General features: G+C 44.2%; 60 protein-coding genes and 1 pseudogene (2 of these 61 cut by a window edge). 16 read left to right on the top strand and 45 right to left on the bottom strand.

All coding sequences use genetic code 11. From position 1 onward, the window contains the following. The 6 genes in view from bioA to SATMO3_RS11790 are tightly spaced (at most 2 nt apart) and all read right to left on the bottom strand, a layout consistent with a single transcriptional unit that may run on beyond the window. On the bottom strand, positions 1-629 hold the 5' portion of the coding sequence (gene bioA, locus SATMO3_RS11815; RefSeq protein ID WP_371380987.1) for an adenosylmethionine--8-amino-7-oxononanoate transaminase. The gene continues 754 nt to the left of window position 1, outside the view; the window shows 629 of its 1,383 coding nt (coding positions 1-629); it begins with the start codon at positions 627-629; its stop codon lies beyond the left edge, outside the window. Next, the gene (gene bioD, locus SATMO3_RS11810; RefSeq protein WP_371380986.1) at positions 616-1,368 is read right to left on the bottom strand and encodes a dethiobiotin synthase; all 753 of its coding nucleotides are present in this window, start codon (positions 1,366-1,368) and stop codon (positions 616-618) included. The genes bioA and bioD overlap by 14 nt, the downstream gene beginning before the upstream one ends. Positions 1,369-1,370: 2 nt before the next feature. Beyond that, positions 1,371-2,543, bottom strand: a complete 1,173-nt coding sequence (bioF, locus tag SATMO3_RS11805; RefSeq protein WP_371380985.1) for an 8-amino-7-oxononanoate synthase — start codon at positions 2,541-2,543, stop codon at positions 1,371-1,373. Continuing rightward, positions 2,527-3,315, bottom strand: coding sequence for a 6-carboxyhexanoate--CoA ligase (locus tag SATMO3_RS11800; RefSeq protein WP_371380984.1), 789 nt, complete (start codon positions 3,313-3,315; stop codon positions 2,527-2,529). Before SATMO3_RS11800 ends, bioF begins: the two co-directional genes overlap by 17 nt. Continuing rightward, on the bottom strand, positions 3,299-3,796 hold the full coding sequence (locus SATMO3_RS11795) for a hypothetical protein (RefSeq protein ID WP_371380983.1): 498 nt from the start codon (positions 3,794-3,796) through the stop codon (positions 3,299-3,301). Before SATMO3_RS11795 ends, SATMO3_RS11800 begins: the two co-directional genes overlap by 17 nt. Before the next feature lies 1 nt (position 3,797). Beyond that, the gene (locus tag SATMO3_RS11790; protein WP_371380982.1) at positions 3,798-3,920 is read right to left on the bottom strand and encodes a hypothetical protein; all 123 of its coding nucleotides are present in this window, start codon (positions 3,918-3,920) and stop codon (positions 3,798-3,800) included. Between the two features lie 313 nt (positions 3,921-4,233). Between SATMO3_RS11790 and SATMO3_RS11785 the strand changes: the two genes are divergently transcribed. Beyond that, complete coding sequence (locus SATMO3_RS11785) at positions 4,234-5,235, top strand: ATP-binding protein (protein ID WP_371380981.1); 1,002 nt, start codon at positions 4,234-4,236, stop codon at positions 5,233-5,235. 97 nt (positions 5,236-5,332) lie between these two features. Here SATMO3_RS11785 and SATMO3_RS11780 read toward each other — a convergent pair whose 3' ends face one another. From SATMO3_RS11780 to SATMO3_RS11770, 3 genes are all read right to left on the bottom strand, one after another. Beyond that, the gene (locus tag SATMO3_RS11780; protein ID WP_371380980.1) at positions 5,333-6,484 is read right to left on the bottom strand and encodes an HD-GYP domain-containing protein; all 1,152 of its coding nucleotides are present in this window, start codon (positions 6,482-6,484) and stop codon (positions 5,333-5,335) included. Positions 6,485-6,615: 131 nt separating this feature from the next. Next, entirely contained in the window at positions 6,616-7,053 is a 438-nt protein-coding gene (locus SATMO3_RS11775; protein WP_371380979.1) for an NUDIX domain-containing protein, read from the bottom strand. Between the two features lie 107 nt (positions 7,054-7,160). Further along, positions 7,161-8,324, bottom strand: a complete 1,164-nt coding sequence (locus SATMO3_RS11770) for a CdaR family transcriptional regulator (protein ID WP_371380978.1) — start codon at positions 8,322-8,324, stop codon at positions 7,161-7,163. Between the two features lie 311 nt (positions 8,325-8,635). On the opposite strand from SATMO3_RS11770, the gene SATMO3_RS11765 reads away from it, so the two are divergent. Then, the gene (locus tag SATMO3_RS11765) at positions 8,636-9,784 is read left to right on the top strand and encodes a glycerate kinase (RefSeq protein WP_371380977.1); all 1,149 of its coding nucleotides are present in this window, start codon (positions 8,636-8,638) and stop codon (positions 9,782-9,784) included. A 39-nt stretch (positions 9,785-9,823) separates the two neighbouring features. Here SATMO3_RS11765 and SATMO3_RS11760 read toward each other — a convergent pair whose 3' ends face one another. From SATMO3_RS11760 to SATMO3_RS11750, 3 genes are all read right to left on the bottom strand, one after another. Beyond that, entirely contained in the window at positions 9,824-10,204 is a 381-nt protein-coding gene (locus SATMO3_RS11760) for a response regulator (RefSeq protein ID WP_371380976.1), read from the bottom strand. A 276-nt stretch (positions 10,205-10,480) separates the two neighbouring features. Then, entirely contained in the window at positions 10,481-10,627 is a 147-nt protein-coding gene (locus SATMO3_RS11755) for a hypothetical protein (RefSeq protein ID WP_371380975.1), read from the bottom strand. Positions 10,628-11,372: 745 nt separating this feature from the next. Further along, positions 11,373-11,702: a hypothetical protein gene (locus SATMO3_RS11750; protein WP_371380974.1), complete on the bottom strand. Its 330-nt coding sequence runs from the start codon at positions 11,700-11,702 to the stop codon at positions 11,373-11,375. A 226-nt stretch (positions 11,703-11,928) separates the two neighbouring features. On the opposite strand from SATMO3_RS11750, the gene SATMO3_RS11745 reads away from it, so the two are divergent. Beyond that, positions 11,929-12,111, top strand: coding sequence for a hypothetical protein (locus SATMO3_RS11745; RefSeq protein WP_371380973.1), 183 nt, complete (start codon positions 11,929-11,931; stop codon positions 12,109-12,111). 63 nt (positions 12,112-12,174) lie between these two features. Here the strand turns inward: SATMO3_RS11745 and SATMO3_RS11740 are convergent, their stop codons facing one another. Beyond that, complete coding sequence (locus SATMO3_RS11740; protein ID WP_371380972.1) at positions 12,175-13,317, bottom strand: diguanylate cyclase domain-containing protein; 1,143 nt, start codon at positions 13,315-13,317, stop codon at positions 12,175-12,177. 446 nt (positions 13,318-13,763) lie between these two features. Here SATMO3_RS11740 and SATMO3_RS11735 point away from each other — a divergent pair, with 446 nt between their 5' ends. After that, positions 13,764-13,961 (top strand): hypothetical protein, encoded by a 198-nt coding sequence (locus SATMO3_RS11735; protein WP_371380971.1) that lies wholly within the window; start codon positions 13,764-13,766, stop codon positions 13,959-13,961. Positions 13,962-14,046: 85 nt separating this feature from the next. On the opposite strand, the gene rnhA is transcribed toward SATMO3_RS11735, so the two are convergent. The 23 genes and pseudogenes from rnhA to SATMO3_RS11620 form a co-directional block, all read right to left on the bottom strand. Further along, the gene (rnhA, locus tag SATMO3_RS11730; RefSeq protein ID WP_371380970.1) at positions 14,047-14,487 is read right to left on the bottom strand and encodes a ribonuclease HI; all 441 of its coding nucleotides are present in this window, start codon (positions 14,485-14,487) and stop codon (positions 14,047-14,049) included. A gap of 365 nt (positions 14,488-14,852) precedes the next feature. Beyond that, on the bottom strand, positions 14,853-15,266 hold the full coding sequence (locus SATMO3_RS11725) for a hypothetical protein (protein ID WP_371380969.1): 414 nt from the start codon (positions 15,264-15,266) through the stop codon (positions 14,853-14,855). Positions 15,267-15,555: 289 nt separating this feature from the next. Continuing rightward, complete coding sequence (locus SATMO3_RS11720; protein ID WP_371380968.1) at positions 15,556-16,830, bottom strand: lactate racemase domain-containing protein; 1,275 nt, start codon at positions 16,828-16,830, stop codon at positions 15,556-15,558. Positions 16,831-17,038: 208 nt separating this feature from the next. Beyond that, the gene (locus SATMO3_RS11715) at positions 17,039-18,325 is read right to left on the bottom strand and encodes an MFS transporter (protein WP_371380967.1); all 1,287 of its coding nucleotides are present in this window, start codon (positions 18,323-18,325) and stop codon (positions 17,039-17,041) included. A gap of 163 nt (positions 18,326-18,488) precedes the next feature. Next, entirely contained in the window at positions 18,489-19,784 is a 1,296-nt protein-coding gene (larA, locus tag SATMO3_RS11710) for a nickel-dependent lactate racemase (RefSeq protein WP_371380966.1), read from the bottom strand. A gap of 251 nt (positions 19,785-20,035) precedes the next feature. Further along, the gene (locus tag SATMO3_RS11705) at positions 20,036-20,587 is read right to left on the bottom strand and encodes a 2-oxoacid:acceptor oxidoreductase family protein (RefSeq protein ID WP_371380965.1); all 552 of its coding nucleotides are present in this window, start codon (positions 20,585-20,587) and stop codon (positions 20,036-20,038) included. Further along, a complete protein-coding gene (locus tag SATMO3_RS11700) occupies positions 20,584-21,336 on the bottom strand; it encodes a thiamine pyrophosphate-dependent enzyme (protein WP_371380964.1) in 753 nt (250 codons plus the stop codon). The genes SATMO3_RS11705 and SATMO3_RS11700 overlap by 4 nt, the downstream gene beginning before the upstream one ends. 2 nt (positions 21,337-21,338) lie before the next feature. Further along, entirely contained in the window at positions 21,339-22,409 is a 1,071-nt protein-coding gene (locus SATMO3_RS11695) for a 3-methyl-2-oxobutanoate dehydrogenase subunit VorB (protein WP_371380963.1), read from the bottom strand. A 145-nt stretch (positions 22,410-22,554) separates the two neighbouring features. Continuing rightward, positions 22,555-22,773, bottom strand: a complete 219-nt coding sequence (locus SATMO3_RS11690; RefSeq protein WP_371380962.1) for a 4Fe-4S binding protein — start codon at positions 22,771-22,773, stop codon at positions 22,555-22,557. A 201-nt stretch (positions 22,774-22,974) separates the two neighbouring features. After that, positions 22,975-23,721: a FadR/GntR family transcriptional regulator gene (locus tag SATMO3_RS11685; protein WP_371380961.1), complete on the bottom strand. Its 747-nt coding sequence runs from the start codon at positions 23,719-23,721 to the stop codon at positions 22,975-22,977. Between the two features lie 184 nt (positions 23,722-23,905). Further along, entirely contained in the window at positions 23,906-25,141 is a 1,236-nt protein-coding gene (locus tag SATMO3_RS11680; protein ID WP_371380960.1) for a (Fe-S)-binding protein, read from the bottom strand. Between the two features lie 2 nt (positions 25,142-25,143). Further along, positions 25,144-26,529: an FAD-binding oxidoreductase gene (locus SATMO3_RS11675; RefSeq protein WP_371380959.1), complete on the bottom strand. Its 1,386-nt coding sequence runs from the start codon at positions 26,527-26,529 to the stop codon at positions 25,144-25,146. A gap of 75 nt (positions 26,530-26,604) precedes the next feature. Then, positions 26,605-27,681 carry a butyrate kinase gene (gene buk / locus SATMO3_RS11670; protein WP_371380958.1) on the bottom strand — a complete coding sequence of 359 codons (1,077 nt, stop codon included), beginning with the start codon at positions 27,679-27,681 and terminating at the stop codon, positions 26,605-26,607. Positions 27,682-27,698: 17 nt separating this feature from the next. Beyond that, the gene (locus SATMO3_RS11665) at positions 27,699-28,601 is read right to left on the bottom strand and encodes a phosphate butyryltransferase (protein ID WP_371380957.1); all 903 of its coding nucleotides are present in this window, start codon (positions 28,599-28,601) and stop codon (positions 27,699-27,701) included. A gap of 42 nt (positions 28,602-28,643) precedes the next feature. Beyond that, a complete protein-coding gene (gene nifJ, locus SATMO3_RS11660) occupies positions 28,644-32,162 on the bottom strand; it encodes a pyruvate:ferredoxin (flavodoxin) oxidoreductase (RefSeq protein ID WP_371381705.1) in 3,519 nt (1,172 codons plus the stop codon). 201 nt (positions 32,163-32,363) lie between these two features. After that, a pseudogene (locus tag SATMO3_RS11655) lies at positions 32,364-33,332 on the bottom strand (sigma-54 interaction domain-containing protein); the annotation flags it as partial. A gap of 364 nt (positions 33,333-33,696) precedes the next feature. Further along, positions 33,697-34,788: a GTP-binding protein gene (locus SATMO3_RS11650; protein ID WP_371380956.1), complete on the bottom strand. Its 1,092-nt coding sequence runs from the start codon at positions 34,786-34,788 to the stop codon at positions 33,697-33,699. 32 nt (positions 34,789-34,820) lie between these two features. Further along, positions 34,821-35,627 (bottom strand): MIP/aquaporin family protein, encoded by an 807-nt coding sequence (locus tag SATMO3_RS11645; protein WP_371380955.1) that lies wholly within the window; start codon positions 35,625-35,627, stop codon positions 34,821-34,823. Positions 35,628-35,693: 66 nt separating this feature from the next. Next, positions 35,694-36,662: an arsenosugar biosynthesis arsenite methyltransferase ArsM gene (gene arsM, locus SATMO3_RS11640; RefSeq protein WP_371380954.1), complete on the bottom strand. Its 969-nt coding sequence runs from the start codon at positions 36,660-36,662 to the stop codon at positions 35,694-35,696. 322 nt (positions 36,663-36,984) lie between these two features. Beyond that, positions 36,985-37,839 (bottom strand): flavodoxin family protein, encoded by an 855-nt coding sequence (locus SATMO3_RS11635; protein WP_371380953.1) that lies wholly within the window; start codon positions 37,837-37,839, stop codon positions 36,985-36,987. Between the two features lie 291 nt (positions 37,840-38,130). Beyond that, the gene (locus SATMO3_RS11630) at positions 38,131-38,688 is read right to left on the bottom strand and encodes an NADPH-dependent FMN reductase (RefSeq protein ID WP_371380952.1); all 558 of its coding nucleotides are present in this window, start codon (positions 38,686-38,688) and stop codon (positions 38,131-38,133) included. Positions 38,689-38,734: 46 nt separating this feature from the next. Continuing rightward, positions 38,735-39,511, bottom strand: a complete 777-nt coding sequence (gene ygiD / locus SATMO3_RS11625) for a 4,5-DOPA dioxygenase extradiol (RefSeq protein ID WP_371380951.1) — start codon at positions 39,509-39,511, stop codon at positions 38,735-38,737. A gap of 186 nt (positions 39,512-39,697) precedes the next feature. Beyond that, positions 39,698-40,174, bottom strand: a complete 477-nt coding sequence (locus tag SATMO3_RS11620; RefSeq protein WP_371380950.1) for a MarR family winged helix-turn-helix transcriptional regulator — start codon at positions 40,172-40,174, stop codon at positions 39,698-39,700. Positions 40,175-40,498: 324 nt separating this feature from the next. Between SATMO3_RS11620 and SATMO3_RS11615 the strand changes: the two genes are divergently transcribed. Further along, positions 40,499-41,017, top strand: a complete 519-nt coding sequence (locus SATMO3_RS11615) for a hypothetical protein (RefSeq protein WP_371380949.1) — start codon at positions 40,499-40,501, stop codon at positions 41,015-41,017. 98 nt (positions 41,018-41,115) lie between these two features. Here the strand turns inward: SATMO3_RS11615 and SATMO3_RS11610 are convergent, their stop codons facing one another. Next, positions 41,116-42,390 carry a PLP-dependent aspartate aminotransferase family protein gene (locus tag SATMO3_RS11610; RefSeq protein WP_371380948.1) on the bottom strand — a complete coding sequence of 425 codons (1,275 nt, stop codon included), beginning with the start codon at positions 42,388-42,390 and terminating at the stop codon, positions 41,116-41,118. A gap of 403 nt (positions 42,391-42,793) precedes the next feature. After that, on the bottom strand, positions 42,794-43,198 hold the full coding sequence (locus tag SATMO3_RS11605) for a hypothetical protein (protein ID WP_371380947.1): 405 nt from the start codon (positions 43,196-43,198) through the stop codon (positions 42,794-42,796). Positions 43,199-43,557: 359 nt separating this feature from the next. On the opposite strand from SATMO3_RS11605, the gene SATMO3_RS11600 reads away from it, so the two are divergent. The 6 genes from SATMO3_RS11600 to SATMO3_RS11575 all read left to right on the top strand — a co-directional run bounded on the left by SATMO3_RS11600 (position 43,558) and on the right by SATMO3_RS11575 (position 48,248). Then, positions 43,558-44,403: a hypothetical protein gene (locus SATMO3_RS11600; RefSeq protein ID WP_371380946.1), complete on the top strand. Its 846-nt coding sequence runs from the start codon at positions 43,558-43,560 to the stop codon at positions 44,401-44,403. 482 nt (positions 44,404-44,885) lie between these two features. Next, positions 44,886-45,131: a hypothetical protein gene (locus tag SATMO3_RS11595; protein WP_371380945.1), complete on the top strand. Its 246-nt coding sequence runs from the start codon at positions 44,886-44,888 to the stop codon at positions 45,129-45,131. A 23-nt stretch (positions 45,132-45,154) separates the two neighbouring features. Next, a complete protein-coding gene (locus SATMO3_RS11590) occupies positions 45,155-46,177 on the top strand; it encodes a tripartite tricarboxylate transporter substrate binding protein (RefSeq protein ID WP_371380944.1) in 1,023 nt (340 codons plus the stop codon). A gap of 353 nt (positions 46,178-46,530) precedes the next feature. Next, positions 46,531-46,941 carry a LysR family transcriptional regulator gene (locus SATMO3_RS11585; RefSeq protein ID WP_371380943.1) on the top strand — a complete coding sequence of 137 codons (411 nt, stop codon included), beginning with the start codon at positions 46,531-46,533 and terminating at the stop codon, positions 46,939-46,941. Next, complete coding sequence (locus tag SATMO3_RS11580) at positions 46,934-47,521, top strand: substrate-binding domain-containing protein (RefSeq protein ID WP_371380942.1); 588 nt, start codon at positions 46,934-46,936, stop codon at positions 47,519-47,521. Before SATMO3_RS11585 ends, SATMO3_RS11580 begins: the two co-directional genes overlap by 8 nt. A gap of 61 nt (positions 47,522-47,582) precedes the next feature. After that, the gene (locus tag SATMO3_RS11575) at positions 47,583-48,248 is read left to right on the top strand and encodes a LysE family translocator (protein ID WP_371380941.1); all 666 of its coding nucleotides are present in this window, start codon (positions 47,583-47,585) and stop codon (positions 48,246-48,248) included. A 245-nt stretch (positions 48,249-48,493) separates the two neighbouring features. Here SATMO3_RS11575 and SATMO3_RS11570 read toward each other — a convergent pair whose 3' ends face one another. The 3 genes from SATMO3_RS11570 to SATMO3_RS11560 all read right to left on the bottom strand — a co-directional run bounded on the left by SATMO3_RS11570 (position 48,494) and on the right by SATMO3_RS11560 (position 51,052). After that, a complete protein-coding gene (locus tag SATMO3_RS11570) occupies positions 48,494-49,129 on the bottom strand; it encodes a hypothetical protein (protein WP_371380940.1) in 636 nt (211 codons plus the stop codon). Between the two features lie 244 nt (positions 49,130-49,373). Further along, positions 49,374-49,754 carry a hypothetical protein gene (locus SATMO3_RS11565; protein ID WP_371380939.1) on the bottom strand — a complete coding sequence of 127 codons (381 nt, stop codon included), beginning with the start codon at positions 49,752-49,754 and terminating at the stop codon, positions 49,374-49,376. A 269-nt stretch (positions 49,755-50,023) separates the two neighbouring features. Beyond that, a complete protein-coding gene (locus SATMO3_RS11560) occupies positions 50,024-51,052 on the bottom strand; it encodes a mechanosensitive ion channel family protein (protein ID WP_371380938.1) in 1,029 nt (342 codons plus the stop codon). A 373-nt stretch (positions 51,053-51,425) separates the two neighbouring features. Between SATMO3_RS11560 and SATMO3_RS11555 the strand changes: the two genes are divergently transcribed. The 5 genes from SATMO3_RS11555 to SATMO3_RS11535 all read left to right on the top strand — a co-directional run bounded on the left by SATMO3_RS11555 (position 51,426) and on the right by SATMO3_RS11535 (position 54,205). Beyond that, a complete protein-coding gene (locus SATMO3_RS11555) occupies positions 51,426-51,647 on the top strand; it encodes a helix-turn-helix domain-containing protein (RefSeq protein WP_371380937.1) in 222 nt (73 codons plus the stop codon). 64 nt (positions 51,648-51,711) lie between these two features. After that, complete coding sequence (locus SATMO3_RS11550) at positions 51,712-52,203, top strand: GNAT family N-acetyltransferase (protein ID WP_371380936.1); 492 nt, start codon at positions 51,712-51,714, stop codon at positions 52,201-52,203. 60 nt (positions 52,204-52,263) lie between these two features. Continuing rightward, complete coding sequence (locus SATMO3_RS11545) at positions 52,264-52,476, top strand: hypothetical protein (RefSeq protein ID WP_371380935.1); 213 nt, start codon at positions 52,264-52,266, stop codon at positions 52,474-52,476. A gap of 485 nt (positions 52,477-52,961) precedes the next feature. Then, positions 52,962-53,738 (top strand): YdcF family protein, encoded by a 777-nt coding sequence (locus SATMO3_RS11540; protein WP_371380934.1) that lies wholly within the window; start codon positions 52,962-52,964, stop codon positions 53,736-53,738. A 2-nt stretch (positions 53,739-53,740) separates the two neighbouring features. After that, positions 53,741-54,205, top strand: a complete 465-nt coding sequence (locus SATMO3_RS11535) for a CPCC family cysteine-rich protein (protein ID WP_371380933.1) — start codon at positions 53,741-53,743, stop codon at positions 54,203-54,205. A gap of 445 nt (positions 54,206-54,650) precedes the next feature. Here the strand turns inward: SATMO3_RS11535 and SATMO3_RS11530 are convergent, their stop codons facing one another. The 4 genes from SATMO3_RS11530 to SATMO3_RS11515 all read right to left on the bottom strand — a co-directional run. Beyond that, complete coding sequence (locus SATMO3_RS11530; RefSeq protein WP_371380932.1) at positions 54,651-54,980, bottom strand: hypothetical protein; 330 nt, start codon at positions 54,978-54,980, stop codon at positions 54,651-54,653. Between the two features lie 19 nt (positions 54,981-54,999). After that, the gene (locus tag SATMO3_RS11525) at positions 55,000-55,197 is read right to left on the bottom strand and encodes a LexA family protein (protein WP_371380931.1); all 198 of its coding nucleotides are present in this window, start codon (positions 55,195-55,197) and stop codon (positions 55,000-55,002) included. An 829-nt stretch (positions 55,198-56,026) separates the two neighbouring features. Next, positions 56,027-56,707, bottom strand: coding sequence for an MAE_28990/MAE_18760 family HEPN-like nuclease (locus SATMO3_RS11520; protein WP_371380930.1), 681 nt, complete (start codon positions 56,705-56,707; stop codon positions 56,027-56,029). Beyond that, a protein-coding gene (locus SATMO3_RS11515; RefSeq protein WP_371380929.1) for a DUF262 domain-containing protein crosses the window boundary here: on the bottom strand, positions 56,700-57,671 show its 3' portion. The gene runs 84 nt beyond the window's last position; only the last 972 of its 1,056 coding nucleotides appear in the window; the start codon falls outside the window, past its right edge; the stop codon is at positions 56,700-56,702. The genes SATMO3_RS11520 and SATMO3_RS11515 overlap by 8 nt, the downstream gene beginning before the upstream one ends.

The raw sequence follows: 57,671 nt of genomic DNA, 5'->3' as shown, positions 1-57,671 counted from the left end.
GCGTGATGCTCGCTCAAGACCTGCTCCAGCACGGAGGCGCACTGCATGCCGCAGGTTGTCCGGTCTGACGACAGTTGACAGTGATAACAGGACGGAGACGGAATATGTACCGGCGTAAACAAAAGCGGCTTAAATACCCGGTGAAACAAGTCGATGCCGCCGACACTGACAGTACCTACGGTATCACCATGATACGCTTGTTCCAGGGTAATAAACTTCTGCTTGGCCGGTTTTCCTTTATGCTGCCAGTATTGAAAGGCCATTTTAAGAGCAACTTCCACCGCCGTCGAACCGTCATCAGAATAAAATACTTTGTTAAGTCCCGGGGGAGCAATGCCTACAAGCTGTTCGGCCAGTTCGGCAGCCGGGATGTTAGCCAGGCCCAGCATTGTCGAGTGAGCTACTTTGCCAAGCTGGTCAATAATGGCCTTATCGATTTGCGCCTTGCGGTGCCCGTGAATATTGACCCAAAGTGAAGATACGCCGTCATAGAACTGATTGCCGTCAGTATCGATAAGCTTAACCCCCCGGGCGGCGGCAATAACCTTCTGAGGCCTTGTGCTCCAATCCTGCATCTGTGTGAACGGATGCCAGACATACTCTTTATCCTTCTTTTCAGCTTGATGCATCGTCTGTTCCCCCTGACATCAAATCAATTAAACGGTCCATTGCCAAATGCTGCTCAGCCATCTTCCCCAATTGTTCCATAGCCTGCCGGTCCTGCTTAACTTCACTGACTGAAGGAAATTTCCCCAGTACCGGTAAACCGGTCAGGCGCTCAATGTAGGCAAGATTACTGCGTTCCAGCACGGTAACCTGCTCCTCATCCCACCGGTTGATAATAATGCCGGCCAGCTTTATACCCCGTTGCCGCGCATATGCTGCAGTAAGCACAGTATGGTTAATGGTTCCCAGATTAGGCCTGGCAACAATAACAGCCGGCAGTCCAAGCGCCAGTATGGAATCAGCAACAAGATAATCCTGCCAGATTGGGGCGGTTATCCCGCCCACACCCTCAATCAGGGTAATTTCGGACGCTGCCAGCATAGCCCTGCAGGCATTTTCAAGCAGGCCGGTATTAATAGTCACGCCGCTCTCAATAGCTGCAACCGCCGGCGTTAACGCCGGCAACAAACATACGGGGTTAACCGCTTGCCGCCGGTCTTCACCGAGCCCCGCTGCGGCCATTAAAAAGGTGGCATCTTCCGACAGTAGCTTACCCGCTGAACTATAGACCCCGCCTGACGCTACCGGTTTGACCACACCGACATAAATGCCGCGTCCTTTTAAAGCGGCCGTAATCGCGCCACAGATAAATGTTTTGCCAACTTCGGTATCTGTCGCCGTAATAAATAGACCTCTGTTCATATTTATCTCTCCGTTGTTTTCAACTTGCCGACAGCCGCCGCAATCTTACCGGCAGCCTCACGCAGTTCTTCCTGTTCATGCCGGGCTGTAACAGTCAGCCGCAGCCTGCTGGTACCGGCCGGCACAGTGGGCGGTCTGATCGCCGCGATGACAAGTCCTTGCTCCTTTAGTTCGGCAGTCAGTCTCAGGGCATCATTGGCAGCCCCCACCATTATCGGGATGATAGGCGTTTCGCCGGAAACTACCGGTATTTGTCGGGCTGTCAGCAGGTTTCTTACATATTGGGCATTATCCCTTAGTTTCTCAATCCGATCCGGGTTGGCGGCAACGAATTGAAGAGCAGCCTGTGCTGCGGCGATAACGGCAGGCGCCAACGCGGTCGAAAAAATAAAACTGCGGGCTTTGTTTCTAATAGCTTCAATCAATAACCTTGAACCGGCAACAAAGCCCCCCTCTGCTCCAAGGGCTTTGCTTAAAGTACCGATTTGTACCTGAACTTTATCCTGAATGCCAAAATAGGCCGCCGTTCCCTTGCCCCCCGGTCCGATTACCCCGGTAGCATGGGCATCATCCACAACAACCAGACTGTCATACCGTTCAGCCAGTTTGACAATAACATCCAGCGGCGCTATATCGCCGTCCATGCTAAAGACTCCGTCTGTCACGATTAGCCGTTTTCCCCGGCAGCCTGTTGTTTTCAGCAATTTTTCCAAGTGCCCCATATCGTTGTGCCGGTAGACCAGCACCTGAGCCCGCGAAAGGCGGCAGCCATCGATAATGCTGGCATGATTAAGCTCATCGCTAAAAATAATATCATCCGGCCCGGCCAAGGAACTGATAACACCTAGGTTAGCCATATAGCCGGTATTAAAGACCAGGGCTGCCTCTGTTCCTTTAAACATGGCCAAAGCCTGCTCAAGCTGATCAAACAGCGGATATGTGCCGGTAGTCAATCTTGCCCCGCCTGACCCGGTTCCGTAACGGCGGATGGCCTCCATAGCCGCCTGCTGCACATGCGGCTCATGCGTCAAACCCAGGTAATTATTCGAAGCCAGCATCAGATATGTCTGCCCGTTCTGGATGACATGGGCGGCGTCAACAGGGTCATAGACTACTGTCTGACGATATAAGTTGTTAACTTTTACCTGCTCTAGATAATCAATCAGAAACTGCATCGCTGCGTGCCTCCCCCCCAGCCGGGACTTTGACTAGCACCGGCTGCTGTTCCAAGTAATAAATCAGCTCCTCTAAGTCGGCGTTTTTCCCGACAAAAAAGACCCGGCCGCCAACACTGCTGCCTAACGGTTTTAGCCTTGTAAAACGGGTATACCCAGCCGGTGTGGCAACATATCCGGCTGTATAATCCGGGTCATCTGACCAGCAAAGCTCAGCCAGCACCCCCGGCGCCGCCATGACTTTTGATGCTAATACGACGGCTTCCCGAATGTGAGCGCCGCTATAGCCCTGGCGCCTTAACCAGCACAAGTACGCCTGTTCGTCGACAACATCCATGCGGGACACACGCACTCCCCGGTCGGCGAAGGAGTCAAGGCGCTCCCCGGTCTGCGCGTCTATCAGCATAGCGCCGCGCATGCTGCCGGTTAAACATGCCAGTTTTTCAATACCTGCCGCGGCGGCAGCGGGAGTAACTCCACCCTGGATCAAGGCGGCCAGCGCGGCCGAACGGCCTCGCGCCGCATCGGGAACTTCAACCGACATAATCGGTAAACAGTTTGCCTCCCGCAAGTTCTCCGTCAGGACAGTCTCGACGGTAAAATTAATATAATCCGCTGCTCCCCTGCTGTGCGACAAAGCACGCCTAATCATAGCCGCTGCCGTGGATGTTAGCAGCTCATGCCCTACCAGCCGCTCAGCACCCGAAATGTGCCTGCCGCCTGCTTCATGGGCGCCCCCCTGGGCAGCCCGCATTCTAACGCTGTATAACATGGCCCAATACCTTGCCTTTCTGTTGCTTTACCCGCGCAAGCAATGCAGTTAACGGCCACGACGCTAAAGCCGTATACAGCATTCCCGGCATTGCGGCCAGCAACAACGGGATAGCCGCTTTACCAATGATACCGCCTAATGCCAGCCTGGCAACGGCCGAGCCAACCGGGCCGGCCAAGAGGATCACCGGCCAGGAACGTCCCAGCAGCATCAGGATTAACCCTACTGTAATTCTAAATATCATGGCGATAAACACATTTACCAGCGATTGAGTCCCCAGGACTAGGCCGGCTGCACTGGACAGCATGCCGGCCGTTATGTATTTGCCAAAGCCAAATACAGCGCAAATTGCCACAGCCAATGGCGCTGACAGTTGAAATTCAGTTCCCGGCAACAGGCCTGGCAGCTTGAAGGTACCGGTAATAGTGATAAAGGCCGCCAGCAGACCAACCTCGGTTATCCAGCCAACTCTGCTCTGCATCTCAGTCATTCCCGTACAATGTTTTATTCCTGGCACTGGCCGGTGCTGTTGCAAATCGCCGCATTATCTTATTATTGACAGCCACTGCCGTACCAAAAGCAATCATCAGATTGATAATATCCATGCACATTCCTCCACTCATTGTTAACTTATTAAGTCTTAGGTGGTTAACCTTTGTTTTATTAGTTAACCACTACATTCAGTAGTGGTTAACAGTTAAAATTATACTACGTTGCCTATCGCCTGTAAATTAGAAATGACAATTTATTATCAAATTCAGCGAAATGCTACCCAATATCAGCAATTATGGCTAAATATCATAATTTTTTATTAGAAACAAACTAATCAGATCACCGTTATGCAGGATTTGCTTAAGACACATGTTGAATAAAAGTACTATTTCAACTTTTACAGCACCTTAGAGAGGAGAACTGCGCATGCCGCAAATTCCCCGCCTGAACGTAACTGTATGTAAAATAGTATTTACTTACCTTTTAGTCAGTTTCATTTGGATTTTTGCCTCCGATGAACTCGTTAGAATGATAGCTGCCGATCCGGCAACCTTTCGAAATCTGTCGGTCATTAAAGGCTGGGTTTTTGTGCTTGTGACCGCAGCTCTCCTCTATATTCAAATCACACGTTATATCAGGCTCATAGAAACTAAAGAGGCCATGCTGACCAAGCGAAATGAAGAACTCACCGATTTAAGCGACAAACTATGCTGTCAATTACAGGAGACACAGTCGCATGAGGAAGAGCTAAAATTGCGTAATCAGGAGTTGGATCAGTTCGCTTATGTTGTATCCCATGATCTAAAAGCGCCCTTACGGGCCATAACCAATTTATCGGCATGGATTGAGGAAGATTTAAAAGACGATATGCCGGCGAGCATCCGGGATAATATGCTGTTGCTGCGCAAACGGGTGTATCGTATGGAGAATCTGATCCAGGGCATTCTTGAATATTCCAGAATCGGCCGGATAACCGGTCTGATTGAACTGTGCAATATACCCGTATTGCTTGCGGAAATTCTTGATGATTTGCACCCACCTGACAATTTTTATATTGAAATTGATCAAAACATACCTGCATTCATTACCGACAGTCTTCGTTTACGACAGGTTTTCACAAATCTAATTGATAATTCGATAAAACATCATGACAAGCCGGCAGGAAGGATTCGGGTCGGCGTAACAGACCTGGGCAACGCTTATGAGTTCTCAGTGTCAGATAACGGCCCCGGCATCGCCGCTCAGTATCACGAAAAAATATTTGAAATCTTTCAGGTGCTAAAGCCCAGGGATAGTACGGAAAATACCGGCGTTGGCCTGGCTTTGGTAAAAAAAATCGTGGAAAATCAAGGCGGTAAAATCCGAGTCCATTCAGTTGAAGCGCACGGAACCACCATGTACTTTACCTGGCCGAAATGTCAGGGGTAAGCGGTTATGCAAAAAAGGCATGCCGATTGGCATGCCTTTTTCTCTGGTTTATATAAGCTGTTAAAACATCTCATTGCATCCGGTCTGCGAAAAGCTGCTAGCACACCAGCTTGGTTATCTTCAGGCGATTCTGATTGCTGATATCTACGACTTTACCGTCGGAAAATCTGACAAGGCAGTTTTCCCTGCCGCTCCGGTTCCAGAATACCAATTGTCCTGTGCGGCCGTCGTTTAACATTACATAGCGCCCAATCAGGGTCTGACATAATTCATGCAGAAAGGGTGTGCTGTATTTAGGAGAAAACTTACCGGAAAAAGTATCAGCCTGAATAGTATCAATCGCGGCAAAGGGCGATACTTCCACCCCATATACCTTTTTAGAAGTCATAGCATCATAGACATCGGCGATACCAAGCACTTTGGCAATCGGGTGATTCTTGGCGGACCCGGTATGCAAAGGATAGCCCGAACCATCATCACGTTCATGATGCTGCAGAACCCCGTAACGTACAGGATCAGAAATCGCTTTGTAATTACGGAAGAATTTAAAAGCAATAGCCGGATGCTGGCGGACTAAGTTTAATTCTTCCTCATTCAGTTGACCAGCCTTATACAATACCTGAACAGGTATTTCCAGCTTGCCAAGATCATGCAGAATACCTGCTAAAATCAGGCTTTTTTGCTGAAATTCACTGCAAGCGCCGCTAAGACTGCCGATGATTCCTGCCAATATACCGACATTGACCGAGTGATGAAACAGGTAGTCTTCAGACCGGACAGTGGTATTTAGCAGAGCCGTAGCGCCAATTCCGCGTGAAGCTAACCCCATAAGGGAATCCGCAATTGCATCCAAAAGATCACAGTCCAGGTGTTTCTCCAGTCTCACCCTGGCAAAACATTTCTTTAAATCTTTCACCGCATTGTTGTATATATGTAAAAACTCATTTTCATGGTCTGCGGCCGTTGCCGCTATATCCGGTTCACAATACTCGGTACCGGTAAAATCCTCACTCATTTCAGGAACCAGGGGAGTATCGGGTATGGCTTCCGTGCCCGCTCGCTGAACAACAAACCGAACCCGCACAGAATCAACCTGATAAAGAGTCATTAATTGAATCTGCCGTTCTGTCAGGATAGTCCCCTCATGCAGCAGCACCCCGCCTCCGGGTGAAAGTACAGTTTCGCCAAGCTCAAGCCCAGGACTGAGCTGGTTAATCTTACATTGAGCAAAGCGGTAATGTTCAGCCATATATTTCCCTCCTTGGACATAGCCAAAATGTTACAAAATTTGAAATCGCCCTCTGCAAGTGCACTGCATAAATATCTTACTTCTCATTATTAGCGATTTTTCGCTAAAATTCAATATGCCTTTGTAAATCTTTATATTACATGCAGCATTTGCGGTGGATAGACGCTCCCCTGCCGGTAGTCCTTCATTATCAGTCTAATTCGCACAGCATGCCGCAATAGCTCATCAGGTAAATTGTCAATTTCTTCGCTGGACAGCCAGTGACAGTCAAGAATCTCGTCGGCTTTTGCCACAGCGGTCGAGTTCTCACCGGCCCGGGCGGTAAATACAAAATTTATATAATGATTATCGCTTGCTCCCTCATATACCCCTAAAAAGCCTTCAAGCTCAACATCAAAACCAACTTCTTCCCGCACTTCCCGTCTGGCTCCGTCGGCAATAGGTTCACCAAGCTCGAGATGTCCGCCAGGTAAATTATACTTGCCATAGGCATTTGTCTTTTTTTCTCTTACAAACAGGTATTTGCCATTCCGTTCAATAAGCGTACTCACATGTACAACAAAATCCATAGTTTTCCCTCCACACTCCAGTATCCCTAAACAGGGCTAGCCAATGCGCTTAAAATCCCTTTTGCTATTAAATTAACCCAATCTAGAGTTTATTCCTGCATATTTAACTAGCTGAAGATAATCCTGCACAGCATGGCGTGATTTAAAGATTGCCCGGGACACAGGCCTGTTAGCTGTTTTAACTTTTCCAGTCTGAAAACCAGGGTGTTGCGGTGGATGTAGAGTGCTTTGGCAGCGCTGGACACATTGAGATTATTGGCCAGCAGCATATTTACCGTATTTCGCATATCATATTTAACCTCGATCTGCGTACTTATCCTGTTTTTTATACACTGCAAGGCATAGCAGGAATGAATGGCTCCCGGTTCTCTGATCAGGAATGCGATAAGTGTATCAAAGTCATATATTGAGTCAACACTGGCACCTGTCTGACTTTTTGTTTGCGCGAACTGCGCTTCCTTGTATGAATCACGCAGTTCAAACGGCGAAAATGCGAGACTTCCCATACCAAGGCGTAAATCCCGATGCCGCTCGCAATCAAGCTGTTTAAGCAGCGCCGATGCCCACTGCTTAAAATCTTCAACTGTTGCCTCGGCCGTAAAATGCTTAAAAATTATTAATTCATCGTCAACGAAGAAAAACAGGTCAGCCGCAGTGATAAGCAGCGAGGCATCCAGTAGTTGGGTAAGCGTTTCCCTAGCCCGGGAAGTAATAAGATCATGCTCGCCGTATTGACTAAAAGCATTCTTTACAATAACGCTAACCGAAACAACAGCTGCAAGACGCGGTAAATCGAGTTTAAAGCGTAGCAATTTGGCTACTTTTTCTATTTGGGCCGAATGCTCCCGGCAATGTTCGGCCAGCAGCATATGCAGAAATTGTTCCCTTAGCTGCAGATTGGCTCTAAACTCCTCAACCAGGCTTTCCCTTTCCAGAATGAGTTCGGTGACCATCTTTACCAGTTTGGTAGTATTACGAACGGCATCAGGATGCCCGGATACCCCTACAACGCCAACAACCTGACTGCCAAGTATAATCGGCCAGTTCAGTCCGGGCCTTGCCCCGGGATATTGTTCCAGGTTCTCCGGATATATCTCAATTGCCTTGCCGCTGCGAATAACTTCCATAGCACCCTGGTGGTACGTATTGAGCCTGTTACTTTCCCCTGACCCGATAATTAGGCCTGAACTATCCATAATATTGATATTCTGCTGAACCAACGGCATGATATTATCAACAATATGCCGGGCTAGCTCGGCAGTAATGATCATAATATTCTCTCCCTTCCCGGCCTGTTGTCTACATTATACATCAAAATAAGTACTATTCACATTTTTAATTAGTTCTATTGTGCATTTTAACCAATCACGTCTTACTTATGGCTTAGATGGTTATTCAATACAGATAATTGAAAACATTTGCCGCTTTCAGGTAAAATTAATGTATAGGAATCCAATAAAGATTTTCTGCCAAGCAGGGCATCAGCCGCGCTTCGCCGCTGGCGCTTAACCTATCTTTTGCTAACTCTGAAAACCTTTATTGGATACCAGGAGTGTTTACTATAAATAAGGACGTGATTATAATGCGCATCGTGGTAGCGCCTGACTCGTACAAAGGCAGCCTGTCTGCAGTGGCTGTGGCTTCGGCAATGGAACAAGGGATACTCTCGGTCTTCCCCCATGCAGAGGTGATCAAAGTTCCTATAGCCGATGGCGGTGAAGGGACGGTAGAAGCTCTCGTAACAGCCACCCATGGACGCATTATCCATGAAGAGGTTACCGGTCCGTTAGGTGATCCGGTTCAAGCGTTTTGGGGGTTGCTGGGGGACGGAGAAACAGGCGTGATAGAAATGGCGGCGGCATCCGGCCTTCCGCTTGTACCTAAGGACCGGCGTGATCCACGCATTACTACTACCATAGGTACCGGACAATTGATTAAGTCGGCCCTTGACCAGGGTGTAAGGAAACTGATTATCGGCATTGGCGGCAGCGCTACTAACGACGGTGGCGCCGGTATGGCCCAGGCACTGGGGGTTAAATTCCTTGATGCCGCCGGTCAGGAACTTCCGCCGGGCGGGGCCGCCCTGGCAGGTTTAACTGCTATCAACCTGGCCGGACTTGATAGCCGGTTAATCGAAACAACTATCATGGTAGCCTGTGATGTTGACAATCCGCTGTGTGGTCCCAGAGGCGCCAGCGCCGTATATGGTCCGCAAAAAGGAGCCACGCCGGCAATAATTGCCGAGCTTGACGCCGCACTCGGCCAGTTTGCCGCTATCGCTAAAGCAGCTACCGGGAAGGATATTGCCGAACTGCCCGGCGCCGGAGCCGCCGGCGGTCTGGGCGCCGGCCTGTTGTTCTTCACCAACGCGCAACTGCGTCCGGGGGTAGAAATTGTTTTGGAGACCACCAGTTTTGCAGCTATTGTTAAAGATGCGGCTTTAGTCATTACCGGCGAGGGTAATACCGATTTCCAGACTGCGTATGGCAAAGCGCCTGTCGGCGTAGCCAAAATCGCCAAACAGTTCAATGTGCCGACTGTCTGCCTGTCGGGCGGATTGGGGAAAGATCATGAAAAGGTCCTGGAACACGGCATTAACGGTTTAATGAGCATTCTGCCTCACCCAATGTCGCTGGAGGAATGCGTAGCCTCAGCATCTCCGCTTGTCCAGTCGGCAGCCGCCAGATTATGCCGCTTAATACAGATTGGCAGTACAATCCATAATCGATAGCATGTATTGAGCCGTCTACCAAGGTAGACGGCTCAATTGTCATTTATGTTCAATTTTTAAACTTCGCCACAGAACCTCCAGGAACTTTTGTCTTGTAAACGGTTTTACAATATACCCGTCAACCCCGAAGCCTATGGCGGTTTGCACTGTGCGGATATCATTATTGGAACTGCAGATAATTATCTTGGTTTTCGGGGACAAAAGTTTTATGTCCCGTAAAGCTTCCAGACCGGCTTTCCTGGGCATTACCACATCCAGGGTAATGAGGTCATACTTGCTGTCCGGCGGTAACATCTTAATTTTGTTTATTGCATCAATTCCATCTTCCGCCTCATCAATCTTGTCCACACCAATTTCGCGCAGATGTGAAGCAATGAATTCCCGGCTTATTTTGGAATCATCGACAACAAGTACACGCATTGCTATCCCGCCTTCTAGATAAACTCTCTATACTAGTATAAAACGTATATTGTCACCCTACAACAACATTTTATTAAAAATATTGTGATAATACCCTAATTATTTTACCAAAAGCCGCAAGGCCCTTCGTTGCAGCAGATCGCCGACAAAGAGCCCTGAAGTGTCTGTTCCCTATCAATTTTAACTAAGTATTGTAAATATGTTGCTTATTTCCCTACACAGCCAAACTGGCCTGTTGCCTGAGCTACAGACGCAATGGTGCGGGGAATATTTGCGTTAATCCTGATTAATTTTTTCCAGCCTGTCGGCAATACGCTTCAAAGACTTAGCTATGCTATATAGTAAGTATAGACCGCCACCGGCTACGGCTATATGCAGTAAACTGACCACAGCAATACCATAAGGAAAGTGATGACCGTACATGTAAATAACCTCCTTGCATTCGCTTGAACATTTATATAAACAGAAAAGTTCTACACCTTCCTGCAGCCTTTAGAACCTATACTCCTATAATAAGCACCAATTTTTAGAATTTATTTAGAAACTTATGACTCCTCCGCTGCCCTAAGCTAATACATAATCCCGGTTACCCGGGGGATAAGATTTGACTCTGTCATTGCCGTCAGCATATTATGTAGTATCTCAGCAAAGGAGTTATGACCCATTATGAAAAATAAAAGAAAAAAACCAAGGGAATATCCTGAGATAATCGAGTGGACAGAATATCCCGTCAATCGACAATGCTGTATTCCGTTCAATTGCTTTCCCTTCCATTGCCGCCCGTATTTCTGCCGGCCGTACCGGTTGTGCCGGCCATATGACTGTTGCAATCCGCATATCATTCTCTGGCCAACCTGAATAAAGAAACCGCGGCTTGCGCCGGGCCTTGGGCAAAGGCGGAGGCGAAGGTTGACTTCTATCAGAATAAAAAAGCAGGCTAAGAAACCTGCTTTTTTTTCTGGAGAGCGCATATTCAGTTTCCCGGATTAGTCCTAATAATACTACTGTGTCTTTGGCTCATACAATTACATAACGCATCCAATTCTTGTATAAGCTGTTTTTCAGTACATTTATCGCTTCTCTCTTTAAGAGCGCAACAGATTTCCCGGATTCGGTTACAGAGTTCCTCTTCAGTCATTTTATTGGCTCTACCTCCAAATTCCATCAATCATAGTCCCTTATTTATACCATGGTGGCCCATTCTCATTATCTCATGTATTGCCCGCCGGTGGCGCTCATTCTCATGCTTTTGCCGCTCATGCCAGGCCCGCTTGCTTTCAAAGGGACGCCGCCGCATTTCGTGTTCATGCCGTCGGTTTTCTTCCCGCAATCTATGCTCTTTTTCTCGCTCCAACTGACGGCGATTGTGGTCATGCCGGTCCTCATACCTTGACATTTCAGTTTCTCTGGGCGATGCTTCGGCAGCCGTGACAAACAATCCCATTTGCATTAATCCGACCATGGAATAAATAATCAGTTTCTTAACCAATGCGCTCATGAATATCCCTCCTATAGTTGCTAACTTAAGGATAATATGGGATTGTGACAAAATAATGACAGAAGTATAGCTGCGCGGTTACCTTGCGCGCCTATACTTCTGTCATTAGCATATATGCCAAAGCAACTTTAACCCTAGACCATACGCAGTATACTCCGCAGAGAATCCCTTTAGGAAGTGGTCTAACCAAGCGCTAAATACATACAGTGTATTAGAGGTGGTAGCTGTGTTTTGGTATCTTTCCATTTTGACTATGGTGGTTGTCGGCCTTGGGTTAATAGTAGGAATATGGCTGAAATTGCTTGAGGATGAACAAGGAAGCAAGATACTGGGGTTATATGCTGTTGCCATTTGTTTCCTTTTACTGGTAACCACAATGCTTTCGTATCGACTATTCCTAAGCCGCTGAACGCTGTGCCAACTGACTATCTCCCCAACCTTCCCGGCATTAACAACACGTGCATCAATCCCCTCAAGCCCCGCTGGCATCATATACAACATAGCTGTTTTTCTTTACTTTGGCTTTATACATGGCAATATCCGCATTCTTTAGCAGTTCTATCGCGCTACTTCCGTGTTTCGGATAAAATGCAACTCCTATACTGGGAGTTGGCGAAATAGCTACACCTTTAACTTGTACAGGATCAGCAAAAAGCAGCAGCAATTTCTTCATCATTAATTCTGCACTTTGTTCGTTGACATTCTTCAGATACAGAACAAACTCATCGCCGCCAAAGCGAGCCCCAAAAACATTTTCATTAAAGAATGATCTAATTCGGTTGGCAATCACAATAAGGAATTGGTCACCAGCGTCATGCCCATATTGATCATTAATAAATTTAAAATTGTCCATATCCAGAAAAACAACAGCGCCACCAGCCGAATCCCCGGCAATGCATATCTCTTCGCTTACAACCTTCTCAAAGGAAAGGCGATTAGGCAGTCCTGTCAGGGCATCATGATAGGCTTGCGCCTGTAATTTATCTTCCGCGCAGATTATCTTGCGATAAGCTATGAGTCCAACAAAAATGAAAGTTATAGCCGCAATGATCACTAAACCAAAAACGTTTTTTTTAGCTTGCATAGCCGTTTCCAAAACACCGTTAGTTTTTTCCGCTATATCGCGCTCATGAAAAGCTACGATCATTTTCATGCCATTGTTCACGCGTTCTGCATACAGCAGGCAATCTTCCATTCGATCCTGAGCCTCATTGGGATTACTATTAGCAGGATTAATGATTTGAAAAACGATATCCTTATAGCCCTTCCAATTTCTTTCCACATACGCGTGCAAAGCTTTCTCGTCGTCCCGATAACTGAAGCTATGAATATAGACCTTGTCAATCAATTCAATCTGTCTGCTGATTTGCTCTTGAATATATTTTCGTTTATCGGCATTCTCGGAAAGAATAAACCGAGATACCAGCCAGGGGACTTTGTTGATCTGCTCCTGGGCTTCTACTACCAGGCTTAATTGTTTAACATTTTCTTCGTGAACTGTCTGCACACTTTTTTCAATAACAGCTAACTCACCGGTAACAAAATTACGAATATAAAAAGTAACAGTCAACATTGTAATAAATAATGTCGCGAGTGCAAGTTTGCTTGATTTCATACAAATTCCTCCGGCATGCTCGTGGTTCCAATATTCTACTTACTTTCACATATTTCCTGCAGACTAAAGCAAGCGAAACTGCAGACACAAAAAAAGGCCGTTTACCAGCATAGGTAAACGGAATAAAAAAACATATAGCAGTAAATATTATGTCAAAGTAATTATACTACAATTATGATAAAAAGAATAGTCTATCTGTCTCAGAGGTATATTTTGCTTCCCCAGTGGTTAAAAAAGCCTTTTACATAACTATTATCTTTTTACTTTTCTAACCCTATTTCACTTTTATCCTTCAGTACACCCCATTGCCGGTGTAAATAAGGCGAATTCTTGAATCTATTGTAGAAATATTTCATATAAGATTTTGGTTTTACTCTGGATAAATTACATTAATCGCAATTAAAAGATCGTAAAATATATTTATGTGCAGGAAAGGGAGTGAACGCATGTTTCAAAAGCTGGTTGAACTGGCAAAAGAAGTGCATAAAGCCGGATTATCACACGATTGCATTTATGATATCGTTTCATATGTTAAAGAAAATAATCAGTTACCGCAAGATGAGCTTTTTCAGGAATTAAATAAAATTGTTGATGACTATAAGGAAGCTCACGGAGAAACAGTAAAATACGTAGAGACTAACTGAATTCTTTTAAAATATTATACTGATAATAAATAGACCGGGTAAAGCAAACCCGGTCTATGCGTTTGAGCGGGAAACAGTTCGCAATTCACAGCACTCCCGTCTTGATAGCCGCCCTGGCCAGCGAATCACATCTGTTGTTTTTTTCATTGTCACTATGCCCCTTCACTTTAACCCAGCTAACGCTATGAGCATCTAATAATTCCATTAACCGCATCCACAAGTCTTGATTTTCAACAGGGGTCTTTTTGCTGGTCTGCCAGTTATTCTTCTGCCATTTCTTTATCCAGTTGTCAGTAAAAGCCTTACATACATAGGCACTATCTGTATATATTACTATTTCACATGGCCTTTTTAATGCCTCTAATGCTTTTATCGGTCCGGTCAATTCCATCCGGTTATTGGTAGTATGTGATTCGTAACCGGATAATTCTTTTTCGACCCCTTTATAAATGAGTATAGCTCCCCAGCCACCAGGTCCAGGATTGCCGCTGCAGGCTCCATCGGTATATATTTCAATCTTATCCATAACACTCCTATTGCCGTTGTCTTTATTCAACGAAAATCCGTCGCAGTACATCATATACTACGGCCAATTAATTAAATCCTGCACACCCGGCGGGCAAAGTTATATATTTGAAACAAAAAAATGCCGCTTACCTGTCAGGTAAACGGTGGCAAGGGAATAAATCTTCCTATTTGGCAATTATAGTTATACTATAATTCCACTGTCTTGAATAGTTTTTCCGCCTCAGCTGCATTATATAGCGACCGATCGGCAAATATCCGACAGCCATCTTCACAAAAACCCTACACGGCTAATCAAAATATTGCTGCTCCGTCTTATCCTTCTGTTTCAATACTAACCTGCAAAACTACAATGGTGTATTGATATTATAGATATTTGCTTTGACTTTCATAAGCATTTATTGCATTTGATGTATAGAAATCGGTTGTATAATCGTCCTGATCATCTGTGCTATCTATATTGCTAACGCCGCTTATGCTGGTTGTGCCGCTTCCCCCGGTAAGGCCATCTGTTGCGAGTACTTCACAGGCCCCACAGTTAACGCAAGTTGCATTGCCCTGCGGACAATTGGATGTACCGGTTGAACCGGCTGATGAACCGGACGCTGTCCCGGATACTGCACCGGCTGATGCGCTGGCATTAATTCCGGCACTGCTCAATTCTACACTATCCCCACTAGAAATACTTAAAATGCTGGTCTGATTTTCTTGCGAACTAGAATTTGCAGGATATATGGACTGATATAAGCTTGTTGCTGAAGAAACTGATGAAATCGACATTGGTCTCCTCCTTTTACTTGTTTTCTTTATTATCTACTTAATTTGTTTTGATTGTGTTTGAAAAGCGCTGGCTGGCAAAATTGATACTGACGGTACCGTCTTTCAGAGCCTTGACTGTAGCGGGTACAGGCTTAACTTAAGAAACAAAAAACAGCGATTTCCCTATCGCTGTTTTTTTAATACTATTTTTCTCCGGATGCATTCACTAAGAAGATTGCGCTGTTCATTCTACGCCATGATTCCATGAATAATACATGCTGTCGCGCTTTCTGAGCGTAACGCCTGCTTCTCAAATTCTAAAAATATTCCCCTGGTCATCAAATTGCATTGGTTTTAATTCTTCGAGCAACTCAAGATTTGTTCCTTCCTTCACTTCCCGGACCAGGCTTTCTGAAACCTCGATAATCTCAACTTCATTGGTATTTTGAATATGGACGACTCTGGCATTTTCCGGCTTAGTAACGCCAATACAGGTTAGAGCTGCTCCAATACTCTCCTTCTCGGTTGCAAAATAGATTGGTAATCTTCCCTTTTCGGGAGATTGGGCCGTTATGCAATTAAAATAAGTAGACCATAAATCAAGTTTATCCACCAGCTTCTTAGTCGTAAAATCTGCGAGACCGACTCCCGTAGCCATACCATGGCTTTCCTCGGTGGTGTCCAATACAACAATTCTTTTTACGATCGGTTTTTCTGGTTCTTTTTGTCCAAATACAAGAATTCTCCCGATGACATTGGTATCCATACCGGCGCCGCTGATGTTCTTGCCCATTTCATCCACAATAAGAACATCCAGTTCTTCAAAAGGCAGTTTTCCCAGCATCGTCTTAGCCAAATTCAGCAGTCCTTTTTCTTCGCTGGCTATTTCGTCAGGCAACATTGCTTTTATATGGGCTGTTTCGTGATAATAATTTTCTACCGAAGCAAAGGCAAAAGCCACCGGCAAGTGCTGGATGATATAAGAGCCCACTTCTGTAATGGTTTTTTCATAACCGAAATCCAATGCATATTGGTGAACAGTTAGTGCGCCTTTGGGGTTACCGACCCCAATAGCGCAAATCTTGTGAATACCACTTTCGATCTCGCCCTCAAATTCAGTATGTTCTTTAACGCGGTTAAAAAGAATAAGCTTATCGAGCTGTTCAGACAGGGTAATGTCATTAACATAGACAGGTATCCCTTGCCCGGTTATACCGATTTGACTGGCTTCACTACAGGCAAGAACAGGAACATTCATAGTTTCCGCGCTAATCCCTAAAGACCTGAGCATCTCTACTTGCCCTTGCGCCGTACCTCCGCCATGCGAACCCATTGCCGGCAGAATGAAGGGTTCTCCGCCAACTTTCTTCACTTCGTCAATAAGCACTTCCACGATAGCTTTTAAGTTAGCTATACCTCGGCTGCCGACTGTTATGCCAACCTTCTCCCCGGGCTTGATACGATCCGCCATGTTGATTCTTTTCACTTCTTCGCTGACTGCATTTTTGATTTCTGTAATCGCGGGCTGAGCTATACTTTGCCTAACCTTAGCCATTTTAGGAAACTTAACGGTTTCTGCGTACATACTCTCCACTCCTTGTAAAATTCTCACCCGGGATCAAGGTTTTCCCTATCCCTTCGGCTAAGCAGTAACACAGCGGATACTCACCTTCCCTATAGCGGCAACCAGCCTGGCCACAGATTTCTCCTGTTATAAGTACGCAGTCGCCACTTCTGCGGCCAGGCTAAGCGGTAATTCACTCCGCCTCGTTATATTCGAAATATTTTTAATATTAACGGCAGCTTGTTGTCTGGCCAGGCGGCACTACGTTGTTACGCTGGAGCGGAATATCGGGCTTCACGAATAACCAGGCGATAATTCCAATAACTGCAGACAACGCCGTCACAATAATTGCGGCTTGCCAACCGTAATTGGTTGCGATCCAGGCGGTCAGTAACGGGGCTATGCAGCCACCGATATTGCCCCAAAAATTCATCCAGCCTGAGACCGAGCCCGAGAATTTCCCGCCAAGATCGATACACGCTGACCAACCGGCAGGAAATGACAGGCCAAGCGAGCCCAACGACAAAGTTAGCCAAAATACATTCAAGGTCGGATTTGTCGCGACGGCTCCTAAGTAGAGAAATAGTGAGCAAAAAACCAGGCCGGTTATACCAAGGTAGGACCTCGCCTTAGCTTTGGAAGCGCCTGCCGCTACCAACCGGTCGCTGAGCGCCCCCACAGAAAGTGTCACTATGCACAATGCTGCCCACGGGAATGAGGCGGCTATACCCATTTTTGCCAATGAGAACTTCTGAGCTTCCATGAGATATAAGGGCAGCCAAGCCAGGTACACATACATTATGTAATCTACGATAAAATACTGAATACCGATGGCCCAAAATTGAGTTGAAGTTATAAAACTCTTCCAGGGGGCAAGCTCCTTCTTATCCTCTGCGGCCGCATTCCGCCCCGCGTCAATATATTTTAATTCCGCTGCAGAGACGTATGGACTTTCTTTGGGTGAGTTCTTGGCAAATATCAGCCATCCCAGAGCAATTAGAATTCCTGCCAGGCCAAAGATTACAAATACCGAACGCCAGCCAAAAGCTAACATCAACGCGACAGTAATTGCCGGCCCGAAAACCGGCCCTACAAAAGCGCCGCTCAGCATAACGGAAGATGCTTTTCCCTTTTCCTCCGGGTTATACCATCTGGCAATAAAAGTACTGAGCGCCGGATAAACCGGACCTTCCCCCAACCCAAACGCCCCTCTGACAATCACCCATTGTGAAAACGTGGTAGCGGCGGCAGTAAGAGCGGTAAATACCGACCACCAGGTAACAGCAGCCACAACAACGATCCGATGCCGGAAGTATTCCGCCAGAATCCCCCCGGGTACTTGCATAGCGGCATATCCCATGAAAAAAACTGTTTGGAAAAAGCCAATATCCATTTTGGTAAAATTAAATTCTCGCATAATTTCAGGCGTAGCAACCGACAGATTAACCCGATCCATATAAGAAATAAAAGTTATGAGGAACATTAGTACTGCTAATACCCATCTAAAATTTTTCATTTTTGGGGCTCCTCTCCATTTCCTTAATATAACGGCTAGTCCTAGTTAACTGGAATCCTTAACCCAAGCATTCTCCCACCCATGGATACTGGTCTATGCTATGCTGTGACGCTCCCCCTCGGCAAAGCGTATCTTCATACCTCCGGGCAGCAGCAAAACATATCTATTTCCGTACAGGCACCGTATTTGCAGCCGCGGTCATTACAGTAATTGTATAATCTTCACGCCCAAGTTTCTCTTTAGCGATGACAAGCGCCTCTTGCGCCGTAGCTGCAGGGATCATACCGGCTTTTCTAATGAATTCTGCATTTTCCTGTTTGGTTACAATGATCAGCGAGACTTGACGGGCTATATCCAATAATCGGTAAGCCAGGAAGCCCGGAATGGTAAAATTATTTCTTAGAGCCATTTCATGCGCCAGCATTGTTGGATATTTAAACCAATCGCTAAATTCAGCCGGCTCCATGATGTCCGGCAGTTCCATAAAACAAATAACCACACCACCCGGTTTCGCAGCCATAAAGGCATTGTCAATTGTTTTGACACCCTGGTATAGGTTAATGTCTTTGGGAAAGCCGCCAGCAGTCGCAACAACCAAATCAGCCTGTGCAGAAATAGGAACTCCGTATATTTCATCGACGATTTTGGTGCCGGCCAGCCAGGCTTCATACCAATGTCCGGCAACAAATTTGGCAAACTTGTTTTCCGGTGTAAACACGGCATTTAATAAAAAGTCCGGCTTAGCCAAAGCTGCTTGCTCAAGCATGTCTTCATTCATTTCATTTCCGGCCAGCTTGCCTGAAACGCAATTCGGGTTCAGCCCTTTACCAACTTCCTTATTCATACAGAACAAATGATTGCCCTGAATTGTTTTAAAGCCGCTGATACCTGGTAATATTGCTTTGCGGCCGCCACCGAAACCAGCCATCAGGTGATGAACAATACCGCCGGTCAAAATCACCTTGTCGGCCTCAGCCACCCGTTTATTAATGTAACAGTCAACTCCGCTCTTGGTTTTCCCAGTGTACACAAGCTCAGCTTGATTATGGCAGTCATGGTTATTTACCGCGACCCGCCGGCATACCTCCTCTCCACACAGTACAACAAACTCTTCTTTTGTATTTAAACGATGAGCACCAGGCGCAATGATAATGAATATGTGCTTATCGGGAACACCTGCGTCATTTAATTCGTCTAATAAAATAGGCAGAAACTGGTCGAACCTAACCCAGGCGCGTGTAATGTCACTAACCACTACCGCCACTGTATCACCGGGTTTTACAACTTCCCTGAGCGGCGGGGTTCCGATAGGATTACGCAGCGCAGCGCGTACCGTGTCAGACAAATCGCTAATTGGCGGCCAGGGTTTTCCCAGGACATTATTGATAATTTTACCTGCTGGCAAACCTAGCGTTATCTTGGTATTGCCATAACCAAACTCAAATACTGTTTCCGGCATAAAGCACCTCCAAATTAAATATTGTTTCAATATTCCGACATGTGAAAGCAGATTGCATCGCGCGGCCCTGATCAGTCATCAGTAGCAGTTTTCCGTTGCTGCGGGAAAGACGGGTGTGTTTAACGCCGGCGACTGGTGTAATACCAGTCGCCCGTCCTTCCTAAGCTCATTTACGCTACTGAATAGCACTTCCCTTAACCCAGTGAACCTTAACTTTAATGCCCTCTTCAAAAACTTTAAAACGGAAGCATCTATTGATCTGCCTTGAGGTGCATCACGAAATCATACCCTCTGTTAAGAGCCTCCTGGTTTGCAGGCACCATTTCCGGCTTTGAGGAAAACTTCTTGGCAAAGGCATTCACTAAGGATTCTTTCTGTACAACACATGTCGCCGCCAATAACGCGCCTAAGGCCACCATATTTATCATCTTACTATTGCCTAACTCACTAGCAATTTCGTTAATGGGTACACTGTACGCTTTGATATCTTTGCGCTGCACCTGTTTATTGACTAGCGAACTATTGATAATCATAGTTCCATTGGCCTTCATGGCTGGCTCAAATTTGTCAAGTGACGGAAGGTTCATAATTACTGTTGCAGTTGGCTCGGTAACAATGGGCGCTCCTACCGAGGCATCGGAAATAATTACGGAGCAATTCGCTGTCCCGCCCCGCATTTCCGGTCCGTAGGACGGCATCCACGATACTTTTTTGTTTTCCAGCATACCCGCATAGGTCAGAAGCTGGCCCATAACCATTACCCCCTGCCCGCCAAACCCGGACATGATAATATCGTGCCTCATTCTTTCACCCCCTCAATATTTTTAAAGACACCAAGCGGAAATTGCGGCAGCATATTTTCCTTCAGCCACTTCTTGGCTTCTACCGGCGACTTACCCCAATTTGTCGGGCATGTGGACAATACTTCCACCAGAGAAAATCCTTCCCCGCGCATTTGAACTTCAAAAGCGGTTCTAATCGCAGTCTTGGCCTTAGTCATATTAGCCGGATCGTTAACGGAAACCCGTGCGATATACTTAGCCCCATCCAGGGTGGCCAGCAATTCGGACAAACGTATCGGCGCCCCGGCGGAGGAAAGCTGCCTGCCGTAGGGAGAGGTCGCTGTTACTTGGTTTACCAGGGTCGTTGGCGCCATTTGCCCCCCAGTCATACCATAGATAGCATTATTTACAAATATTGTGGTTATCTTTTCACCCCGTGCGGCCGCATGAACAATTTCCGCCATGCCAATGGCGGCAATATCGCCATCCCCCTGATAGGTAAATACAACATTCTCAGGATGTACCCGTTTAACGCCGGTGGCAACTGCGGGGGCACGGCCGTGAGCCGCCTGCTGCGTATCTACCTCAAAATATATATCGGCCAGTGCTGCACAGCCGACAGGTACAACACCTATCGTTTTTTTCCTTACATCCAGCTCATCAATTACTTCTGCTACCAGGCGATGAATGATGCCATGCTGACAGCCCGGGCAATAATGAGTCGGCACGTCCGCTAACGCTTGCGGTCTAGCAAACAACTTTTCAGCCATGGTTATTTGCCCCCTTTGTTCGCTTTAAATATTTCGACTATCCGTTCGTAAATATCTTGCGGGCTCATCATCATACCGCCTGTGCGGCCTAAGAAATGAACTGGTTTGGAACATCTAATAGCAAGATTAACATCTTCCACCATCTGTCCGGCACTCAACTCTACCGTCAGAACGTCCGCTGCATTGCTTACCGCCTTAGCTAAAGCGGCTTTCGGGAAAGGCCATAAGGTAATAGGACGGAATAAACCGACCTTATAACCATTTTCCCGGGCCATTTCCATTGCTGAATAAGCAATTCGGGACGATATCCCATAGGCTACAAGAACTAGCTCAGCATCGTCAGTTGACGTTTCTTCCCAGCGTACTTCCCGCTCCTGAAGCATGGCGTATTTTGCCTGCAGGGCATTATTCACTTGCTCCAGCGTCTCAGGTTTAAGATAAAGCGTGTTGATCCTGTTAGGGCTAACCCGGTCCCCTATACCCATGGTAGCCCATGGCTTATCAACAGGTATTAACCGCAAATCCTCAAAGCTAACCGGCTCCATCATTTGACCAAGAGCCCCGTCGCCTAAAATCATTACCGGATTGCGATACTGGTCCGCTAGGTTAAAGGCGCTCACAGTTAATTCCGCCATTTCCTGAACGCTGTTTGGCGCAACCACAATACAGTGATAATCCCCATGGCCGCCGCCTTTGGTCGCCTGAAAATAGTCAGCCTGCCCGGGCTGAATGCCGCCGAGCCCGGGACCGCCTCTCATGATATTAACAATTACGCATGGCAGTTCACCGGCGGCAATGTAAGAAATCCCCTCTTGCTTAAGGCTTACTCCCGGACTCGACGATGAAGTCATTACCCGGGCACCGGCTCCGGCGGCTCCGTAAACCATATTAATAGCAGCAATTTCGCTTTCCGCCTGCAAAAATACACCGTTGACCTGCGGTAAACGCTTGGCCATGTATTCGATCAGCTCGGACTGCGGGGTGATCGGATAACCAAAATAATGTCTGCAGCCTGCGATAACAGCCGCCTCGCCTATCGCTTCATTGCCTTTCATCAATACTTTTTCAGACATTTCTTCACTCCCATTCTATTTATAAAGTAGACTTAGCTTCAGTTGGGGTTTTAACCCTATCTGAAGGTTAGCCGTCCTTATCCAGGGACTTAGCCGCTCGCCTGTGCCCGTAGGGGTATAGCTCCCACTTGTAAAAACGGGAGTCTTAGAGAGGGTCAGTCGTCGGATAAATTTCAATTACTACATCGGGACAGGCTCTGGCGCATAAAGCACAGCCAACACATGCCGTCTCATCGGCGCAAGCTGCCGGATTATAACCTTTAGCGTTAAAATCCGCTGATAATACCATAATGTTCTTGGGGCAGGCATCTACACACAACCCGCACCCCTTACACCTTTCCTCTCGGATAACCGGTTTTGGCATAACTTAAACCTCCTCATATTTTTATAACTTGTATGACTGGTATGACAAGTAACTTGTCAAAATACACAGCCATTACTAACTTGATTACAGTCAACTCGTATGACTGGTATGACAGGTAGAATTCAGTTCAACCTCAAGGAGCAGCATTTCCCGGGGAATAGATGTATTGATTTTCGAGCGGAATACCTCCCACACCCACCTTCAATATTTCTCATCACTGTTGAAAATTTTCTCGCTTGCAAGATTTCCAAACCATTCTGTTACATCTTCCAGATGCGCCTGCATCAAACTGGCAGCCCCTTCTGAATCATGGCTTTTCAGTGCGTTGAGCAAATCTTCATGCGCTGCAAATACTTTCTGCGGAGTGCCTGGCCGTTCGTAAAACAAGGGAACAAAGCCCGCAAACAAATTGATCAGCGGCCACATCATGATAATCAGCACTGGATTGCCGGTGGCTTCCGCCAAACGTCTGTGAAAGTTTGTATCGGCCTCAAGATACTTTTCAGGAAAATCTAAATATTTAATCATTTCCCGGCAGTCTTGTTCCAGCTTAGCAATTTGCTCCTGAGTAATATTAATACTGGCAATTCTTGCAACTTCCGGCTCAATAACAGACCTTGCCTGCATCAGATTTGCTAAGGTTATTGATCCATCCTTTATCAATCGCTGCACCGGCTCAATGACAGTCCCAATCCCGGGCTTTCTCACATATGCGCCTTTGCCCTGAATCATCGTAATCAGACCTTGCGATTCTACCACTCGTAGCGCTTCCCTTAAAACCGACCGGCTAACACCAAGCTGCTCCCCAAGCTCACGCTCTGATGGCAGTTTGTCGCCCGCACTCAGGCTGCCGCAATCAATAAATTCCCGTAAACGCGCTACAGTAGCATCAAATATATTACCGCGTACGATTCCTTCTGTAGCGTGGAGCAAGTGATTTGTACTCATTAAATCTTCCTTTCACAGTCAGCCTGTATTACCGGCATGATAATTCGACCTGCAATTCCGACTATTATCACCATCAGTGTAGTATACGGAAAGTTGGCTGTCAATTAGTTTCCAGTACTACACCAGCAGGGGCTGTGGAAGGAATATAGCATCTGATATCCTATTGACAATTTTAACTTGCCATTTAAAAAGTGTTAGCCAATAGTTGAATGGGGTGTTCCACTGTCATTGGCAGTTTCCTGCGTTCAATACCATGGCTGATCTGCATCCGGCAGGCAGGACACCCGGCTGCAATGATGGCAGCATTTACACTTTCAGCATTATTGAGCTTATGGTCCAGAATGCGTTGCGACAGTTCATAGTGCTTCATGCCGAAACTGCCAGCGCCGCCGCAGCACCGGTCCGCTTCGGGCATCTCCTTAAATACAATACCGGGAATGGCTTTAAGAATTTCACGCGGTTGCGTTCTGACTCCCTGGCCTCTGCTTAAATGGCAGGAGTCGTGATAGGTCACAATAGCCTCAATAGGTTTGTTGCCTGCCTTAATGCCAACGTCAACCAGGAATTCTGAGATATCACGGACTTTACTGCTGAAATCAGCGGTTTCCGGCAGTAGTTCTCCATATTCTTTGAGAGCGCCGCCGCAGGTCGCACAGTCAACAATAACTGCTTCCGCACCTGTTTCCATAAGCGCGTTGACATTATGGGCTGCCAATGTTTTTGCCATTTCGATATCGCCGTAAGCCAGGTGAGGCGTACCGCAACACTGGACTGCCGGCGGAATGATCACTTCACAGCCATGACGTTCAAGCACATCAATAACCGCTTTCCCCAAGTCCGGATTAACCATGTTGGTCATACAGCTGAGAAAGTAGGCAACGCGAATTTTACCGCCTTTTTTTCGTGGCAATTGAGACAGAATGTTACGGAAAGTCCGGGGAGCAAATTGGGGCATAAGCCCTTCCTGTTTAGCCATATCGGCGGAAACTGTACCGAGTACGCCACTGGCTCTCACCAGCTTCTGCAGTCCGGAACTCTGATAAAAGTAGGCCATTTGCGCCGCGAAGCTCTGCATTCCGTTACTGGGAAGAAAATTATGCAATGCCGCCTTGACAGGGAAGGGAAGCCCAGCTTGCTCGGCAATGTGGGCTCTTGCCGCTAAAACCAGCTTATCCGTCTGCACCATTGGCGGGCAGTTAGCTACGCAAGCTTTGCAGTTAAGGCACAAATCCATGATTTCTTTGAGACGGGACGACACAGTAACCTGGCCGTCAATTAATTCTTTTACCAGTCGGACCTTGCCGCGGGCCACCGCCGGTTCCGCACCCAGCTCGGCATAAATTGGGCAAACCATCTGACACAGTCCACAGCGGATGCATTTGAACGATTCCTCTTGAAAATCTCGGATAGACAGTGTCATATTTATTCACCTCGTACAAATATCTTACCCGGATTTAAGATATTATTAGGATCAACCGCCTTTTTAATCGTACGCATGAGAGCAATACCCTCGTCGCCAAACTCCCATTGCATATATTTCTGTTTCACTATACCGATTCCATGTTCCCCGCTTAAAGTACCTCCCATGTCCAACGCCGCCCTGAACATTTCATCAATTGCCAAATCAACTCGTTTCATTTCCTCTTCATTACGTTCATCGGTCAGAATGATGGGATGCATATTTCCGTCGCCGGTATGACCCAAGATAGGAATCTTAAGCTGGTATTTGGCGGCGATATGCTGGATGGCACGAACGATATCCGGTACTTTGCTGCGAGGCACGGTGGCATCTTCGGTAATAACCGTAGGCGCACTCTTAGCCATAACGCCAAAAGCTGAGCGCCGACCTTCCCAGAGCTTTGCCGCCTGGTCTGCATCCTGAGCTATCTTTACCTCGCGGGCGCCGCATACTTTGCAGGTTTCGGCAACTTTTGCAATTTGCCTGCCCACTTCATCAGCGCTGCCATCCACTTCTATCAGAATGACGCCGTCCGCATCCAGGGGCAGCCCAACAGGTTTGAACCCCTCAATCAATTTCATGGCATTATTGTCCATTAATTCAAGCGAGGTGGGAATAATGCGGTTTTTTATTACCTCGGATACCGCTTTAGCCGCGCAATCCAGACTGTCGAATACAGCTAATAAAGTCCGTTTGGCCTCCGGTAAAGGAAGTAGTCTGAAGGTAATTTCCGTAATAATACCGAGAGTCCCTTCGGAACCGGTAAACAGACGCATCAAATCATAGCCGCTGACATTTTTAATGGTCTTGCCGCCGCAGCGGACTATGCTGCCTGTTGGGGTCACCACTTCCAGACCCTGGACATAATCCCGGGTAATGCCATATTTTACACCCCGGGGACCGCCCGCATTCTCGGCGACATTGCCCCCAAGGGTAGACATAAACATACTGGAAGGATCCGGCGGATAAAAGAGTCCTGCTTTCTCGACGGCCTTATGCAGTGCTGCTGTTATGACGCCCGGTTCGACGGTGGCCGTCAGGTTGTCGGTATCGATCTCCAAGATCCTGTTCATACGGTGCAGTGCAAGAACAATTCCACCCTCAATCGGAACTGAGCCTGCGGAAAGATTTGTGCCGCCGCCGCGGGGAACAATGGGTATTTTGTATTCGTTGGCCAGGCTTACAATTGCTGCGATTTCCTTAGCGTTGGCGGGCGCGACCACTGCATCAGGCAAGTGCGATATCCAGGTTGAATCATAGGAATAGCAGATTAAGTCCTCTTTTTCGGTAAAAACATTGTTTTTGCCAACAATACTGTACAGTTTCTTAATGATTTGCTCGTTTAGCATTTCCTCTCCTCCACATCTTTGGTTTTGTCAACCTCTATGTTTATAAAGAGCAAGAGTCAGCAAACAGGCTGTACATTATTTATATTCCTTTGCTTTCTCCTCACCCCTCAACACCCGCAGCGCCCCTTCTGTCAATGCGATCATTTCGTTCTCGCCGGGAACTACTTTTACACCGGCAAGAAAGCTCACCCGCTCTGTAATCAGTTTAACCAGCAGCGGGTCATACGCCAGACCGCCTGTCAGCACAATAGCATCGACTTTTCCGTGTAAAACGGCCGACCCGGCTGCAATCTCTTTGGCAATCTGGTAAGCCATGGCTTCATAAACCAGTTTGGCTTTTGCATCCCCGGCCTCGATCATTTTGCCGACTTCCCGGCCGTCGTTTGTCCCTAAGTAGGCTACTAAGCCGCCTTTACCCACAACCAGTTTCTGGACTTCACTCTTCGAATACTTTCCGGAGAAGCATAGATCAATCATATGACCTGTTGACAGTCCGCCTGTCCGTTCCGGCGAAAAGGGGCCTTCCCCGTAAAGACCTTCATTAACATCGACCACTTTGCCACCGGTATGTACGCCTATTGTAACGCCACCGCCCATATGGGCGATGATTAAATTCGCCTCCCGGTAGGGCTTGCCAAATTCTTTAGCAATGCTGCGTGCAACGGCCTTCTGGTTTAACGCATGAAAGATGCTTACTCTGTCATAACCCGGCAGGCCGGATACTTTGGCGATATCGGCCAGTTCGTCAACTACAACAGGATCAACGATGAAGGACGGAATGGTAAGACTATCAGCTATTTCCACAGCAATAATTCCGCCTAAATTGGACGCGTGCTCACCGCGCCGGGCCTGACGCAAATCATGGATCATGGCTTCGTTAACGGCATAGGTACCGCCTTCTATCGGCTTTAAGAGACCGCCCCGCCCAACTACAGCATCCAGCGTGGCAATATCTATGTTGTTTTCCGCCATCATCTTGAGAATCCCGTTTTTCCGGAATTCATACTGATCAACCACAGCGTCAAACGGAGCAAGTTCTTCGTTCGAATATCTCACTACCTTTTCAAACAGCAGCTGCTCATTATCATAGACGGCAACTTTTGTGGATGTTGATCCAGGGTTTATCGCCAATACTCTGAAGTTATCTTTCATATTAGTCTTTCTCCTCATCATTTACTGGCCATTAACACGCCGATAGCAATGGAGTTGAGCTTTGTCAGATCTGAGTCCGCCCGTGATGTTAAAACAATGGGGGCTTTAGCGCCTACAACAATCCCGGCGATTTTTCCTCTGGCAAAAAAGACGATTGATTTGTATAACACATTGCCTGCTTCGATAAACGGCATTAATAAAACATCCGCATTACCCGCCACAGGATTTGTTATCCCCTTATGCTTTGCAGCCTCAGTCGATACGGCATTATCAAGCGCAAACGGCCCTGCCACCACACATCCCGTTAGCTCGCCAGCCTGGTTCATTTTTGCCAATTTCTCGGCGTCCAGGGTCGCCTGCATTTTTGCATTGACTTTTTCTACCGCGCAGATACACGCTACTTTGGGATTATCATTGCCCAGAGCATTGGCAACCTGCACCGCATTTTCAATAATCTGCTTTTTGGTAGCTAAATCCGGTTCAATATTCATGGCCGCATCGGTAATATAGAATAATCTGTCATACCCTGCCACATCGGCTACGGCAACGTGCGACAATACATTTTCCGTCCTAAGTCCGAAATCTTTGTCCAGTACTGCTTTCAGGATTACGGCAGTGTCTACCAGCCCCTTCATAACAAGCTGGGCTTTACCTTCCGCAACAAGCTGAACCGCCGTTCTACATGCCTCAACAGTATCTTTTTGGTCTACTATTTTAAACTTATCGATATCAATACTAGATTCATGCGCTATGCGGCGGATTTCTTCTTCATCGCCTACCAGGATGGCATCAGCCAGCACCAATTTCTTGGCGTTATCAACGGCTATGAGTACGTCATAATCCTGCGCCACCGCCACCGCAATTGTTTTAGGCCCTCTTGACTGAGCAGTCTTTACAATTTCTTCGAACTTTTTAATCATCGCGTTACCTCCCGTCTAGTGCTACGATTAGTAGTCTCAATCTTAACCCTGAGCCAGCCGTTTATAAGTTTGGTATTTCTCAGCAGCGGCCTTTTCCGCCATGGCAAATAATACTTCAGCTTCTTCCGGGAAGCTTCTCAAGAGTGAAGAATATCTTACTTCGCCCAGCAAGAATTCTCTAAAACTGGCCGTTGGTTCTTTTGAATCCAGTATAAACGGATTTTTTCCTTCCGCCTTAAGCAGCGGATTATATCTGTATAGGTGCCAATAGCCGGCCGCCACAGCATTCTTTGCTTCCATTTGGGCAAATCCCATTCCTTTTGTCAGTCCATGGCTAATGCAGGGAGCGTAGGCAATGACCAGTGACGGTCCTTTGTAACTCTCGGCTTCTTTTAATGCTTTAATCAATTGAGCCTGACTGGCTCCCATAGCGACTTGGGCTACATATACATAGCCATAAGTCATAGCCAGCATTCCCAAATCTTTCTTTTGAATTTTCTTCCCTGACGCGGCAAATTGGGCAACAGCACCTATAGGGGTGGCCTTTGAGGACTGTCCGCCGGTATTGGAATATACCTCTGTATCAACAAGCAGAATGTTGACGTCCTCGCCTGAGGCCAGTACATGATCCAGTCCGCCGTAGCCAATATCATAAGCCCAGCCATCGCCGCCGTACATCCACATTGACTTTTTAACGAGATGTTCCCTGTTGTTCAGCACAAATTCCTTTATGGCCTGCTCCTCGCCGGTGAGATTGGCCAATGCTAAAGCTGAAAGCAAGGTCTTGCTTACAGCCTTGGCAGCATTGCCGTCATCCATATCCGCCAGCCAGTCGTGAGCAGCCTCTTTAAGACCTTCATTCCGGGTAAGGTCCACTAATTGTTCCAGCTTGAGGGCCAGTCTTTGTCGCTGCTGCTTCACTGCCAGGCACATACCCAGGCTGAACTCGGCGTTATTTTCAAATAAGGAATTTGACCAGGCAGGGCCGAATCCGTCTTTGTTAACAGTGTAGGGAAAACAAGGCGCCGCCGCCCCCCAGGCCTGGGTACAGCCCGTGGCATTGGCTACATACATCCGGTCACCATAAAGCTGGGTCAAAAGTTTCATATACGGAGTTTCACCGCAGCCGGCACACGCACCGGAAAACTCTAAGAGCGGCTGCTCAAACTGACTTCCCTTTACAGTAAACTTATCCAGGGGATTGTCTTTAGGGGAAAGCTTCAGGGAATAGTCCCAGTTGGCTGCTTCCTCAGTCTGGCTTTCCAAGGGTTCCATGACAAGCGCCTTTTCTTTGGCAGGACAAACTTGAACACAGCTTCCGCAGCCATAGCAATCCAGTACATCTACCTGCAGCCTGTAGTTATACTCTTCTAGACCAGGTCCCTTTGCTTCTTTGGTTTCGTACCCCTGAGGAGCTGATGTCAGTTCTTCCTTGGTGCTCAGAAACGGTCTTATTGCCGCATGCGGGCACACGTACGAGCATTGATTGCATTGGAGACAGTTATCGGCAATCCACGCGGGAACGTCAGCAGCAATGCCTCTTTTATCAAATGCCGATGTCCCCAGCGGGAATGTGCCATCTTCCATCCCCACAAATCGACTGACTGGAATATCATCACCTTTTTGGTCGTTCATAGGTATCATTAAGTTTTTAACAAAGTCAGGCAAAGCTTCGTCTACTGCGGCAGCCTCATTCTGAGCGTTCTGCCAGGATAACGGGACTTCTACCTTCTGTATTCCGGTAATCCCCTGATCTACGGCCGCATAGTTCATGGCGATGACTTTTTCACCTTTTTTGCCATAGGTTTTGAAAATAGCCTCTTTCATGTATTCGACAGCCTGCGGAACCGGAATGACATTGGCTAATTTAAAGAACGCCGCTTGGAGAATGGTGTTGGAGCGATTGCCAAGCCCGAGTTCCTTGGCAATTTTAGTTGCATCCATGATGTAAAAATTAACCTGTTTTTCAGCTAACGCCCGTTTTACATTTGCCGGCAGGTTGTCAGCCAGTTCTTTTTCTGTCCAGCTGCAATTCAATAAAAAGGTGCCATTCTTTTTTATGTCGGAGACAATATCGTATTTACTGATATAAGAAGGATTGTGGCAGGCTACAAAATCGGCCACTTTCACATAATAGGTTGAACGGATGGGCTTTTTTCCGAAACGCAAATGTGATTTCGTAATACCGCCGGATTTTTTTGTGTCGTACTCAAAATAAGCTTGAACATACTTATCGGTGTGGTCGCCAATGATTTTAATGGAGTTTTTGTTGGCGCCAACAGTGCCGTCAGAACCAAGCCCCCAGAATTTACAACTGATGGTGCCCTCGTCGGCCAGGTCCAGTTCTTCCCCTACCGGCAGGGATAAATGAGTAACGTCATCTGTGATACCCACCGTAAAGAACTTTTTCGGAGCAGCAGCCATCATATTGGTGAAAACTGCCACCATTTGGGCCGGAGTAACATCTTTTGAGGAAAGCCCATACCGCCCGGAAAGAATTTGGGGCCGTATTTCCTGATCAATAAAAGCGGCACTAACATCCAGATATAATGGTTCACCCAAGGCGCCCGGTTCTTTAGTGCGATCCAGGACAGTAACCCGTTTCACGGTAGCCGGCATTTCTCTGAAGAAGTGTTCCACGGAAAAGGGTCTATACAGATGTACCTGCAGATAGCCGGTTTTCTTGCCTTGTCTGTTTAAAGCGTCTACCGTCTCCTGGATTGCCCCGCTTACAGAACCCATGGCAACAATTACATACTCGGCGTCTTCCGCACCGTAATAGTTGAACAGTTTATAATTTCTGCCGGTAAGCTTGTTGATTTCGTTCATATATTCTTCTACCAGGTAGGGCAGCCTGTTATAAAATGGATTGGCCGATTCTCTCGCCTGAAAGAACACATCCGGATTCTGCACCGAACTTCTCATTACCGGCCTTTCCGGATTTAAAGAACTTTTGCGAAATTCGTCCAAGGCCTCTTCATCCAATAAGTCGCCAAGATCTTTGTAATCCAAGCATTCTACCTTCTGAATTTCATGTGAAGTCCTAAAGCCGTCAAAGAAGTGCAGGAAGGGGATTCTCCCTTTGATGGCGGCAAGATGCGCCACACCGGTCAGATCCATAACCTCCTGCACACTGCCTGTTGACAGCATGGCAAAACCAGTCTGCCGGCAGGCCATAACGTCCGAATGGTCACCGAAGATGGAAAACGCATGAGTTCCCACCGTACGCGCGCTTACATGAAGCACGCCCGGTTTTAATTGCCCGGACAGCCGGTACATGGTCGGTATCATTAAGAGTAACCCTTGTGAAGCTGTATAAGAAGTTGTCAAAGTACCTGCTTCCAAGGCGCCGTGCATTGCCCCGATAGCGCCTGTGACTTTGGCGATTTGACGGCTGCTCGAATGAAGTTTCATTGCATGAGACAAAATTTGTTTTTCCACCTCTTCGATTACCCTTGGGATGGGGCTAAACCGATTAACCATGATCATATCAGCCGGTGCATCACTTGCCGTCTTGCATCTGTTAAGATCGCTATCGGCAGAGAAAGACGATAATTCCAGTTGCTCGCCATTACTTAAGACAACCATTCGCTCAATCATGTGCTTGAGCTGACGCACATTTCCCGGCCAGAGATAGCTCTCCAAGGCTTTCTGAACTTCGATGTCCAGCCGGTTATTCTGCCCGTATCGCCGGTTGCATTCATTTAAAAAGTACATGCAAAGCGGCCGGATATCCTCAGGACGCTCCCTGAGCGGAGGAATATGAAAGTGAACGACATTTAGGCGATAATACAGATCTTCTCTGAATTTGTTTTCGTGCACCATATTCCCCAAATCTTTATTAGTTGCAGCTACGATTCTCACATTGACGGGGGTTGGAGAATTGGCTCCTACCCTGGTAATTTCACCTGCATCCAGCGCCCGCAGTAATTTTACCTGCATGCTAAACGGCAAATCACCGATTTCATCCAAAAAGATGGTTCCCCCGTCTGCGGTTTCAAACAGGCCTTTCTTGCCATGTTTTAGCGCTCCGGTAAATGCCCCGCCGACATAGCCAAAAAACTCTGATTCCAATAAATTATCCGGAATAGCTCCACAGTTGACGGCAACAAAAGGGGCCTCCCCCCGCGAACTGTTTTCGTGAATATACCTTGCCAAGACCTCCTTGCCGACACCAGATTCCCCGGTTATCAAAACAGTAATATCGACGGAACTTACTTTTAATGCAGCATGAAATATTTCATTTATTTTACTGCTTACGGCAACAAGTCCTGTTGCTTTGCGATTGTTCAAACTCTTATAGTATAGTTCTTCAATTTCCTGCGCTCGTTCAAGCTGTTCCCTTAGTTGCACCATCTCGGACATATCCCGGCAATTGCCAATCACCAGCCGTACTCGCCCATTCTCATCCAAAATCGGTTTGGCGGTAACCATGACCACTTTCCCCGGGATCAGGTTATTATGAGTTCTGGTCACCGGCTTTTTGGTGTCAAGCGCGTCGATGCAGGCTGTCTTTTTATAGGGGCTGTTCTGGGAAAACTGACGAAAATTTTTAAATTCGATGTCTCTCTTGTCAAGGCCTGTTATCCGGAAGTAAGAGTCATTTACCAGCACCACGTCGGCATTGCCGTCAAGAACAAGTATGCCGTCGTAAGATTGCTCAAATACAGCGGAGATTTCTTCAAAGGTAAGATTGATATTGGATGAATGTGGTGGAAATGAAACAGTCATATCTTAAGCTCACTCCATTCTTCCAGCATACAAATAAGCGACCGCTAACTGTTTTTTAATACGCAGAGAAGTTACTGTCGTAGAATATTTACACTTCAGCAGGAGAAACTCCTCTTTTCTACTCATAATCAAAAATGAAAGGGCTTGCGCTGTTCGCAAACCCTTTCTATTCTCTGGCGGCGCACCTGATACGAAGTGATGCGCGCCCAGCAGGTCGTAGCATGCCCCAGCGCTCTACTCCACCAAAACAGAGGAATACCAATCCGGCTTTTCATCGGTTGTTTTTAGCGTTCGAAGCGGCAGGGTGAATTTAATAGCAATTCTTGCCAAGACTTTGTATAGTAGCGCCGCACAAAAATTATAGTTAGCCAACAATATAATCGTAACGGTAAGTCGGGTTAGGACGTCCTGGCTTTAAGCACTTTAGGGCTGTGAAATCTGAAGTTATGTTGCTCCCGCCCGCTTGGGAAATCTCCTCTAGTACTATGGTTTTAAGCGTATCCGGTTCCATCTGGGCGCGAGCGTTCAGCGTCATTCTTGCTTCGTTGCTCTCCCCGGCGGATCCACGAATAGTCAGGAAGCTCCTGGCGCCTGTGATATTGCCGATCACAAATCCTTCGCCTGTTTTAATAAGCAATTTCACATGACCGATCGCAGTGTTCAGTTCTTCGAAGCGACGTTTCAGGGCATTCAGTAAATTTTCGGTGTAAATATCCCAGTTCGATGACTTGCTCTGCAGAATAACTGTTGTATTAAGCCAGCCGAGAACGGCTTCCCCTTCGGCGTAAGTATCATAATCGACCTCTGCTAAATGGGTTCCCGCCTCATTGGACTGCAGAACCTCATTCAGCCAGGCTTCTAAACTTTCCCCGGTTTTAGTACTGATAGCATAAACTTTAGCCCACGGCCACTGTTCAGCAGTACGTTTTTGCAAAGCTGCAACTGCTTCCGGAGTTAACAAGTCTGTTTTATTGATGACAATTAAGTCGGCCTCTTCCAGCTGTTTCCGAAGAATATAAACTGCGCTCATATGAAGCCCTGACATTCTTCCGTCTAAAATATCTGCCAGTTGCTCAGGATCAACAAGCACGGAAAGCGGCGCAAGGTTTAATTTTTCAGCGAACTTATGCTTCAATGGCTGCAATATGGTTGCGGAAAGATCGGTGCAACTGCCAACAGGTTCAGCAAAAATGACATCGACAGCCTTCTTGCCGGTAATATGAGCAATAGCATCGGTAAACCCTGGGAAATTGCAGCAAAAGCAGCTTCCGCTGACTTCTGCGACAGATGTGTTGGTATGTTCAAGCAATACGGTGTCTACCAGTTCAGACGCCTGATCATTGGTAATCAATCCGACTCGTTTACCCGCTTGACTAAGCTTCCGGGCAGCCTCCCACAGAAGCGTTGTTTTGCCAGCCCCAAGAAATCCTCCGACTAAAATGATCTTGGTTTTCATAAAAATTCATCTTCCCTTCATTTATTTTTGATTCAGCGACAATGGCATTCCTTATTTTTCATCAGCGGTTCCAACACACCTGTGAACAACAGCCCTGCCGCCAGAGCGCCAATCACCGGACCGAGAATATATACAAAGAAGAAGCCGCCGGACTGGTCAGGAAAAGCGGCTGCCCCCCAGCCAAAGATCCACGCTACCAGGCGGGGACCGAAATCGCGGGCCGGATTCAATCCAGCCTGAGTCAGCGGTGCGATCAGACAAATTATTGAACTAACGGATAAGCCAATAAATACCGGGGCCAGGTTGTCATCCGGTCTTCCCGGATTGCAGCCTTCTGTTAGAGAAAATATCATGAGTACCAGCAAAAAAGTTCCTATCGCTTCAACACCTATTGCTAAAGGCATAGATACAACCGTCGCACTTCCTGGGAGCTGATAATACTCGCCGAATATTTTTGCTACCTTCATGGAATCCGGTGTACCGCGAACAATATTCTGCGCCGTCTCAAATGCAGCAATAGATGGGGCAAATAAGATATACAGGGTTAGCCCCGCACAAAAAGCCCCGAGAAACTGGGCGATAAAATAGGTCGCTACTTTTTGGGGAGCCATTCTTCTACTCACCACCATGGCTAGAGTAACTGCAGGGTTAAGGTGTGCACAAGATAAATGCCGTGTGGCATAAACGGCCAAGCTAACCCCGACGCCCCAAATTAATGCAATTTGAAACAAGCCGCTATGGGAATTAAATAGGACAGATACCGCAACAGACCCGCACCCAAAGAGAACCAATAAAAAAGTCCCGAGAAATTCACCGATAAAATCACGCTTGCACTCCACAGCCAACATCTCCTTGTTTGTTTTTTTGTTGACAATCAGATACTTTGACAAATAAACAGTACACTTTTAGCAGCATCCAATTGAGCCGTCAAAATGGTATGTCGGAGCGGTCACAACCACATCGCACCGGTTCAATTTACGAAAGTAGTCGGCTGTTTTTTGGCACACAGGCTGGGGAATATCCCTTGTTATAATGTAGCCTTCTTCATCTCTCAATCTTTCTTTTCCAAAGTAGATAAGGGATTCACCGGCAAAAACACGGGCTCCACCGGCGGAAACGGGTTTCTTATAAGCAACAAGGTCGATTGATTCCAAAAGAATATTTTCTGACAAGTTATACCGTTCTTTATCCAGAGCCCGGAATGGCCGACGCGCCCTTATTTCGATTGTGCCAAAACCTGCACCGGTGATTTTATTTAGATACTCTTGGTAAGTCATTGCCCCCGCAAGACACATCGCACGTAATCGTTCATCCTTCCGTAACTGTTCAGGTATTGGTTTAGTTGTAACAGGATCTGATATATAGAATCTGCCTCCCGGCTTCAATACGCGGTTCATTTCAGCAAGCGCCTGCATTAGGTCGTCTTGTTCGAAGATATTAAAGAGACAATTTTGGGCGGTGACATCAACACTTTCATCTTTTACAGGCAGGTTCAGTGCATCACCTTGTAATAACTGAATAAAATCTGGCTGAAACCAATCATTCATTGTTGCTGCAAGATTAAAATTATCTCTGGCTGTTTCCAGCATTTCGTGAACCCGATCTACAGCGATAACCGCCTGGGGCCGCCGGGTAAAATAGGCGAACTGAAGCGCCTCCAGGCCACCGCCCACACCTATGTAAAGAATAGTTTCACCGGGACTCAGATCACCAAAATGAACTGTTGTCCCGCAGCCATAATTCATCTTTCGCATAGTGTCCGGAATAGCAAATCCCGGCAAGCAGCGCTCCTTGCTTGTAACACAACAAAGACCAGGCTGTGGTGTTACAGCAGCTTCTTTATAGAATTTATGTGCAGCCTCCAAATACCCCATGTTGCGGCCTCCTTCAACGTATTTTTTTGATATATGACTTATACAACTAGTAGACTAACGCAATTATTATGCCATAACAATGCAAAACTGCTTTTTTATACGATGCTTAATTGGAAATAGCATTAATAACCGCCAATACACTATGTAATACGCAATACCCAATATAGGCGTATCTACATACGGCTGTAAATTTTATGCATATTAAGTTAACAAAGTGTCCCAACAATGTAACACACTTGTTACATTGTTGGGACACTTACATAACATTTATATAATTAAATTAAAAAATAGAAGTTGTTTTCTCTCTTCTAATTCCAATATATCATTGAGAACTATCGGGCTTTATCCAAAAACTTCCTTTCCTGTACTTCTTGCGTATCTCTACTGCCTGTGCTTTGCGCTGCAAAAACTGCTCCTTAATACCGGTTAGAACGCAGCCGTGTGCGGTTATTCCTTCTAATGTAAATCGGCGATGCGCCTGTGGCATTCTGGATAAAGTAAATTCACCAGTGTCATTCGTCCATTCTCCCTCTGACGCACACATGACACATCGCCACTTTCCCTTCCGAGAAACTTGCAGCATACTACTTCCACATTCGGGGCAATACACTAATTCCGGGTCAGTAAAATCAACAGGCGTATTATCGACAAGTGATTGCGCCAGGGCATCCATTTTACCCATTATCTCTGGATTCAGTACATCGCCGGGAAGAGCCGCCTGAACAACAAGAACTCCGGTCACGTTCAATCCGAAAAACCGGGCGAAGTGCATGGTTGCTTCTCTGGCATAGCCTTCCCAGTCTTTAACACCGTGAGATATTACGATTACACATTGCTTCCCGGTGAAGTATTCATCGCCTTTACTTAGAATGGATATCATCCTGTCATTTATCAGCTTGATGGTTGTATGCTGCCCTAGAGAATAAACTGGTGCTGCTATAATTACCTTATCTGCAGCTTTTATGTGATCTAACAGGAAGGTTAGATCATCGCCGATAACACACTGCTTGTCTTTTGGCAAACAGGCATAACAAGCTGTACATGAATCGATCCGCAAATCGCTAAGACGAATGATTTCCTTTTTCCATTCCTGAGGAAGCATATTCATCATTTCCTGGACAATTATATCTGAATTTCCGGCTCGCCGGGGTGAAGCGACTAATCCTAAAACTTTCATTACCGTATCTCCTGTCACTATATTTTTTTAAACTCGCCCCCATATTGGGACAACATAACTATTGTATCAAAAATTACAATCGTTATCATTTATTTAATGCAGTTCAATACCTCGCTCGCAGTGCCCGACAATTGTGCAGAAAACACGATCATGTATTTAAACTCCCGCTTGTTAGACAAGTTTTTTATTGTAAAATAAAAGACGCCCAATTCCTGCGGAATCAGACGCCTTTTACGTATATATTATTGTAAGTTAGCGAAAGCTTTTTGAATGACTTACACAATCATACTGTCATCCAACTTTTTTTACCCATTCTGCAAATGCCAGCATAAACTTGTGCAAAAACTCTCTGGTTTCCGCGTTACCTAATGCACCGTCGGCATCAAACAGATTTGCAGCATTGCCGATATACGCTTCGGGCTGCTGCATAGTAAGGACATTCAGAAATACTAGAGACTGCCGCAAGTGATGGTTTGCGCCAAAGGCGCTTAACCCGCCGGGCGATACACTTACTATTGCCCCGGCTTTGCCATTCCAGATACTTTGGCCATAAGGTCTTGAACCTACATCAAGAGCATTTTTTAAAACGGCTGGAACAGAACGGTTGTACTCCGGCGTTACAAACAGAACACCAGTATACTCCTTCATTGTTTCGCGAAAAGCTGCCCATTCCTTAGGTGGAGTACCCTCGTCATCAAAATCCTGATTGTACATTGTCAGTTGCCCGATAGCAACCTCCTTCAGTTCCAATCCTGCCGGCGCCAGGGACATCAAGGCTTTAGCAAGTTTTCTGCTAAAAGAATCTTTTCTGAGACTCCCTACAATAACGGCGATTTTTGCATTTGCCATACGTTATACACTCCTTTATCCTCAATAAATATTTTATAAATCTTACTTATTCAAATAAATAACTGGTCATTGATAACCCCCCCAAAGTACAGGACTCATTGTAAACTGAGATCCTGTCTGTGGTTTCCGAGGCGCCCAATACATAAAGCAACGGATAAAAGTGATCGGGGTGGTAAAACGCCAGGTCGGCTGACTTACCGGCAGATTTATAATTAATTACGTCCTGATATTCTCCGGCAAGTATTTTTCCCTTGATATAGCCATCGAATTCAACTGCCCAGGAGTACCCGCCGTCCATTTTCCAGTCCACTTTAGACAGATTATGCACAACATTGCCGCTGGCGAAGATTAATACGCCCTTTTCTCTCAGACTCCGTAAGTTCCGGCCAATCTGAAAATGGACTTCCGCACTTGCTTTGCCGTCTACGCTTAGCTGATAAACGGGAATATCAGCCTCTGGGTACATTTTACAAAGTACTGACCAGGTACCATGGTCAATTCCCCAGCTATTATCAATCAAAACTTTACCCGGGATTAAATCTTTCGTAATCTTAGCCAGTTCCGGTGCACCCGGAACATTGTACGCAACTTTATACAGTTCATCAGGGAAGCCATACATATCATATACAGTTCTTGGTTTTTCCGCGTCATTAATCTTACTGCCGTCTGTATACCAATGGGCGGATACTGACAAAATTGCTGATGGCCTCGGTATCTTGCCGGCTATTTCCTGCCAGCCTTTTGTGTATTTATTGTCTTCAATCGCATTTAGCGGGGACCCATGCCCGACAAACAGCACGGGAGCCTTTGTTGCTTTTATCATAATCTATATCTCCTCTCCAGAAATCGCTTTTTTTATTAGATATTCCCTTAAAACCATATTGTAATCGGCCTGCATTGCCAACCACTGAATGGTCAAATCTTTATAAAACAGACTTAACTTCCGGTGGGGTTTAGTGCAGAATCTAAAAATTGCGTAGTCTATTACTCTATATCTTATTCGTAAATCTTAACTTAAAGATATTTGATTTAAAGATCCTTCTTCTATAGAAAAACTGATTTTTTTAAGCAAGGTAATCGCTTGTTCTTTTTCCTCAGAAGTAAGACCTGAAAGCGCCTGTGCAATTGCCTGATAATGTCCCGGCAAAATCTCAAACATTTTTTGCTTGCCGGTTTCTGTAATCTCGGCATAAATAATCCGGCGGTCTTTTTCACAAGGTTTGCGGACAATCATCCCTTTTTTTTCCAGCTTGTCAATTACATATGTAATAGTACCGCTGGTTATCAAGATATGACTGCCTATCTGCTGCAACGGATGGGTCCCCTTGTTAAACAGGAACTCCAGTACCCCGAACTCAGTCGGATTAAGTCCATAGCTATCTATGTTGCGTAAATCCATAGCTAATATTTTTTTATAAGTACGGGTTAAAGCGATATACAGCCGAGTTGCTTGTCTGTTCTCTATGTCAGTAGCTTCCTCCATCATTGCACCATCCGCAAATAATATCTTTAATTAAAGATATTATATTATCTAATTTTTATTTTTGTCAACAGGTTATTATCATAAATACAGGGACAGAGGATACCGTTTTAGTTTTTCTGTAAAAAAACACGCTAAAAACACGGGGACAGGGACACTGTTTGGGTTTTGAGAAGTAAACTACTACAGAATCAGTATAACTAGCAACGGACAATAAACAGTTATATTACTGCAAAACAATAAATAGACCAATCCGAACCAACGAAGCAATCTAGTATAAAAATCAGCATAAATGGAAATTACTGTAATAAAACAAGGAATGATCCCCATATGTTATTAAATAAATTAAAGCATGAATCCCGCTATTATCTCAACGAGATAATTAATACTATTAGCCGGGAAAAGCTCCTTTCCTACGAGTGTATCTTGGCAATCCTATTTACTCTAACGCTTTATGGCAGTAGCCATAAACCGCTTGATGTGCAGGCGCTCAAAGACATAACAAATTTCATCTCTTCAATAACAGTGAACTTTTTAGCGGTCTACTATGCTGCCTTAGCAATATCTGTGGTATTTACGGCACAAATAGTTAAGGAGAAACTTATTACAAGGTTAACAAAATCCAGAATTTTAAAGACAACTGCTGCCTTATTAATATCACCGTTTCTTAGTATTTATACCTTCATAGAACTAGCAGTCCAAACGCCAGTTCTATACGAATACAGACTCATCCTGATTGCATTTATTACTATTTATGGAATAATATCTGTAGGAGGCTTGATTTTGGAAATAGCAAACCAAGCCTGCGACGAAATTAACAATAAAAGAAGCATGAAGTCCCAGAACTAATCTGGGCTTTTCATGCCTCCTTACATTAAAGCTAAGAAAAAAAGATATTGACGAAACAAAAAAGCAGGCCCAAATAGCCTGCTTAACTTTTTATTTTACTATAAGCACCCTGCCGCTTGGTTGAGATCACGTAATAGATCCTGGTAGTCTTCGAGTCCGGCATGGAAGCGCAAAACATGACCAGCCGGCATAGATGTGACTTCGCGCTTGGCATGCACTGGCAATACAAGCGACAAATGCCCTCCCCAGCTTTCGGCAACCCAGAACAGGTTTAGTGCATCGACCAAAGCCTCGACGCGCTCCACCGCTAAGTCCGGACGGAAAACAACGCTAAAAAGGCCATTTCCTTTGCCAAAATAACGCTTAAAACGTTCGTGATAAGGAGAGGTTTCCAAAGTCGGCGACAGAACGTCGGTGACGAAAGGCTGCTTCAAGAACCAGTCGATCAGTCGCTCTGCGGTGCCGGCGTGTTGATTGAGGCGTTCTTCGGTCGAATCAATTCTGCGATAAAGTCGCGAGCAAGTCGTTGGTGCTACCGCGCCGTTGCCGGTTGCGCGCAATTCGTCAGCGATGATCTGTATGTCTTGCGGGTGCTTGGCGATAACAATACCCGAAGGTGTATCACCATAGCCACCTTCGTATTTCGTCGTCGCTTGCACAACAACATCAATACCATGTTCAAGCGGTTTAAAACGGACGTGGCTTGCCCAGGTGTTGTCCATAACAGTACGCAGCTTCGCATTTTGCGCTATAGCTATAATGCCAGCGATGTCGGGGATTTCGAAAGTACCGCTGCCCGGAGCCTCAATATAGACAAGCAAATCTTCGCGCTCTGAATATTTGATACGCGCTTTTAATAAGGCCGAGCGAAATTCATCTGCCGAAGCACCTGATGGATAGCGGATTTGATTTATGCGTCGCCGGTTCAAAAATCGGATAATTGGTCCATATATATTATCAGGGATAAGAACTGCTTTCGGTGAAAATGCGTCTAACGTTGTTGCAACCGCAGATAATCCCGATGGACAGATGACGGCTCCATGACCTTTATGAAGCGCCGCAATTTTTTTACACACTGCGTCGGCTTCAGGTGTCTGAGGAATGCCATATTCCGCCCCGCCATAAGGTGCTCTGCCGCATTTGTCCGCTGTACGATAGGTCTCAAGATTAGGAAATAAAACTGAACTTTGCCCCCAAGAACCAGTTTGTGAAAAAGGGGCTGCATCGCCGAGGCCAGATGGGTTTGGATGTCCACAAACCATATAGGGATCGGAAACAGGCTCGTGTAAAAGTCGTGTTTTAGGCGAACAGAGCGCGAGGAACGCGCGTCTTGCCTCGGATCTGATTGATGATTGCGTTACTTTGCCATCCATAGGAATTTCTCCTCCAAATTTATCGTATAAATTCATAGTTCTTTAATGAGCAAGCAAGTCCTTTTGTACAAAAAGCCAAGTTTCATACCTCGTTTTTGGGGTATGAATTATGTTAGGTAGATTTCAACCAAATAATCCAAATACCCTTTTTAAGAATCCAAAAGAATCTAATTTCCTCTGTTTGATTCTTTTGAGGATTTCACAGGGGAAAGTTTTATTTGACTTGACTGTTTTATACTAATCGGCCCGCCCCTGCTAAGGATGCATGTTTCAGCGTGTCAACGTGTAGAAAAAGCCGCTATTATGCCAAAGCAAAATAGCGGCTTTACATTTTGTCGCCCGAACTTCCAATAGCGAGTCGCCAGGAAGAACCAGCGGCCTTTATTGATACCCTCGACCTTACTTAACGGAATGATTCTGGACGATCTTGTGGCGGTGCAGGCGGTTTAAGCGCTTCATCTACTGCTTTTGCCTGTTCAGCCGTTAGCTTACCTGCCTTCTGAATAGCAGACAGCATTTCTTGGTGATGCTTTCTCATGTCCTTATCCTGTGGTTTTTCGCATGGTGGTTTTTTATCTTTCATCTCAACATCGCGCTCTTTCAAAAAAGCCACTACGCCTTCTTTTTGCTCCTGAGAAATTATTCCATCCTCTACCAGTTTAGTTAACTTTTCATTGGCCATAACTGATAAAGGTTTAGGATCTCCCATTTTTTCCGGCGGATTGCCCATAGCAAAGGCTGCTCCACCAATAGCCAAGACAAAATAACACACTAGCAAGGCACAAACCAGTTTTTTACTCCATTTCATATTATCCCTCCTCTAAAAATATTAGGATTATTTTTCCTTTATTCTATTAGATGACTGTTACAACAACGTTACAGAAATGTTTAAAAAATATATACAAACATAAAAAGAATGTTTTTTATAAAGCTAGTCTCAAATGTAGAATACAGATCCCGGAATGCCTCAAGGTATTATACTGCCCCGGTATACCCTCACACATATTAAAAATCCCGGACAAACTGACGCTAGTCGTGATTGTGTTGGAAATTAAAGGGTTTACTCATATGAAAAAGAAAATATATTAAGACAGTTGATTAGGCAGAAATTAAGATCTGTCTCAGCTTTTAGAATTTTAAAAGCGCTCGGATAAATGGGAGAGAATAATGAAAAAAATACAAGGGCTGGATTATTACTTACAGAGTTTTTCTTGCAGAGATCAGATTGCTGATAAATGCGTATCTTTACTTCAAGCAGATGTTTCTGGCGGCCGCATCACTAAAAATGATATTGATCGTTTAAAGGATTGCAAGGCAACTGAAATATGGATTAGTGGATTAACTCAGAATACATTTGAGTATTTTATTGAAACCTATGGACAGCAATTCAAAATTATACACTTTTGGAAGTGTCCTTTAATAGCTGATTTCAAAAAACTTGAGACACTTATAAGTATTGAGTATTTAATATTTTTTTGGAATCAGCGCGTCACTCACCTTTGGGATTTATCAAAAAATCCCAAATTAAGAGGTCTTAGTTTTGACGACTTTACAAGGATGCATACATTGGAAGAAATCCCCTTAGCGCCTAGTTTAGAAGAGTTGTATTTTGGAGATAAAATATGGAATAAATATATTTTAGATTCTTTAACACCGCTTTCACGCGCGGAAAAGCTAAAGACACTTAATTTTTCAGCTAAAAAAATTAATGATAATGATATTACTCCGCTTGCGAGAATAATGAATTTAGAAAGATTAGAGTTTACTAGTAATTTGTTTTCAACTGAGCAAATTGCATGGTTGACAGCAAATACTAATATCACTTCATCTGTTCTTGCTCCTTACAAAAAATTGAAATATCCGCTTAAAACCGCGGGAAAGATAAAGGATATTCTAGTTATTGGTAAACGAAAACCATTTTTGGATTCACAAGAAGATAAGGCACGCCTTGACAAATATGAAAGGGAATTTATTGACCTAGTAAACAAGTATCGGGGAAACGAATGGCCGTAATTGTCATGTAAAGTTTAGCATAAAACAAGACTTCCAATTTCTTGGAAGTCTTGTTTTGTCTTGTTTTCTCTGTAAATGAACTACTTTTGACCGAATACACAGCCTTATACAGCTTTTATTTTTCGTGGTTTATTGTAAAATTCTTACTATCAGAAGGAATATTATGGGAGAATATAGTATTTATATATAGAAAATATTTACATTATGCTATCCATTGGCTGCCACTTATATCGGTATCTCAAATACTGGGGAATTTCACTACGCATCATGCCGCTGAGTATCAAAAATGTACGACAGTCACAAAGTTTATTTTGATAGTCGTGATGAAGCAATGAATGCAGGTTATGTGACCACATAGCTTCAATACCAATGCAGTGGGCTTAGATTGGCCAAAATAATAATCGAAGTGTGTGTGGTAACTGAAGTAGCCATAATTGCGAGGTACGTTACCTGGCGACCCAAACGCATAAGGAGGTCATTTCGTGAAAGCATCAGTAAATAAGCAATTTTTCTTGGACCAGGCCCTGCCGATCATTGAGTTTGTTCGCTTATCTTTAGCCGCCTATGGTGGTATGCTTTCGGTTGCCAGCTTCGGCAACACGGTCAATTTCCGAGTGCCGGCTTATGTTCAAGACCCTGGACAAGCTTTTCTAACATGTGATGAGTGGCGTTCTCTGGTTAAGAAGATACAGGAGTCACCAGATAGTATGGTTGATATTGAATTATGATGCAGAAGGGGCTGAATCGACTAATGAATGCGAAACGGATTTTCCTTGTTTTGCTTGTCTCCCTATTAGTCATGACAACCATACTGGTGGGTTGCGGTATGGGCACCAAAGAAAGTACAACTGCAGTAAAATATCCAACTAAGCCAATAACGATAATTGCTCCTGCTGCTGCTGGCGGTACTACGGATACGATAGCAAGGTTATTGGAAAAGGCCGCACCACAATATTTGGGTCAGCCATTTATCGTTGTCAATAAACCAGGCGGAGCAGCCACTATTGGTATGAACGAGCTGGCTAGCGCAAGTCCAGATGGTTATACTATCGGAATTGTTCCCGTGAGTGTAATGCTGCAACCACTGTATGGGCCAACCAGATATCATTATCCTTCCGCCTTGGATCCGTTGGCCAAGGTTGCAACTGCCCCAGCGACTATTGCCACGCTGGCAAATCAGCCCTGGAAAAACATCAATGACCTAGTAGTATATGCTAAACAGCATCCAGGTGAAGTCAAGTTTGGGCATGCTGGTTTAGGAAGTTCCTCACATATTGCAGGCGAGATGTTTGCCCGCGAAACAGGTATTAATATTGTACAAGTTCCCTTTAAAGGGGATGCTGAATCCCTGACCGCTTTACTGGGCGGACACATACAATTAATTATCACGGGTACTCCAGCACCCTTAAAAGAATATAGCAAGAACGGTACAATCAGATTCTTAGGAGTAGTTGAAGAAAAGCGCTTAACCATTCCCGGCTTAGAAAATATACCTACACTAAAAGAACAAGGCATCAATATTGCCTTGAGTTTCTGGAATGGAATAGGTGCCCCCAAAGGTCTCCCTGCAGCAGAAAAAAAACGACTTGCAGACGAACTAGAAAAAATGATCAATAATCCATCGTTCAAAAAAGATATGGCGGATATTGGAATGTCCGTCGAGTATCTAGGTCCTGATAAATTCAGCGACCAGTGGATCGCAGACAATGCCAAGCTTTCGAAAATTGTAAAGGAAACTGGTATTGCTGAGTTGATCGCCAATCAAAAACAGTGACACAAACTAAGCCCCCGGCGCATGCCAGGGGCTTTAACTTTACTTAGTTGGTTTTATCGACTTTGACAATATTTGCAAATGACGCTAAAAAGACCAGATAAGTCCGTACTGATGGGCTTGCCCGGTCTTTTTTCAGCACCAAACACTAAAGCGGAAACTAATAACGGGTTCTCTTATCCCTACTATTTTCATATGCTGACAAGAGGATTGCAATTATGAAAAATATAAGCATCTCCATCTTTTGTTCCTCCTTCACACGCTGTTCCACATACGCTTGGTTTGATTAAAGTATAGCCCTCTCGTATTTATTTGTGAAATTGGCGTTAGTTATTGTATCAATAGAATATTCTTATATGCGTATTTGGTTTGCAATGCAGGAAAACAGAGCACTTGCAAGAAGATATTATGCAGTAATCGCAGTCAAGATAGGGAGAATACTAATATCGACCTTTTTAGCTCAAGAGGTGAAAATGGATATTCAGTTTTTCCAAACCTTTTTAATCGTTGCAAAACTAGGAAATATGACTCAGGCGGCAGAAATGCTGAACTTTACGCAGCCGACAATTACTGGACAGATTCGCACTTTAGAGCAGCATTTTGGCGTTAAGCTATTTGATCGTGTTGGCAAAAAGTTATACATTACGGATGCTGGGAAAAAACTAATTAATTACTCGGAAAGATTATTGTCGGTTTATAATGAAGCGCAGGAAGAGCTAAGCATCCATCCGGAGAGTAAATTTAGGCATTGCAACAACAATGGTTAATTATGTTTTTTTGCCATCTCTCCAAAAACTACAAAAACAAGTTCAAAACTGCTCTATTACTGTAGAAATGTGTTCCAACACTTCTGCTGTTGTAAAGGGTATAATTGAAAATCGTTTTGACTTGGGATTTATCCAAAATAGTGTATCAGCAGATTTCCTAAATGGATTCGAATTATTTAAAGAGCAATTGGTTTGGGTCGTGCATCAGAAGGTAGCGGAAAGAAATAATTACAGCGCTAACATCTTGGATTATCCGCTATTAGCATATAAAGTTGGCGGATTATTTCGTGAGTTATACGAAAAAGCACTTGGACGTAAAGTCTTTGAGACCACAATTGAGTACACCGATTCGGAAGTAATGAAAAATGCCATCTTGCAGGGCCTGGGGTGTGGTGCATTGCCATCAGTTATGATTAATCAGCTTCTGAAAGATGGCGTGCTAATTGAATTTGAAAATATACCACGGGCGGATTTCAGTATCTGGATAGTCTTTCACAAAGATAAAGTTTTATCGCGACCAGCAATGGCTTTATTAAAAATTTTACAAGAAGACGTAACAACCAATAAGAGCGCGCATTAATCTAAACCACCGGGGTAAGCCATGTGTATCTCTCACATAAATATAAAAAGGATGATGACTTTTGCCGTTTTCTTTTGAAGAAATATATTCGTATGTTGGTATTGTTGCCCTGCTCGTGATGTTTCCCGGACCAAACACAATTCTAGTCATGCAATCGGTGGGTATTAGTGGTCGGCGAGCTGGTTTACTCAATGTGTCTGGCATTGTGACGGCAGTATATTTGAATGCACTAATATCCGGTTTAGGGTTGTCTCTAATTATCACGCAGTCAATTGAGGTATATAATCTGATGAAAATGCTTGGTGCCGGATATATTGCTTATTTAGGATTAACCAGTTTAGTTGATGGCTATAAACTACATAGACAACAAGAAGTTATATGCACGGAAGACAACATTGGGCAGAATCAGGATATTACACCTACGAAACTAAGCGGAGTCGAGTTCTATTCAAAAGGCGTGCTGACAGGTATTTTGAACCCCAAATCAGCGCTGTTTTTTCTGGCATTTTTCCCGCAGTTTATGCACCAGGACGGAAACATTGTAACTCAATCGCTGATACTTACTCTGCTGTATTCTCTTGTATCGGCAACCTGGTATAGTTTACTTGTCATATTCATTGGAAAACTACGCCATCTTTTGGTACGCCGCGAAACGCAAAAATGGCTAAAATCAGTTACAGGTGCAATATTAATTGGACTAGGTATAAGAATAGCTATACAAAGATAGCTAAACAGGCAAAGCATGGGTAGTCTTACTACCGCTTTTAGGACACAAAGAAAACACATAAAGGACTATGGTGGCAGTTATCCCTTTTTGGGCAGTAATGAGTCTAAGTCATTATGATTCACGAGATTTGATTTTTAGGGATTATCAATAAGTAATATTATCCAGGTTGAGTTTGATCCCTAGACGACACCTGAGATAAAAAGAGAGGTCAGCGGATTTGTGTCCGTTGACCTTTTGTTTATTTGTTAGCCTAATTCCATTAAGCCCTTTCTTATAATAAGTAGTACTCCTACGTTTCCAAGATGCTCGATTTTGAATGTCTGCTTAAATTTCTGCAAGTCCAACTGCTTAACTGCCTCATTAGAGAAATAGTTCATATCACCTAAATGATCTTCCTCTACAACGAGGTCCTCTGGTGATTCAACTATCCCATCTACTTCTGTGGCGCCGAAGCCATAATAAGGCATAAGGCTTGATACAATATCAGTAAAGCTATTACAAAGACTCACTATAATTTCGTTTTTCTGATTTACATCATAGGAATCTAGTGCATCATACCTATCTACTGAAAACTTTACTTCTTTCCATTCATTATGGTTTTCGATGATTGATAGCCTTGCTTCTACAGTTTTCCCGAACCAGTCCGCTCCCAAAGTTATAGAAGGAGAAAAATGACTTGCTAGATCATTAATAATGGTCTCATATTCCTTATTCTCTTTAGCATAGAAAGTTTTGGAATCGCCGAACATCCAAATCGGGCCGTAAACCCAGTAAGTATATTCACCTTCCCCTAAGTGGTTATATTTCCACCCTATCAGGCTAAGTGAATCTAACACAGCAGCTAAAATATCTTTATTGTTCCGATCAGAAAGATAAAACAAATTCTATTTTAGCACCCATACATCCACCCATACATTTCTTTACATTAGCATGCTATATGCGCCCCTGCAAACACTCCAAACAAAGTCCTATCAATCCATTTGATCTTTTCTATAGCTTTTGTATAGCAGCTGCCGCCAACCTTTCAATTTACCTGCCATTCGCCGCGTTTTCTCAGCCTCTATACTGTGTAAATGAGCAATCGGCGGGAAATTAATCCCGCCGACCATGTATAGCTTTTTAATATTATAAGAACCTCTCTGCAGCCCTTAAAATGACTCTCATCAATAAATCATTACCATCGTCCTTAAAGTCAATCCATGAGCCTTCTGCTTTGGGATCAAGCAATAATTTACCGAAGTACCTTCCTGCCATATTGTAGAGTTTGGTTTCCGAAAAGCAAACTTTTTCTCTACGTCTATCTATAAGGAGTATCGTTGAAATATATTTTTCCTCATGTAAATATTCCCTAGCTACTGCTTTAATAAGTCCATCGGATTCCACTTGGATTGAATCAACATCAACCCATGAGGAGCTATCTACTTGAGTCCAGCTTTCGGCATGACATAGGGAAATACTTAGGGTAAGCAGGATGAGGGTCATAAGGAGTACTCTGTGGTTAAGCATTAGTAATCACCTCTCGTTAATACTTCCACTGTGTTTACATTTCCGGATCCGTAATATCAATTTGCGACTGAAAAACGGAATAAACTAACTCATGCCATTGTATGGCCGATCACCTCTACCAAATTTTTCTATGAATAAAACACAATTCCTGCAATATATCACAAGCTACTTGTACAATTGCTAAAATGAACAATCGACGGGATTATCCCGCCGATCTTGAATCTCTTCCCTGTTTCATCCAGCGGCGTTTCCTGCTCCAATTTAACCGTTTATTTCTTGAACGGAATTATTATTCCTTCCTGTTGGTAACGCGCATAAATTCTCTTGATGAATTCATGGCGAATGAGGTGTTGGTCCGTTACGGTCTTTACCCGCAGGATAACATTGAAATTAATACTGGACTCGGCGAAACTGCTGTACCGGATAAACGGTTCAAAACTTTTGACGCCTCCTTCGGTTTCCTGGAGAATTTCTTTTGCAACCTCGGTAGTAACTTTTTCCACATGATCCAAATCACTTTCATAATTGACTCCTATGGGGATGGAGATAGAACATTCAGCAAACGGCTGGGCATAATTGGTGAGTATAGATGAAGCAATTGTTTTGTTAGGTACAACCGCCATGTTCTCAGTGGGAGTTTTTATTGTGGTATTGCGCCAGTTCATGTCCACTACATGACCTTCTTCGCCGGTCGACAGTTTAACAAAGTCACCCATCTTGATTTGTTTGGACACCAGAATGTTGATGCCGGAAAATAAATTCGCCAAAGTGTCCTGCAGCGCCAAAGCTGTAGCCAAGCCGCCAACACCCAAAGCGGTGATCAACGGCGAGATCGAAACTCCGAAAGATTCAAGCAAAATTAATATGCCGATGGCGTAAACGGTCAGGTCGATTGCTGTGGCTATGATCGAAGTGGAAGCGAAGTTTTTGGATGTTTTTCCGAGCTTATGCTTAAGAAAGCCAGAACCCAGATGCGCGACCATGAGGGTCAGGGACAGAATGACAATAGAGTGGAATAACTTTTGGAGAAATAGTAGCGGACCCGGCGGAATTGTCAGGATTTCCATAACCGCGTAGAGGCCAATGAGAATGCCCAACAACGTAGGTATTCCCCTAAATGTTTGCTGCAGCAGGGGATAAGAGATCTTGGTTTTTCTTGCGACTATTTTGAGCAGTTTATCAAATACCTGCTGAATTATGATGATGCCTATCGCTAAACAAATGAAGAAAACTACCAAATGCGTTTTGAAGCCGCCGTTTACGATTCTTCTTCCTATTTCAGCAAGTATTTCAAGCATTGTGTCCTCCCAATATAGAAATTTATTTTACATAATCAGTATTGTTTCGTTAACTATTTCTTTTTTCCCTGCCATTGTACGTTTTTATCATCCTGGAAAATTCCACAACAACACAAAACCTGCGCGATTCTCGGGTTCTTCATATCCACTACATACATTCGAAAGTTTTACAATAATTTCCCAGAATTGTTACAGGTCTTTTTCAAGGACGGTCATGCCACCTCCACCCACCACATGCTTTTACAAACAATCGTACACTTGCCAGGCAAGGTCATCATGGAAGGAATTTACTATCATGAGATAACCGGATTATGCTCAATATATTGCGCATTTTATAAAAATCATGGTACAATATGCTTAAAGGAGTGATTGCATGACGATTAAATGTCATCTTAGCCGAATATTAGGCGAAAAGAGAATAAATATATCTGAACTATCAAAAATGGCAGGCATAGCTAGAAATACAGCAACAGCACTGTATCATGAGGATGCTAAAGGTGTTACATGGGACGTATTAGAGAAATTATGTGCCGCCCTCAACTGTCAGCCTGGAGACTTACTGGAATATATACCCGCCCGAGATACTAACGATTAAGTCATAGAAGTATTGGTAACGGACCACACCCGTAAACAGCGAACATTACGCGGGAGGGGTAATTTTGAGATTTGAGTATTTGGTTGACAACAAAGAATTGATACCAATAGTCGCAAATTGGTTATATACAGAGTTCGTAGAAAATATCAGGCATGGAATATCATTGCATGATGTAATTCAAAAGTTAGAGAGTGGTAAAAAGGATGTACTACCTATAACTATCATTGCAACAGAAGGAACTAACTGCATCGGTACTGTATCACTTTTTGAGAATGATTTAAAAAGTCTTTCCCTGAAGCCTTGGCTTGCAGCTCTTGTCGTTGATAAACAATATAGAGGCGCAGGTATTGGCAAACGCTTAATTACTGAAATATCGAATATAAGCCGAACGATAGGATTTGAAACGCTGTATCTGAGAACAGAACACGCCTCGGATTATTATAAAAAACTAGGTTGGGCTTTAATTGATAAAAGAACCGATGAATTCGGAATCGAAACAGAGGTTTTCTCGAAAGAGTTAAATAGCATCAACATAAATACTCCCGATTTCCCATAAGTTGCGATCGCAACTTGGAGAACCACTTTAGCAGTAAATTCTATATGCGGGGGTGATACCGTGGAACGAGTTGAACCTATTCAGCCTATAAAAAGAGTGTTACCGGTTCGGAAAGCGCTACCCGATTACTTTGACCTGGAGCTGCAGTATCAGCTGAGGCAGAAAAGACAGCTGAGATCCAAAAAATCTATAAAAAAAGACTCCAAGCCGGATCCCGATAAGCAACGTGCTATCGTGGACGGCGTTGGAGATCATGTTGATTTTAAGGTTTAGGCCTGGCAGTCGTCGAAGTTTCTTCTTTTCAACGATCCCTCTTTACTTACAACAATGTGTCTATTATTTGATAAAGTACATATATTAAACAATTTAGAGTACGAACAAAATAAAATAGGTTTTTTAGGCCCCAGAAACACTCATAAGTTAATACCCCGGCCATTTGCGCCGGTTATTTTTTTACCAATAAGGAACACTTCCTGGCCAGCTTCTAAGCAGGAAGTTAAACTGAAGTTTTCTGAAGTAGTTCTGAGCCTTAATACCAGCTCCATAAATTCCTTGCGTTCTTGAGCTTTCCTAAGCAGTTGACACAATCAATTAAATTCGCAGCTTTATGCGAAAATCTGGACCGAATCTAAATATATCTACCTAGCTATACCCATAACTACCAATTTGGGGAAGGTTATATTGATTGTTCGAGGAATAGTGTAGTAGCAGTATTTAAATCTCTCTTCTATGCGAATAAGACGAAGGTTGAGTATTCTATGAATTTGAAACTTGTGCTGATTAAGACATCATTAATTTCCTCATTGGGAATCGTTATTTTGCTAATATGCTTGTTGGGCTTTACCTATGGAACAGTATTCCTTCTAGGTACATGGCTCTCTTTGTTTCTAGTATATTTTCTCTACTTTTATGCAGCAAAATTTTATATCAGTTTAAGTAAAGGCTTTATACTCTTGCGTAAAATATCTATTAGCGGATTGATTCTATTTTATCTTTCTTTTATTGGTATTGAAGCTTTTGTTATACGCGAATGGCAAGCTACTACTAACAGTCATGTAGACTATGCTGTAATTCTGGGTGCCGGGTTAGATGGCGATAAAATTTCTAATACCGTTAAAACCCGATTAGACACAGGCTATGACTATCTTGTCAAAAACGGAACGGTAAAAGTAATAGTTTCCGGAGGCCAGGGAGAAGGAGAGTTAGTTTCAGAAGCTGAAGCCATGGGAAAATATCTGATCCAAAAGGGCCTTGATAGTCAAAAAATTATTTATGAAGATAAGTCCACTTCTACAAGGCAGAATATATTATTCAGCAAGAATATCGCATATTTAAATTCTAAGGGTGAGCCAACATTACTAATTATCACCAGCGATTACCATATGTTAAGAGCAAAGCTCCTTTGTCGCCAACTTAATTTAAACTACTATGGTTTGGCAAGTACGAGCCCCATTATGGTTAGGATTAATTATTCGATACGCGAATATTTTGCCACTATTAAAGATTTGGTAACAACTCCAACTGGAGGGAAATAACTATGACAATCGAAAGATCATTTTGCCCATGCTGTGGTTACCCCACATTATCTAAAAGAATCGACCCCCAAATGTCTGAGTGGGATATTTGCGTCTTGTGTAACTGGGAGGATGATGGTCAGGATGATTCTTTTGCTGATGTAGTTCGGGGCGGACCAAACGGAATATATTCGCTAACCCAGGCCAGGGAGAACTTCAAAAAGTATTTAGTAATGTACTACCCTGATAATGACACGAGAATTATGCCTGGCAATTGGCCCGGAGAGTTAGAAGCTAAACAATTATTAGTTAAATGCTTTGAAGAACTAAGAGCAACGGATGATGAACCCACAAAACAATCCCTTTGGCAAGAAGTCCTTAAGCTCGAAGATAAACTAGACAACATTACCAGCGAAAAAATCAGAGAATACGAAGCACGTATTAAAGATAAGGCTACCGCGCCAAAATTATGCCGCTTATACGAATAAATCGTTTTGACCGACTCTTTCCCAACTAATCGGAAAAATAACTCAATAAAATCCGCGGAACAGGAAACCGCCGCAATAATGTCCGACTTTCTGGCTGATAGTAAAGCTAAAGGAAAAGAGAGATTGGAAAAACAAAAAAAGCAGGCCAAATAGCCTGCTTAACTTTTTGTATCTTTGGAGTTCTTTTGTACTCTTTTTTGAAAATAAACGGCAATTTTACCATAACAAAAGACTTCCAATTCCTCGGAAGCCTTGATTTCCCTGGCACGCCTGGTAGGAATCGAACCTACGGCCAACCGCTTAGAAGTGTGAAAAAGTGGGCTTTAAAACCTTGCAAATCCAGTAAGTATGGGGTTTATCTTTATCAAAAAATCGTAAAATTATTAAAAAACAGGTCAGAAATATGGTTAATTGCACACCAATTGCACACCAAATTTTATTATAATTACGCGACTCGAACCTTACGTTTTCTCTGTAAATGAACTACCTTTGATGGTATACACAGCCTTGTTACATCTTTTATTTCTTGTGGCAACCAAAAGATTTCTTTAATCTCCCTAATATCTCTTAAATCAAGGTTCCCGTACGGTAGACTTGCGCTTAAATGCTCTATTCTTATCCCATCTACATACTCTGTGGTAACAATTATTAATACATTCCCTATGACAAAAACACCATTCTCATGATCTGGTGTGTGACAGCTATACCTTAAACATTCTTTTTCTTCAACATGGCGAATAACTCCAGCAGCTATTATTTCATCAAATGACCGCATGATACAACTCCTCCAAATTCTATTTGCCATGAACCACCGATATGCACCGTGGGCAGCCAAGCTGTCGCTCAATAAACCCTTGCTTCTCTAATCGCTTTAAATACATATGTACCGTTGAGCTGCTACGAAGCCCCACTGCTTCCCCAATTTCGCGGATTGTTGGCGAGTACGCGTGCGATTGGTTTAAAAAATTAAGTATTGCTTTTTCTTTGGACATATTCACCCTCCACAAGAACATATGTTCCCAAATCTTTTTTGTATATTCTAGCATAGACAATTAATCCCAGCAATAACAATCCTAGAACTAAATAGAATTATAATATTTCATTCACAACACCATTACTTACCAATTGTTGCAATAATACAAAATGAGCCCCTGGCGTGTGCCAGGGGCTCATTTTTAGAAGAAATATTATGGTAAAACATAGGTATTTATATGCAATTTTTTTTACATTAAAGGTAAATATTTGATTGGTTCTATAACATAATTAATTAGAGGTGGTCCTTCCGAATAATTAGCTAACAGCCACCCTCTCCCATCATATCAAGCACCTATTAATATTTCTTCTGATTTATGCCCACAATTCTTGCAAACTACGGATATTACTCCCGTTTTGCTGTCTACAGAAAACCTAATTAGATGAACCTCAAAGTTTCCCATTTTATTTGAAAGTATTTCTGTATGTCCACATCTGCAACTGATTCGCATGGTATCCCTCCAATATTGGTAGTATATAGCAAAACTATTCTCTGCCTTTTCGCTAAATTCCTGCAAATTAAGAGCTTTTATCCCAATAAATTCAAGAAGAGGTAATATTTTAAACCATCATCTTTCATCCCAGCCGAACGGCCACTGCTAAAAAAAGACCCAGCGACATAGTGCTGGGTTTGGGAAAGTACGTGCAAATAGCTGAGCAACTATTTACTCTTATATTGTAGCTTACTATTATTTGAAATTTCTTGGGCGGCAATAAATAGAAAACCGCACCCCGGAGGGTGCGGCAACCTTCATTAAACGTCTGGCAAATAGCGTAGTGTCATTGAGATTAATTAATTTCTAATGAGGCCAGTAAGTAGTGCTTGTTATCATGATATTCTTTCATTCCATACAATATTGCCCTTATAAAACACACTACTCCATCTTTAATATGCTCAAGGTCTGTTAACGTCATATCTCTTGCACAATCGCCAAATGATTCATCACCATGAGCGAGATTATTTCGTTTGTCTTTTACGATTTTTAAACAGCCATCCTCATCTGATGCGACATATCTAATCCGATGCTTATCACAAAGCTTTTTTATGACCCTCGCATCAAGGTTTCCACTTATGCCTATCGCCTCTCGGCTTAAAATAATTGGCTGACTTGAAATAACATGATTGATAATAGACTTCACACGATCTTCATAAACGGCTCTTCCTGCCACATTAGAATACACTTTTCCTATTTCATGGTTTGACCAAATAGATCGGATTTCAACAATAAGGTCACCATAACTGCTACCACTGTTTTTTAAATTCTCATATATCTCCATAAGGCCACTAATTACACAAGCCTCAACCAAATTGTACAACATAAGCAAAAAATTGGACTTGAGGATTCGTTGAAATCTCGCATTGTCAATAGTCTGAATTTTTCCGCTTCCATTTTCACTATCAAGCATTATGGAATAATAGAATTCAATCTCAGACACTCTATCATCAAAAAGAAGCATTGTGTTATTCATTCGTAGCATCCTTTAGTAATTGATCCCTAACGTATTCAACTCGCTCTTTCAATTTTCCTTGATTATTGCTGGCATCAGACGTGGTAAGAGCCTTAAACTTTTTAGAATTAATCCAGTCGATAGAATCCACGGTCAGTTTTGGATTACTTCTAAGGGCAAGAGCGACACCAACAGATATAGCTTCAAAACGTACACGAGGAGTAGTAGTCGCATCCTTGCTTTTTGCAAACCCAAATGGAAAATATTTGGTAACAAATTGCATTGTCTTGTTAAATTCATCAAGATACGCCTGCTCAGCAAATGTGTGCTGATGCGCGATAAGGAATTCATCCAGAAAATCGGATACTCTATGGTCAAATGAAGTATAATCGTTTACATATGCAAAAAATCTTAAAACAAGTTCAAATCTCTCGTGTCGATCTTCTTGTTTTTTTGAAACAGGACATATTGTTTTAAACAACTCATCTTGTCCACACTGATCAATAAAGTCAGCAAAATTACCGGGGTATGATCCACGTCGAACTTCAGATTCATTTACTTTTATACCGGACCTATTAATACGATTAAAAATATCCTGACGAACATCATTTGGCGTAGACTCATCCAGAACTATCACACGCATCGTTTTATTATTAAAGCGTCTTTGCTGTGCTTCTGATAAATCAAAAAATTTAAAGCCCTTTAGTCTTGTTAATTTTGACAAAGAAGATAGAGCTAACTCACCTTTTATAAACTTTACAAGTGTCTGGATCCGTTGTGCGCCATCGATGATTTCTAATCGTCCATCCTCACAATCACCAAAAAACATGAATGGAATCGGCAGTCCTAATAGCACAGACTCAATAAAGGATGTCTTATTTTTATCTGCCCATATATACTCTCTCTGATATTTAGGAATAAAGAAATCACTTTTATCAAATTTAGTAACAATGAGTTCAACAGTGTAATCTTTTGTATCGTAATC

It is taken from the genome of Sporomusa aerivorans, assembly GCF_041428895.1.
GTDB classification, from domain to species: domain Bacteria; phylum Bacillota; class Negativicutes; order Sporomusales; family Sporomusaceae; genus Sporomusa; species Sporomusa aerivorans.
Note: the sequence above shows the minus strand (reverse complement) of the source record. Positions and strands in the feature narration are given on the sequence as shown.

Excerpts from the sequence above, each read along its gene's own strand:
- SATMO3_RS11650 (WP_371380956.1), bottom strand. The coding sequence starts at position 34,788 with ATGAAAACCAAGATCATTTTAGTCGGAGGATTTCTTGGGGCTGGCAAA.
- SATMO3_RS11795 (WP_371380983.1), bottom strand. The coding sequence starts at position 3,796 with ATGCAGAGCAGAGTTGGCTGGATAACCGAGGTTGGTCTGCTGGCGGCC.
- SATMO3_RS11725 (WP_371380969.1), bottom strand. The coding sequence starts at position 15,266 with ATGTCGATTTCATCAGTTTCTTCAGCAACAAGCTTATATCAGTCCATA.
- SATMO3_RS11765 (WP_371380977.1), top strand. The coding sequence starts at position 8,636 with ATGCGCATCGTGGTAGCGCCTGACTCGTACAAAGGCAGCCTGTCTGCA.
- SATMO3_RS11600 (WP_371380946.1), top strand. The coding sequence starts at position 43,558 with ATGAAAAAAATACAAGGGCTGGATTATTACTTACAGAGTTTTTCTTGC.
- SATMO3_RS11685 (WP_371380961.1), bottom strand. The coding sequence starts at position 23,721 with ATGAGTACAAATCACTTGCTCCACGCTACAGAAGGAATCGTACGCGGT.
- arsM (WP_371380954.1), bottom strand. The coding sequence starts at position 36,662 with ATGGGGTATTTGGAGGCTGCACATAAATTCTATAAAGAAGCTGCTGTA.
- SATMO3_RS11760 (WP_371380976.1), bottom strand. The coding sequence starts at position 10,204 with ATGCGTGTACTTGTTGTCGATGATTCCAAAATAAGCCGGGAATTCATT.
- SATMO3_RS11735 (WP_371380971.1), top strand. The coding sequence starts at position 13,764 with ATGTTTCAAAAGCTGGTTGAACTGGCAAAAGAAGTGCATAAAGCCGGA.
- bioF (WP_371380985.1), bottom strand. The coding sequence starts at position 2,543 with ATGCAGTTTCTGATTGATTATCTAGAGCAGGTAAAAGTTAACAACTTA.
- SATMO3_RS11530 (WP_371380932.1), bottom strand. The coding sequence starts at position 54,980 with ATGCGGTCATTTGATGAAATAATAGCTGCTGGAGTTATTCGCCATGTT.
- SATMO3_RS11615 (WP_371380949.1), top strand. The coding sequence starts at position 40,499 with ATGTTATTAAATAAATTAAAGCATGAATCCCGCTATTATCTCAACGAG.
- SATMO3_RS11560 (WP_371380938.1), bottom strand. The coding sequence starts at position 51,052 with ATGCTTGAAATACTTGCTGAAATAGGAAGAAGAATCGTAAACGGCGGC.
- SATMO3_RS11690 (WP_371380962.1), bottom strand. The coding sequence starts at position 22,773 with ATGCCAAAACCGGTTATCCGAGAGGAAAGGTGTAAGGGGTGCGGGTTG.
- SATMO3_RS11720 (WP_371380968.1), bottom strand. The coding sequence starts at position 16,830 with ATGTACGCAGAAACCGTTAAGTTTCCTAAAATGGCTAAGGTTAGGCAA.
- SATMO3_RS11770 (WP_371380978.1), bottom strand. The coding sequence starts at position 8,324 with ATGATCATTACTGCCGAGCTAGCCCGGCATATTGTTGATAATATCATG.
- SATMO3_RS11800 (WP_371380984.1), bottom strand. The coding sequence starts at position 3,315 with ATGTTATACAGCGTTAGAATGCGGGCTGCCCAGGGGGGCGCCCATGAA.
- SATMO3_RS11785 (WP_371380981.1), top strand. The coding sequence starts at position 4,234 with ATGCCGCAAATTCCCCGCCTGAACGTAACTGTATGTAAAATAGTATTT.
- larA (WP_371380966.1), bottom strand. The coding sequence starts at position 19,784 with ATGCCGGAAACAGTATTTGAGTTTGGTTATGGCAATACCAAGATAACG.
- SATMO3_RS11790 (WP_371380982.1), bottom strand. The coding sequence starts at position 3,920 with ATGGATATTATCAATCTGATGATTGCTTTTGGTACGGCAGTGGCTGTC.
- SATMO3_RS11580 (WP_371380942.1), top strand. The coding sequence starts at position 46,934 with ATGGTTAATTATGTTTTTTTGCCATCTCTCCAAAAACTACAAAAACAA.
- SATMO3_RS11750 (WP_371380974.1), bottom strand. The coding sequence starts at position 11,702 with ATGAGCGCATTGGTTAAGAAACTGATTATTTATTCCATGGTCGGATTA.
- SATMO3_RS11555 (WP_371380937.1), top strand. The coding sequence starts at position 51,426 with ATGACGATTAAATGTCATCTTAGCCGAATATTAGGCGAAAAGAGAATA.
- SATMO3_RS11605 (WP_371380947.1), bottom strand. The coding sequence starts at position 43,198 with ATGAAATGGAGTAAAAAACTGGTTTGTGCCTTGCTAGTGTGTTATTTT.
- SATMO3_RS11610 (WP_371380948.1), bottom strand. The coding sequence starts at position 42,390 with ATGGATGGCAAAGTAACGCAATCATCAATCAGATCCGAGGCAAGACGC.
- bioD (WP_371380986.1), bottom strand. The coding sequence starts at position 1,368 with ATGAACAGAGGTCTATTTATTACGGCGACAGATACCGAAGTTGGCAAA.
- SATMO3_RS11740 (WP_371380972.1), bottom strand. The coding sequence starts at position 13,317 with ATGAAATCAAGCAAACTTGCACTCGCGACATTATTTATTACAATGTTG.
- SATMO3_RS11775 (WP_371380979.1), bottom strand. The coding sequence starts at position 7,053 with ATGGATTTTGTTGTACATGTGAGTACGCTTATTGAACGGAATGGCAAA.
- SATMO3_RS11680 (WP_371380960.1), bottom strand. The coding sequence starts at position 25,141 with ATGACACTGTCTATCCGAGATTTTCAAGAGGAATCGTTCAAATGCATC.
- SATMO3_RS11780 (WP_371380980.1), bottom strand. The coding sequence starts at position 6,484 with ATGGCTGAACATTACCGCTTTGCTCAATGTAAGATTAACCAGCTCAGT.
- SATMO3_RS11565 (WP_371380939.1), bottom strand. The coding sequence starts at position 49,754 with ATGCTTAACCACAGAGTACTCCTTATGACCCTCATCCTGCTTACCCTA.
- SATMO3_RS11525 (WP_371380931.1), bottom strand. The coding sequence starts at position 55,197 with ATGTCCAAAGAAAAAGCAATACTTAATTTTTTAAACCAATCGCACGCG.
- SATMO3_RS11635 (WP_371380953.1), bottom strand. The coding sequence starts at position 37,839 with ATGAAAGTTTTAGGATTAGTCGCTTCACCCCGGCGAGCCGGAAATTCA.
- SATMO3_RS11675 (WP_371380959.1), bottom strand. The coding sequence starts at position 26,529 with ATGCTAAACGAGCAAATCATTAAGAAACTGTACAGTATTGTTGGCAAA.
- SATMO3_RS11695 (WP_371380963.1), bottom strand. The coding sequence starts at position 22,409 with ATGTCTGAAAAAGTATTGATGAAAGGCAATGAAGCGATAGGCGAGGCG.
- buk (WP_371380958.1), bottom strand. The coding sequence starts at position 27,681 with ATGAAAGATAACTTCAGAGTATTGGCGATAAACCCTGGATCAACATCC.
- SATMO3_RS11540 (WP_371380934.1), top strand. The coding sequence starts at position 52,962 with ATGAATTTGAAACTTGTGCTGATTAAGACATCATTAATTTCCTCATTG.
- SATMO3_RS11665 (WP_371380957.1), bottom strand. The coding sequence starts at position 28,601 with ATGATTAAAAAGTTCGAAGAAATTGTAAAGACTGCTCAGTCAAGAGGG.
- ygiD (WP_371380951.1), bottom strand. The coding sequence starts at position 39,511 with ATGATAAAAGCAACAAAGGCTCCCGTGCTGTTTGTCGGGCATGGGTCC.
- SATMO3_RS11705 (WP_371380965.1), bottom strand. The coding sequence starts at position 20,587 with ATGAGGCACGATATTATCATGTCCGGGTTTGGCGGGCAGGGGGTAATG.
- SATMO3_RS11755 (WP_371380975.1), bottom strand. The coding sequence starts at position 10,627 with ATGTACGGTCATCACTTTCCTTATGGTATTGCTGTGGTCAGTTTACTG.
- rnhA (WP_371380970.1), bottom strand. The coding sequence starts at position 14,487 with ATGGATAAGATTGAAATATATACCGATGGAGCCTGCAGCGGCAATCCT.
- SATMO3_RS11585 (WP_371380943.1), top strand. The coding sequence starts at position 46,531 with ATGCGTATTTGGTTTGCAATGCAGGAAAACAGAGCACTTGCAAGAAGA.
- SATMO3_RS11520 (WP_371380930.1), bottom strand. The coding sequence starts at position 56,707 with ATGAATAACACAATGCTTCTTTTTGATGATAGAGTGTCTGAGATTGAA.
- SATMO3_RS11630 (WP_371380952.1), bottom strand. The coding sequence starts at position 38,688 with ATGGCAAATGCAAAAATCGCCGTTATTGTAGGGAGTCTCAGAAAAGAT.
- SATMO3_RS11715 (WP_371380967.1), bottom strand. The coding sequence starts at position 18,325 with ATGAAAAATTTTAGATGGGTATTAGCAGTACTAATGTTCCTCATAACT.
- SATMO3_RS11620 (WP_371380950.1), bottom strand. The coding sequence starts at position 40,174 with ATGATGGAGGAAGCTACTGACATAGAGAACAGACAAGCAACTCGGCTG.
- SATMO3_RS11590 (WP_371380944.1), top strand. The coding sequence starts at position 45,155 with ATGAATGCGAAACGGATTTTCCTTGTTTTGCTTGTCTCCCTATTAGTC.
- SATMO3_RS11700 (WP_371380964.1), bottom strand. The coding sequence starts at position 21,336 with ATGGCTGAAAAGTTGTTTGCTAGACCGCAAGCGTTAGCGGACGTGCCG.
- SATMO3_RS11535 (WP_371380933.1), top strand. The coding sequence starts at position 53,741 with ATGACAATCGAAAGATCATTTTGCCCATGCTGTGGTTACCCCACATTA.